Source organism: Gryllotalpicola koreensis, assembly GCF_039538185.1.
In the GTDB taxonomy this organism is placed as follows: Bacteria; Actinomycetota; Actinomycetes; order Actinomycetales; family Microbacteriaceae; genus Gryllotalpicola; species Gryllotalpicola koreensis.
The window spans coordinates 618,841-676,511 of the sequence record NZ_BAABBW010000001.1 but is presented as its reverse complement, the minus strand read 5'-3'; the positions used below and the strand labels follow the sequence as shown (position 1 = coordinate 676,511).

At 68.9% G+C, this 57,671-nt stretch carries 49 protein-coding genes (2 of these 49 only partly in view); 12 read left to right on the top strand and 37 right to left on the bottom strand.

What is annotated here, in order from left to right:
• The 4 genes in view from ABD708_RS03245 to ABD708_RS03230 are tightly spaced (at most 39 nt apart) and all read right to left on the bottom strand, a layout consistent with a single transcriptional unit that may run on beyond the window.
• Positions 1–564, bottom strand: partial view of an HdeD family acid-resistance protein gene (locus tag ABD708_RS03245; RefSeq protein WP_344751843.1) — the 5' portion only. It extends 48 nt beyond the left edge of the window; the window shows 564 of its 612 coding nt (coding positions 1–564); it begins with the start codon at positions 562–564; its stop codon lies off the left edge, out of view.
• A 33-nt stretch (positions 565–597) separates the two neighbouring features.
• The gene (locus tag ABD708_RS03240) at positions 598–1,260 is read right to left on the bottom strand and encodes a nucleoside/nucleotide kinase family protein (RefSeq protein ID WP_344751842.1); all 663 of its coding nucleotides are present in this window, start codon (positions 1,258–1,260) and stop codon (positions 598–600) included.
• A gap of 5 nt (positions 1,261–1,265) precedes the next feature.
• A complete protein-coding gene (locus ABD708_RS03235) occupies positions 1,266–1,847 on the bottom strand; it encodes a uracil-DNA glycosylase family protein (protein WP_344751841.1) in 582 nt (193 codons plus the stop codon).
• Between the two features lie 39 nt (positions 1,848–1,886).
• A complete protein-coding gene (locus ABD708_RS03230; protein ID WP_344751840.1) occupies positions 1,887–2,222 on the bottom strand; it encodes a DUF7882 family protein in 336 nt (111 codons plus the stop codon).
• 76 nt (positions 2,223–2,298) lie between these two features.
• Between ABD708_RS03230 and ABD708_RS03225 the strand changes: the two genes are divergently transcribed.
• Positions 2,299–2,940, top strand: coding sequence for a response regulator transcription factor (locus ABD708_RS03225; protein WP_344751839.1), 642 nt, complete (start codon positions 2,299–2,301; stop codon positions 2,938–2,940).
• 13 nt (positions 2,941–2,953) lie between these two features.
• Here ABD708_RS03225 and ABD708_RS03220 read toward each other — a convergent pair whose 3' ends face one another.
• From ABD708_RS03220 to ABD708_RS03190, 7 genes are all read right to left on the bottom strand, one after another.
• Positions 2,954–3,592, bottom strand: coding sequence for a TetR/AcrR family transcriptional regulator (locus ABD708_RS03220; protein ID WP_344751838.1), 639 nt, complete (start codon positions 3,590–3,592; stop codon positions 2,954–2,956).
• A 70-nt stretch (positions 3,593–3,662) separates the two neighbouring features.
• The gene (locus ABD708_RS03215) at positions 3,663–5,351 is read right to left on the bottom strand and encodes an allophanate hydrolase (RefSeq protein ID WP_344751837.1); all 1,689 of its coding nucleotides are present in this window, start codon (positions 5,349–5,351) and stop codon (positions 3,663–3,665) included.
• Positions 5,348–8,962, bottom strand: coding sequence for an urea carboxylase (uca, locus tag ABD708_RS03210; RefSeq protein WP_344751836.1), 3,615 nt, complete (start codon positions 8,960–8,962; stop codon positions 5,348–5,350). The genes ABD708_RS03215 and uca overlap by 4 nt, the downstream gene beginning before the upstream one ends.
• On the bottom strand, positions 8,959–9,639 hold the full coding sequence (locus ABD708_RS03205; protein ID WP_425553243.1) for an urea amidolyase associated protein UAAP2: 681 nt from the start codon (positions 9,637–9,639) through the stop codon (positions 8,959–8,961). The genes uca and ABD708_RS03205 overlap by 4 nt, the downstream gene beginning before the upstream one ends.
• Positions 9,640–9,704: 65 nt before the next feature.
• A complete protein-coding gene (locus ABD708_RS03200) occupies positions 9,705–10,553 on the bottom strand; it encodes an urea amidolyase associated protein UAAP1 (protein ID WP_344751835.1) in 849 nt (282 codons plus the stop codon).
• Positions 10,554–10,588: 35 nt separating this feature from the next.
• A complete protein-coding gene (locus tag ABD708_RS03195; RefSeq protein ID WP_344751834.1) occupies positions 10,589–12,190 on the bottom strand; it encodes an APC family permease in 1,602 nt (533 codons plus the stop codon).
• 168 nt (positions 12,191–12,358) lie between these two features.
• A complete protein-coding gene (locus ABD708_RS03190) occupies positions 12,359–13,204 on the bottom strand; it encodes an N-acyl homoserine lactonase family protein (RefSeq protein ID WP_344751833.1) in 846 nt (281 codons plus the stop codon).
• 135 nt (positions 13,205–13,339) lie between these two features.
• On the opposite strand from ABD708_RS03190, the gene ABD708_RS03185 reads away from it, so the two are divergent.
• Genes ABD708_RS03185 through ABD708_RS03170 form a run of 4 tightly spaced genes read left to right on the top strand, consistent with a single transcriptional unit; the run spans position 13,340 to position 15,587 of the window.
• Positions 13,340–13,699, top strand: a complete 360-nt coding sequence (locus ABD708_RS03185; RefSeq protein WP_344751832.1) for a cupin domain-containing protein — start codon at positions 13,340–13,342, stop codon at positions 13,697–13,699.
• 20 nt (positions 13,700–13,719) lie between these two features.
• Positions 13,720–14,355, top strand: coding sequence for a cyclase family protein (locus tag ABD708_RS03180; protein WP_344751831.1), 636 nt, complete (start codon positions 13,720–13,722; stop codon positions 14,353–14,355).
• 7 nt (positions 14,356–14,362) lie between these two features.
• Entirely contained in the window at positions 14,363–14,866 is a 504-nt protein-coding gene (locus ABD708_RS03175; protein ID WP_344751830.1) for a RidA family protein, read from the top strand.
• 37 nt (positions 14,867–14,903) lie between these two features.
• Positions 14,904–15,587 (top strand): alpha/beta hydrolase, encoded by a 684-nt coding sequence (locus ABD708_RS03170; protein WP_344751829.1) that lies wholly within the window; start codon positions 14,904–14,906, stop codon positions 15,585–15,587.
• 14 nt (positions 15,588–15,601) lie between these two features.
• Here ABD708_RS03170 and ABD708_RS03165 read toward each other — a convergent pair whose 3' ends face one another.
• The 7 genes from ABD708_RS03165 to ABD708_RS03135 form a co-directional block, all read right to left on the bottom strand.
• Positions 15,602–16,909 (bottom strand): metal-dependent hydrolase family protein, encoded by a 1,308-nt coding sequence (locus tag ABD708_RS03165; RefSeq protein ID WP_344751828.1) that lies wholly within the window; start codon positions 16,907–16,909, stop codon positions 15,602–15,604.
• Entirely contained in the window at positions 16,906–17,688 is a 783-nt protein-coding gene (locus tag ABD708_RS03160) for an ABC transporter ATP-binding protein (protein WP_344751827.1), read from the bottom strand. Before ABD708_RS03160 ends, ABD708_RS03165 begins: the two co-directional genes overlap by 4 nt.
• Positions 17,685–19,316: a dipeptide/oligopeptide/nickel ABC transporter permease/ATP-binding protein gene (locus ABD708_RS03155; protein WP_344751826.1), complete on the bottom strand. Its 1,632-nt coding sequence runs from the start codon at positions 19,314–19,316 to the stop codon at positions 17,685–17,687. Before ABD708_RS03155 ends, ABD708_RS03160 begins: the two co-directional genes overlap by 4 nt.
• A 70-nt stretch (positions 19,317–19,386) precedes the next feature.
• Positions 19,387–20,328 carry an ABC transporter permease gene (locus ABD708_RS03150; protein WP_425553242.1) on the bottom strand — a complete coding sequence of 314 codons (942 nt, stop codon included), beginning with the start codon at positions 20,326–20,328 and terminating at the stop codon, positions 19,387–19,389.
• Between the two features lie 173 nt (positions 20,329–20,501).
• Complete coding sequence (locus ABD708_RS03145) at positions 20,502–22,079, bottom strand: ABC transporter substrate-binding protein (protein ID WP_344751824.1); 1,578 nt, start codon at positions 22,077–22,079, stop codon at positions 20,502–20,504.
• A 120-nt stretch (positions 22,080–22,199) separates the two neighbouring features.
• Positions 22,200–22,613, bottom strand: a complete 414-nt coding sequence (locus ABD708_RS03140; RefSeq protein ID WP_344751823.1) for a cytidine/deoxycytidylate deaminase family protein — start codon at positions 22,611–22,613, stop codon at positions 22,200–22,202.
• Between the two features lie 32 nt (positions 22,614–22,645).
• Entirely contained in the window at positions 22,646–23,482 is an 837-nt protein-coding gene (locus tag ABD708_RS03135) for an amidohydrolase family protein (protein ID WP_344751822.1), read from the bottom strand.
• Positions 23,483–23,485: 3 nt separating this feature from the next.
• Between ABD708_RS03135 and ABD708_RS03130 the strand changes: the two genes are divergently transcribed.
• Positions 23,486–24,493: a phosphotriesterase family protein gene (locus tag ABD708_RS03130; protein ID WP_344751821.1), complete on the top strand. Its 1,008-nt coding sequence runs from the start codon at positions 23,486–23,488 to the stop codon at positions 24,491–24,493.
• A 20-nt stretch (positions 24,494–24,513) separates the two neighbouring features.
• On the opposite strand, the gene ABD708_RS03125 is transcribed toward ABD708_RS03130, so the two are convergent.
• The 7 genes from ABD708_RS03125 to ABD708_RS03095 form a co-directional block, all read right to left on the bottom strand.
• Complete coding sequence (locus ABD708_RS03125; RefSeq protein ID WP_344751820.1) at positions 24,514–25,023, bottom strand: hypothetical protein; 510 nt, start codon at positions 25,021–25,023, stop codon at positions 24,514–24,516.
• 112 nt (positions 25,024–25,135) lie between these two features.
• Positions 25,136–26,563: an amidase gene (locus tag ABD708_RS03120; protein WP_344751819.1), complete on the bottom strand. Its 1,428-nt coding sequence runs from the start codon at positions 26,561–26,563 to the stop codon at positions 25,136–25,138.
• A complete protein-coding gene (locus ABD708_RS03115) occupies positions 26,563–27,909 on the bottom strand; it encodes an amidohydrolase (protein WP_344751818.1) in 1,347 nt (448 codons plus the stop codon). Before ABD708_RS03115 ends, ABD708_RS03120 begins: the two co-directional genes overlap by 1 nt.
• A gap of 32 nt (positions 27,910–27,941) precedes the next feature.
• Positions 27,942–29,399, bottom strand: coding sequence for an aldehyde dehydrogenase family protein (locus ABD708_RS03110; protein WP_344751817.1), 1,458 nt, complete (start codon positions 29,397–29,399; stop codon positions 27,942–27,944).
• Between the two features lie 13 nt (positions 29,400–29,412).
• Entirely contained in the window at positions 29,413–30,939 is a 1,527-nt protein-coding gene (locus ABD708_RS03105; RefSeq protein WP_344751816.1) for a glutamine synthetase family protein, read from the bottom strand.
• A complete protein-coding gene (locus ABD708_RS03100; RefSeq protein WP_344751815.1) occupies positions 30,932–32,269 on the bottom strand; it encodes a Rieske 2Fe-2S domain-containing protein in 1,338 nt (445 codons plus the stop codon). Before ABD708_RS03100 ends, ABD708_RS03105 begins: the two co-directional genes overlap by 8 nt.
• A gap of 27 nt (positions 32,270–32,296) precedes the next feature.
• Positions 32,297–33,232 (bottom strand): PDR/VanB family oxidoreductase, encoded by a 936-nt coding sequence (locus tag ABD708_RS03095; protein WP_344751814.1) that lies wholly within the window; start codon positions 33,230–33,232, stop codon positions 32,297–32,299.
• 147 nt (positions 33,233–33,379) lie between these two features.
• Here ABD708_RS03095 and ABD708_RS03090 point away from each other — a divergent pair, with 147 nt between their 5' ends.
• On the top strand, positions 33,380–34,087 hold the full coding sequence (locus ABD708_RS03090; RefSeq protein WP_344751813.1) for a GntR family transcriptional regulator: 708 nt from the start codon (positions 33,380–33,382) through the stop codon (positions 34,085–34,087).
• A 34-nt stretch (positions 34,088–34,121) separates the two neighbouring features.
• Here ABD708_RS03090 and ABD708_RS03085 read toward each other — a convergent pair whose 3' ends face one another.
• From ABD708_RS03085 to ABD708_RS03065, 5 genes are all read right to left on the bottom strand, one after another.
• Positions 34,122–34,532, bottom strand: a complete 411-nt coding sequence (locus tag ABD708_RS03085) for a hypothetical protein (protein ID WP_344751812.1) — start codon at positions 34,530–34,532, stop codon at positions 34,122–34,124.
• Between the two features lie 117 nt (positions 34,533–34,649).
• Positions 34,650–36,626 carry a primary-amine oxidase gene (locus ABD708_RS03080; protein WP_344751811.1) on the bottom strand — a complete coding sequence of 659 codons (1,977 nt, stop codon included), beginning with the start codon at positions 36,624–36,626 and terminating at the stop codon, positions 34,650–34,652.
• Positions 36,623–38,146, bottom strand: a complete 1,524-nt coding sequence (locus ABD708_RS03075; protein ID WP_344751810.1) for a gamma-glutamyltransferase — start codon at positions 38,144–38,146, stop codon at positions 36,623–36,625. The genes ABD708_RS03080 and ABD708_RS03075 overlap by 4 nt, the downstream gene beginning before the upstream one ends.
• A gap of 3 nt (positions 38,147–38,149) precedes the next feature.
• Positions 38,150–39,247, bottom strand: coding sequence for an N-methyl-L-tryptophan oxidase (solA, locus tag ABD708_RS03070; protein ID WP_344751809.1), 1,098 nt, complete (start codon positions 39,245–39,247; stop codon positions 38,150–38,152).
• On the bottom strand, positions 39,244–40,440 hold the full coding sequence (locus ABD708_RS03065; RefSeq protein WP_344751808.1) for an aminotransferase class V-fold PLP-dependent enzyme: 1,197 nt from the start codon (positions 40,438–40,440) through the stop codon (positions 39,244–39,246). The genes solA and ABD708_RS03065 overlap by 4 nt, the downstream gene beginning before the upstream one ends.
• A 118-nt stretch (positions 40,441–40,558) precedes the next feature.
• On the opposite strand from ABD708_RS03065, the gene ABD708_RS03060 reads away from it, so the two are divergent.
• Positions 40,559–41,332, top strand: a complete 774-nt coding sequence (locus ABD708_RS03060; protein WP_344751807.1) for a class II glutamine amidotransferase — start codon at positions 40,559–40,561, stop codon at positions 41,330–41,332.
• 151 nt (positions 41,333–41,483) lie between these two features.
• On the opposite strand, the gene ABD708_RS03055 is transcribed toward ABD708_RS03060, so the two are convergent.
• Positions 41,484–43,745: an alpha-L-rhamnosidase gene (locus ABD708_RS03055; RefSeq protein WP_344751806.1), complete on the bottom strand. Its 2,262-nt coding sequence runs from the start codon at positions 43,743–43,745 to the stop codon at positions 41,484–41,486.
• 104 nt (positions 43,746–43,849) lie between these two features.
• On the opposite strand from ABD708_RS03055, the gene ABD708_RS03050 reads away from it, so the two are divergent.
• Positions 43,850–44,467: a TetR/AcrR family transcriptional regulator gene (locus ABD708_RS03050; RefSeq protein WP_344751805.1), complete on the top strand. Its 618-nt coding sequence runs from the start codon at positions 43,850–43,852 to the stop codon at positions 44,465–44,467.
• A gap of 15 nt (positions 44,468–44,482) precedes the next feature.
• On the opposite strand, the gene ABD708_RS03045 is transcribed toward ABD708_RS03050, so the two are convergent.
• The 6 genes from ABD708_RS03045 to ABD708_RS03020 form a co-directional block, all read right to left on the bottom strand.
• Positions 44,483–46,945, bottom strand: coding sequence for a glycoside hydrolase family 3 protein (locus ABD708_RS03045; RefSeq protein ID WP_344751804.1), 2,463 nt, complete (start codon positions 46,943–46,945; stop codon positions 44,483–44,485).
• Positions 46,942–49,062, bottom strand: coding sequence for a beta-galactosidase (locus ABD708_RS03040; protein ID WP_344751803.1), 2,121 nt, complete (start codon positions 49,060–49,062; stop codon positions 46,942–46,944). The genes ABD708_RS03045 and ABD708_RS03040 overlap by 4 nt, the downstream gene beginning before the upstream one ends.
• Complete coding sequence (locus tag ABD708_RS03035; RefSeq protein ID WP_344751802.1) at positions 49,052–49,912, bottom strand: ATP-binding cassette domain-containing protein; 861 nt, start codon at positions 49,910–49,912, stop codon at positions 49,052–49,054. The genes ABD708_RS03040 and ABD708_RS03035 overlap by 11 nt, the downstream gene beginning before the upstream one ends.
• Positions 49,909–51,723 (bottom strand): dipeptide/oligopeptide/nickel ABC transporter permease/ATP-binding protein, encoded by a 1,815-nt coding sequence (locus tag ABD708_RS03030; protein ID WP_344751801.1) that lies wholly within the window; start codon positions 51,721–51,723, stop codon positions 49,909–49,911. The genes ABD708_RS03035 and ABD708_RS03030 overlap by 4 nt, the downstream gene beginning before the upstream one ends.
• Positions 51,720–52,661 (bottom strand): ABC transporter permease, encoded by a 942-nt coding sequence (locus tag ABD708_RS03025; protein ID WP_344751800.1) that lies wholly within the window; start codon positions 52,659–52,661, stop codon positions 51,720–51,722. Before ABD708_RS03025 ends, ABD708_RS03030 begins: the two co-directional genes overlap by 4 nt.
• Before the next feature lie 78 nt (positions 52,662–52,739).
• Positions 52,740–54,281, bottom strand: coding sequence for an ABC transporter substrate-binding protein (locus ABD708_RS03020; protein WP_344751799.1), 1,542 nt, complete (start codon positions 54,279–54,281; stop codon positions 52,740–52,742).
• Between the two features lie 158 nt (positions 54,282–54,439).
• On the opposite strand from ABD708_RS03020, the gene ABD708_RS03015 reads away from it, so the two are divergent.
• The 3 genes from ABD708_RS03015 to ABD708_RS03005 form a co-directional block, all read left to right on the top strand.
• Positions 54,440–55,366, top strand: coding sequence for a nucleoside hydrolase (locus ABD708_RS03015; RefSeq protein WP_344751798.1), 927 nt, complete (start codon positions 54,440–54,442; stop codon positions 55,364–55,366).
• Between the two features lie 17 nt (positions 55,367–55,383).
• Positions 55,384–57,132, top strand: a complete 1,749-nt coding sequence (locus tag ABD708_RS03010) for a DUF5605 domain-containing protein (RefSeq protein ID WP_344751797.1) — start codon at positions 55,384–55,386, stop codon at positions 57,130–57,132.
• Between the two features lie 79 nt (positions 57,133–57,211).
• A protein-coding gene (locus tag ABD708_RS03005) for a transketolase (RefSeq protein ID WP_344751796.1) crosses the window boundary here: on the top strand, positions 57,212–57,671 show its 5' portion. 443 nt of this gene lie beyond the right edge of the window; only the first 460 of its 903 coding nucleotides appear in the window; it begins with the start codon at positions 57,212–57,214; its stop codon lies off the right edge, out of view.

Here is a 57,671-nt window from a genome sequence, read left to right as displayed (position 1 = left end):
GCCGAGCAGCCCCAGGATGATCAGGATGATGGCAGCGACCATCAGCAGCCAGAATCCCGACCAGCCGGGCACGGCGAGCACGGCGACGCCACCGAGGATGCTGATGACGCCGTAGGCGACCGACCAGCCCTGGCGGCGCGACGCCCCGGACTCGGTGATGGCCATGATGCCCTCGACGATCCAGCCGACGCCGACCACGATCGCAATGATGAGCAGCAGCGTCGCCGAGGCGATCGCCACGTCACGCAGGGCGATCACCCCGCCGACGACGAGCAGAGTGCCGAGCAGCACATTGAGCACGCGGTGGCCGGTGCCCAGCGAGCGGCCGAAGATGCCGAGCGCGAGCCGCACGCCGCCGGTGATGACGAGGTAGATGCCGAACAGGAACGCCAGCACCGGGATGGTGTGCTGCGGCCAGACCAGCAGCAGCACTCCGACGATCACGGCGACCGCCCCGGCGATGCCGAAGGTGAGCCGCACGCCGTTGATCGCCCGCTTGGCCAGGCCGCGCGCCTCGAGGCGAAGCGCGTCGCGGAATTCGTCCGGCGACTTCGGGATGCTCATGTGCGCAAAGCTATCCGCCCGAGGGCCCGACGACTAGAGGCCGACGACGACGAGATCGGCGCGGCCGCGCGTCGCCCGCACGAGCCCTGCGTTCCGCTCATCGACCTCGGCGACCCAGCGGCGCGCATGCTCGAGCGACTTGCTGAACCGCACGTGCCGATCGACGAGCCGTTCCCGCCGCAGTTCGTCGTCGGCTTCGACATACCAGCACTCGTCGAGCAAACCGGCGACCTCGCGCCACGGCTCGTCGCCGACGAGCAGGTAGTTGCCCTCGGTGAGCACCACCCGCACGCCCGGCCCGACCGCCACCGCCGCGGCGATCGGCTGCTCGAGCTCGCGCTCGAAGCCGGGCAGGTACACCGGTCGCGGGCCCGGCTCCCGAAGCCGCCGCAGCGCCGCGACGTAGCCGTCGCCGTCGAAGGTGTCGAGTGCGCCCTTGCGCGCGAGCGACCCCTGCCGCTCGAGCGTCACGTCGGCGAGGTGGAAGCCGTCCATCGGGACGATCGCCACCTCGTCGGCACCGAAGCCGCCGAGACCGCCGAGACCGCGCTCGCCGAGCCCCTCGGCGAGCGCGAGAGCGAGCGTCGACTTGCCCGCACCCGGCGCGCCGGCAATGCCGATGAGCACGCGAGGGCGTTCTGCGGCGAGCGCCCGAATGCGCGCCACCAGCTCGTCGATCGCCGCCCCGTCGCTCATCGAGCTCACGCGAGCGCCGCCGCGACGGCCGACCGCAGCTCGGGCACGAGCTCGTCGGCGAACCAGGGGTTGCGCGCCTGCCAGCGGAAGTTGAGCGGCGACGGATGCACGAGCGGGACGTACGGCAGATACGATCGCCACCCCCGCACGGTCTCCGTGAGCGTCTTCCCGCGCCGGCCGCCGAGGTAGAACTTCTGCGCGTAGGCGCCCACGAGCACAGTGAGCCGCACCTCGGGCATGTCGGCGAGGATCAACGGATGCCACTTCGCGGCGAACCCCGCCCGAGGCGGCAGATCCCCCGAGCCCCGCGGGCCCTTGCCCGGGTAGTAGAAGTCCATGGGCACGATCGCGAACTGCTCGGGGTCGTGGAACTGCGCGTCGCTCACGCCGAGCCAGTCGCACAGCTTCGCCCCGCTGGCGTCGCGCCAGGGAACGCCTGCTTCCTGCGCCTTCCGGCCGGGCGCCTGCCCGACCACGACGATGCGGGCTCGAGGGCCTGCCGTGTAGAGCGGCTCCCAGCCGGCATCCGTCATCGCCGCGTTCTCGGGATCCGCCTTGATCGCCGCGCGCAGCTCGTCGAGCGTCATGATGGCGACTCTAGGCGGTTGGGCGCCGGCCGCCTGTCCCTACGGCGCCGACGGCGACCCGGCCCGCGCGACGTAGTCCACGGCCTGCGCCTCGTCCATCACGACCATTCCGCGGATGCCGTGCGACGAGCGCGCGAGGGCGTCGAGCCAGCGCCGGTTCATCTCGGGCGGCTTCGAGCCGCTGAAGCGGAACGCCATCGGGATGGAGGGCGCGATCCACAGGCTGATGCGCCCGGAGCCTTCCTCCGTCGGGATCTGCCAGTTGAGCAAGAACGCCTCGCCCACCCTGAGCTTCGCCGCGATCGCGATCTTCAGATGCGCGAGCACACGGTCGTCGATCCGGTAGTCGATACCCGCATACGTCAACGTTCCCATTGCGTCGACGATACGGCGCACGGGGCTGCAGCACCCCACCCCCAGGGGTGTATTGCCTCCCTCTTAAGATCGAAATGTGACACCCATCCGCATCGCACTGATCAACGACTACGAGGTCGTCGTCAAAGGGCTCGCCGCCATGCTGGACGGCTATCGCGACACCTTCGAAGTGGTCGAGCTCGACGCCGGCACCGACCTCGAGCGTCCCGCCGACATCGCCCTCTACGACACCTTCGCCGCGACCCCCGGCGACCACGACGACGTGAAGGCGCTGACCCAGGATCCGCGCGCGGGCAAGGTCGTCGTGTACTCGTGGGACCTCAACGACCACCTGGTCACCGCCGCCCTGACGAACGGCGCGGCCGGGTATATCTCGAAGGGCCTGGCCGCACGCGAGCTGGTGGCCGCACTGCTCGCCGTGCACACCGGCGAGCGCCGCATCCACCCGGCCCCGACCGGGTCGTCGACGGCGCTCGTCGGTGACTGGCCGGGCCGGCAGGAGGGGCTGACCCAGCGCGAGTCCGAGATGCTGGCGCTCATCACGCAGGGGCTGAGCAACGCCGAGATCGCCGCGCGCACCCGACTGTCGATCAACTCGGTCAAGTCGTATATCCGCAGCTGCTATCGCCGCATCGGTGTCGCGAACCGCTCGCACGCGATCCTCTGGGGCGTCGAGCACGGCTTCCAGCCGGACCACAAGAGGATCATCCGCGAGTGAGCTCTTCCGCGTACTAGCGGATTTCCGCGAGAGCAGCGGAAAGCGGCCCAGCAGCCTGGCGGGCGCGAGCGATGTCTGGCGCGGCGAGCCCGGTCGTGCGCAGCACGGCTTCCGCGATCGGGTGGGTGAGTCCCTCATCGAACACACCGTCACGACGCAGCGGGATCACGGACTCGACGAGCTGCATCACCAGCGCGCCCATCAGGGCGGCGTCCTGTCCGGAGACGCTCGCCGCAAGGCGCCCGTACACTGCCTGCAGTTCCGAGCGCTCGGCGCGAAATTCGTCGTACTGCGGTTGCTGCACCTCGGGCATCAGATACAGACTCGCGATGTTGTGCGGCGCATCGGCGAGGGTGCGCACGTCACGCAACGCCAGGGCGTAAAGACCGCCGGCCGGATCCTCCGCGGCATGCGCCACATCCAGCAAGGCCATCGCGTACTCCAGGCTGGGACGCACAGAGCGGCTCAGCAATTCGAGCAGAATCTCATCCTTGCTTGCGAAGTGGTAGTAGAGCGAGGCCTGACGCATTCCGACTCGATCCGCGATCGCGCGCGTCGTCGTAGCCGCGACGCCTGCTTCGGCGAACAGCGCCGCTGCGGCCTCGAGGATCTGCTCTCTCGCCGAGAGCGCGGTGTCGATGACAGGACGCACCCGGGGGCGTCCCGAACGAGACACGGGAGAACGCGAAGAGGCCACGGATGACATCGTCCCACCCCGTCGCTCAGCCGACAGGGGCCGCCGAAGACTCCAGCCAGGCGAGCCAGCCGCCATGCGCGGTGATCTCCCTGGCGTGCTGGACGGCCTCAGGCTCGCAGATGAACCCGGGGACGATGCTCCCGTCGGCCAGGAGGACCTTGCCGATGCCGAGCGGAGCCGGAATGCCCGCTACCAGACGACCGAAGCCCGCTACCGGCACCCGCCACAGCTCACCGCTGATCTCCCGTCCGCCCGGCGCGCGAACGAGACCGGGCTTGCGCGGCACGGTGTCGAGCTCATACAGCCGGTACTCGGGGGCGGTCTCGACCGGTCCCACGAGCACGGCACCCGCCGAGCGCAGCTCGTGATTGAGCGGCTGACCACTGAGGTGCGCGCCGACGACGAGAAGCTCCACCTCCGACTGCTCGATGCGATCGGCCAGGGCGGCCAGGGCGGCATCCGCGAACGCCGGACCCGTGAGCATCACCCCGAACGGCAACCCGTCGACCGTTCCGGCCGGCACCGAGATGGCCGACTTGTCGAGCAGGTTCGCAAAGTTGGTATAGCGCCCCATGCGGCTATTGGCGCCGACAGGATCCGCCGCGACCTCGGAGAGGGTGGGATGCCAGGTGGTCGTCGGGGTGAGCAGTGCGTCGACACCGGCGAGAGCGGCCTCGGCTTGCGCTCCCAGCACATCCAGGCGCTCGCGATCCGCGTAGTACTGCGCGGCGGTGGGCGCGGCGCCGGCGAGCACGATCGCCGCAACAGTCGGGTCGAGATCGTCTCCGATCAGCTCCCTGTTCGCCTCAAGGTGGGCACCGACCGCTGCGTAGCGCTCGGCCACGAAGGCTCCGCCATAAAGAAGGGTCGCCGCCTCCAGGAGCGGGGAGATATCGGTCTCGACGACCTCCACTCCGCCGGCAGCGAGCTGCGCGACTACCGCAGCGAAGGCCTCCTTCCATCCGGCAGCGAGGCCCTCCAACTGGGTGGGAAGCGGGACGGCGACGCGTGGCACAGGCGACAACGCCGGGGCGAGGGCCGGCAGTGCGCGGGCGAGCGGGTCGATCCCGTCTTTGCCGGACATGAGGCCGACGGCGAGGCTCGCCAGTCTCCGCGACCGGGCGAACACGGTCACGACGTCGATCGACCGGCAGGCCGGCACCACGCCCGTCGTCGGCACGAGCCCACGCGTAGGTTTCACCCCGACGATGCCATTGAGCGCAGCCGGAACGCGGCCCGAGCCTGCGGTGTCCGTTCCGAGGGCGAGATCGACGAGGCCGAGAGCGACGGCGACCGCGGATCCCGAGCTGGATCCTCCCGAGATCCGGGATTCGTCCCATGCGTTGCGTACCGCGCCGAACGGGCTGCGGGTGCCCACCAGCCCCGTGGCGAACTGGTCGAGATTGGTCTTGCCGAGCACCACCGCGCCCGCGGCGCGAAGCCGCGCGACGGCCGTGGCATCCGTATCGGGCAGATACCGGTATGAGGCTGCCCCGGCCGTGGTGGGCAGTCCGGCGACATCGATGTTGTCCTTGACCGCAGCGACCAGGCCGGCCAGCGGCAGCCGCTCGCCTGCGTCGACGCGGGCGTCGACGGACGCGGCCTCGGCGAGCGCAGCGTCGCGTTCGCGGAGAGCGATCCACACCTCCGGGCGACCGCTGCGCTCGATGTCGCGGTAGGCGGATTCGACGCGCGAGACGGCCGTGGCGCTCATCGCTCGGCCTCGATCGCGGCGAGCAGGCGACCGGCGGCGACCTGCTCACCCACCCCGACATAGATCCCCAGCACTGTGCCCGAAACCGGCGCAGCGACTGTCGTCTCCATCTTCATCGCCTCCACAGACATCAGCCTGTCTCCTCTCTCCACCCGGTCGCCCGGGCGCTTGTCGATCTGCCAGACGCTGGCCACGAACGGCGCTTCCACCGCTGTCGCACCCGCCGGAGCAGTGGGGCCGTCCTCCGAGGCGACGGGCCCCGGTTCCGGCTCCGGTCGCACATCGAACTCCCCGGCGAGCCGCCAACGCTCCCGCTCCTCGGCGAATGCCTGCGCCTGAAGCCGCCGGAACGCCGTGATCGACGCCGCGTTATCTGTGAGGAAGCGCTCATACTCCCCGAGCGAGAAAGTGCCGTCCGCGGTCGCGAACTCCCCACGACCGGCATCGACCTCCGCACGCAGTTCCAGCAGCTCGTCCGCCTCGACGGGGTACCACTCGATGCGGTCGAAGAAGCGCAGCGCCCACGGGCGGTCGGTGAACAGGCCACCGCGCCGATAACGGTTCCACACCTGCACGGTGCGGCCGACGAACTGATATCCGCCCGGACCCTCCATGCCATAGATGCACAGGTAGGCGCCGCCGATTCCGACCGAGTTCTCGGCGGTCCAGGTGCGCGCCGGGTTGTACTTCGTCGTCACCAGCCGGTGGCGCGGGTCGAGCGGGGTCGCCACCGGAGCACCGAGGTAGACGTCGCCGAGGCCGAGCACCAGGTAGCTCGCGTCGAAGACCGTACGACGCACGTCCTCGACCGTCTCCAGGCCGTTGATGCGGCGGATGAACTCGATGTTCCACGGCGTCCACGGTGCGTCAGAGCGCACGCCGTTCATGTAGCGCTCGATCGCCAGACGCGTGGCAGGGTCGTCCCATGACAGCGGCAGCCGCACTGTGCGCGACGGTACCGCGAGCTCGCCCGTGGCGGGCAACGTGACCTCGAGCTCGCGCAGCAGCCCGGTCAGCGAGTGGGCGCGCAGTCGCGCGGCATCCGTGTGCACCTGAAGCGAACGGATGCCGGGCGTGATGTCCAGGACGCCGGGGGGCAGGTGCTGCTCGAGGGCCGTCGCAAGGGCGTGCACCCGCATACGCAGCCCGAGGTCGAGTGTCTGCTCGCCGTACTCGACGAGCACGTTGTCGTCGCCGTCGCGCCGATAGGTGACGCTGGGTCTGCCGGGCTGCTCGGCCATGCGGCCAATGACGCCGTCGTCCCCGTCGCCGCCCGCGCCGATCAGGGCAGGAGCGGCACGGCGCTCGCGCAGGGCCGCCGCCTCCGCTTCGCGCACCGGCACGAAGCGCACAGTGTCGCCCGGCCGCAGCTGCCCGACCTTCCACAGCTCTCCGCTTGCGACCACAACGGGGCAGACGAAGCCGCCGAGGCTCGGGCCGTCTGGGCCCAGGATGATCGGGGTGTCGCCGGTGAAGTCGAGCGCGCCCACCGCGTACGGAGTGTCGTGGATGTTCGACGGGTGCAGCCCCGCCTCCCCGCCGTCCCGGCGCGCCCAGCCCGGCCTGGGGCCGATGAGGCGGACACCGGTGCGCGCCGAGTTGAAGTGCACTTCGTAGTCGGTGGCGTAGAGCTCGTCGATGTCCGCGCGGGTGAAGAACTCCGGTGCTGCGTGCGGCCCCTCGGTCACCCCGATGCGCCACGCGTGCGTGAAGCGCGGGATGCAATCGGCCGCGGTCGGGCCGCCCGGGGTCGGAAGCGCACTCGCATCCCCGGCGCGCAGCACATCGCCCGCGGCGAGGGCCCGGCCCGCGTGGCCGCCGAACCGCCCCAGCGTGAACGTGGCCGCGCTTCCGAGATACTCCGGGACGTCGAATCCCCCGCGGACCGCGAGATAGCTGCGCATCCCCGGCCCTGGCGCCGTTCCGAGGGTGAGCGTGCCGCCCGCCGGTACCTCGACGGGCTCCCAGAACGCGACAGGGCGGCCGTCGAGTTCGGCGGGAGTGGCAGCGCCGGTGAGGCAGATCTGGGCTGCGGCCGAGAATCGCAGAGTGGGGCCGGTGATGGTGCACTCGAGCGCGGTAGCTCCCTCGGGATTTCCCACCGCGCGGTTGGCCTCGCGCAGTGACACTTCGTCCATCGGCCCGCTCGGCGGCACACCCACCGACCAGTAGCCGATACGGCCGGGCCAGTCCTGCACGGTCGTCATGGTGCCGCCCGCGATCACCTCGATCCGCGGCTCAGGATCGACCGCGCCGTCGAGCGTGGAGGTCGAGTGCGTCGCGCCGAGCACCTCCGGCGTCGCGACGACGGAACGCAGCAACCCGAGATTGGTCTGCACGCCGTCGATCCGTGCGGCGGCGAGCCCGCGCCTCACGAGGGCGAAAGCGGCGTCGCGATCATCGCCCGTCGCGATGACCTTGGCGAGCAACGGGTCGTAGTGCGGGGTGACCTCGAGGCCGGTCTCGATCCAGCCGTCGACGCGCACGCCCGGTAGCTCGGGCAGCTCGGCCCGCGTGACCAGGCCAGAGGAAGGCCTGCCGCCCTGATTCGGGTCCTCCGCATAGACTCGCGCCTCGACAGCGCTGCCGCGCGGGGTGAGCGGTCGGGTCAGCTGCTCAGCGACGCCGTCGGGTCCGAGAGCGGCGAGCCGCAGCATCCACTCGACCAGGTCCACGCCGAAGACCTGCTCGGTCACCGGGTGCTCGACCTGCAGTCGCGCGTTCACCTCGAGGAAGCTCGCCTCCTGCCTGCCCGGGTCGTAGACGAACTCGACGGTGCCGGCCGAGCGGTAGGCAACGGATGCCGCGAGCGCACGCGCCGACGCGTGAAGCTGGGCACGCACCGCGTCGGGCAGCGCCGGCGCCGGCGCCTCCTCGACCACCTTCTGGTTGCGCCGCTGCAGCGAGCAGTCCCGGTCGCCCAGCACCGCCACGCCACCTCGGCCATCGCCGAAGACCTGCACCTCGACGTGCCGAGCCGGCCGCACCAGCCGTTCGAGGAAGACGCCGCCGGTGCCGAAGCTCGCCCGCGCGAGGCGTTCCACGGCGTCGAAGGCCTCGCGCACGTCCTCGACGGTGGTGCACGCGCGCATGCCGATGCCGCCACCACCGCCGCTGGCCTTGACCATGACGGGCAGGCCGATGCGCTCGGCCGCATTCGCCGCCTCGTCGGCGGACTCGAGCAGCCCCGTGCCGGGCATCAGCGGAACACCGGCGGACATCGCCAGTTCGCGGGCGGTGTGCTTGCTGCCGAACGCCTCGAGGTGCTCCGGTGCCGGACCGACGAAGACGAGACCGGCCGCCTCGACCGCGCGGGCGAAGTCGGCGTTCTCGCTGAGGAATCCGTAACCGGGGTGGATCGCGCCCGCGCCCGTGGCGCGCGCCGCGGCCAGGATCGCCGCCGCATCCAGATAGGAGTCCCGAGCTGGCGCAGGCCCGATCCGCACCGCTGCGTCGGCTTCGCGCACATGCGGCGCTGCGCGGTCGGCGTCCGAGTAGACGGCTACCGTGCGCAGGCCGAGACGCCGTGCGGTGCGGATGACGCGGCGCGCGATCTCACCCCGGTTGGCCACCAGCACGGTGTCGAACGCGGCTCCCGGAAGCCCCGTCATGCCGCCCCACCGGGCCGCGTGACCACCATGCGCAGCGGGGTGGGATTGAAGTCGTTGCAGGGATTGTTCATCTGCGGGCAGTTGCTGACGAGGACGAGCACGTCGCGCTCGGCCCGGATCGCGACGCGCTTGCCGGGAGCCGACATCCCATCGACGATGCCGAGTGAGCCGTCCGGCTCGACCGGCACGTTCATGAACCAGTTGATGTTGCTGGTGAGATCGCGCACGCCGAGGCCGTAACGGGATGCCTCGCTGAGAAAGCTCTCGCGACAGCCATGCTCGGCGAAGGTGTGATGGCCGTAGCGCAGCGTGTTCGACTCCTTGCTGCACGCTCCGCCGATGGTGTCCTGCCGGGCGATCTCATTGCCGACGACGGTCGCGAGGGGCCGACCCTCCGTGCTGTAGAGCACGCTGCCGGTATCCAGGTACACGTTCCCGTTTCCGACGATCGTGTCGGGCACGCTGTAGCGCTCCGCGGTGTTCTCGGCGCTGTAGATCAGGCAATCGCCTGATTGATTGGCACCGACGTCGACGATGGTGAGCACGTCGCCGGCGCGCACGACCGCTGACCACGCCGTGCGGGCGGCGACGAACTCGTCGAGCACCACCTCCCCTGACACGAGCGGCTCGCCCGGCTCGAGCACCGTGCCTGGGGCATAGGCGGCGGGGTCGAGCAGGCGCTCGGACTCGACGGTGAGGTATCCGACGGCGGTGCTCCTGCCCGCGAGCTGGCTGACGGCGGTCACAGTCCTCGTGCTCCTGCATAGTCGGCGGTGTTGAGATAGGCGCGCGTGCGCTCGGGTGAGACGGTCCAGACCGGGTCGTCGGGCGCGGTCGGGCGCGAGCGCCACGCGTGCACGCGCAGCAGCCCGCTCACGTACTCGGGTCGCGGATCGATCGGATGCGGCACATTCGCGATCAGCACGATGAGCGGCAGCTCGGCCACGAGTTCCACGGCTGCCCCGGCGCCGGCCGCGCCGCGCCACTCGAGTGCGCCGTCGGGTTGAACCTGCACGCCCTTGAAGAACGACACGCTCGGCGCGAGATCCCGGGGGGCCAGCCCGTGCTTGGCCGCCGCGAGCGTGAAGAGCTCGCGCCCCGCCGGAGCGGCGCTGTCCGCCGTGCCGGCGCCGTACCTGCGCAGGTTGCGCTCGAGCGTCGACGTGCCGCAGAACGCGTCGTGGTGCCCGCTGTCATCGCTCACGATGGTGGCGAGCACGCGACCATCGCCCGAGAGGAGCGGATGCCCCGCACCGAGGTAGGCCTGCCAGGGGATCTTCTGCGTGTCGGCGACGTTGATGCGCTCCCACGGCTCAAGGGCGTTGTACACGAGCAGGTGAGCGCATGCCTCACCGCTCACGTCCTCGAGCCGCAGGCGGGTTCCGCGCGCCACCGCCTTGTGCGTGTAGCCGCCGGCCGCCACCGTCTCCGCCCACACCAGCGTCTCGGGGTCGACCCCGGCCGGCACGAAGGGACTGCTGGAGGCGGGCAGATACGGCATCGCCTCAGCGACCTTCGCCCCCTGGGCACGCGCGTCGGCGCGCGCCGCGTACACGGTGTCGGTTTCGTGCTCGTCAGCGGTGATGGCCACCGGCATCCTCTCTCTCCTAGTTCTGTGCGCCCTCGTCAGGCGGGGTCGATGTCGCCGGGCATCACCGATGGCGCGAGCTCGCGGAGCGCCAGCCGGCCATCTCGTTGCAGATTGCGCACGTGCACGAGCGCGCCGACGACGAGGGTGAGGCCGATGAACAGCAGAGCGCTCCACTGGAGCCACCAGGTGTGCCCGGTGAGGTCGTAGACGGCCGAGCGCGGCCAGGCGAGGTTCACGACCATCAGCACCTGGTAGACGATGGCGAGCGCGTTGATCGCGATGCCCCAGCGACCGAGTGAGAAGAGCGGCTTGCCGTGCTCGTCGACGCCGTGCACTCTGCCGCCCCCGCGCGCCTCACGAATGCGCTCGATGAGCAGCGGAACCGTTACCCCGAGGTATGCGAGATAGAGCATGGCGATGCACAGGCTCGTCAGCGCGGTGAACAGTGCGCTCTGGCCGATGTCTGCGAGCAGCACGAGCGCCGCACCGACGCCGACGACGATGGACGTGACGATGGGCGTGCCGGTGCGGGGCGACACCCGGCCGAGCACCCGATTGAACGGCAGCGCCTTCTGCCTGGCCATGGAGTACACCATGCGGGAACCGCTCGTCTGGACTGCGAGCGTGCACACGCACACGGCGATCGCGACGTCGACGAGCAGGATGCGTCCGCCGACCGGGCCCATGACACTCGTGAGCACCCAGGGCAAGCCGATCGATGAGAGATTGCCGTCATCGAGGCTCGGGGCGGCGAAGATCGCGGCCATGAGCAGCAGCAGACCACCTGCGCCCGAGACGAGGAGCGCACGCAGGATCGTGCGCGGCGTGGTGCGGCGCGGCGCGTGCGTCTCCTCCGAGAGCTCACCAGCCGAGTCGAATCCGACCATGACGTACGCGGCCATGAGCGCGGAGGCGAGCCACGGCCACAGGTAGGACTGACCGGGGTGCGGTGCAGCACCCGAGGTGTCGAAGAGAGCGCCGAAGCCCCGGCGCGAGTGCAGGAAGAGCGTCACGACGATGACCACGACACCGATGATCTCGAGCACGACGCCGGTGGAGTTGACGATCGACATGACCCGGACGCCGATGACGTTGATGGCCGTCGTGACCGCCAGCAGCAGGATGCCGAGCACCACGGCATTCGCGGCACCGGTCGGCGAGGTCGGCGAGGAGTCCGCCCCCGAGCCGCCGACCAGCTGGAATCCGGTCCAGACGGTCGGAAGCACGGCCTGCAGGGCGATGGCGGCGGCCGCGACGGTGAGGATCTGGGCGATGATCATGACCCAGCCGGTAAACCACCCGAAGCTGGGCCCTGCGAGCCGCGACGACCACTGGAAGATCGCGCCGGAGATCGGGAAGCGGGCTGCGAGCGTCGAGAAGTTCAGCGCGACGAGGAGCTGGCCGGCGAAGACGACCGGCCAGGTCCAGAAGAACGCCGCTCCACCGAAGCCGTAGCCGAGGAAGAACAGCTGGAAGACGGTCGTCAGGATGGAGACGAAGGAGAAACCGGCGGCGAAGGAGGCGAAGCTGCCGACGCGGCGGTGCAGCTCCTGCGAATAGCCGAATTGGGCGAGGTCGGTGGCCTCGTGGTGCGCGCGGCCCGTGGTGCTGCCGAGCGAAGGGGACGGCGACGTCATGGGAAGGTCCCTTCAGGGGTTCGGGGCGGAGGAGCGGGGCGGGGTGAACTGCTGTGCAGGTTTCTGTCGATCGACAGGTATTTCACGAACAGTCTCAGCGGACCCCGTTTCCCCCGGATTTCGGCGCCGTCTCGCTGCGTAAACTCTGTCGGCGGCATGCGCGCCCCCTTATGCCCGAGGCTCGACGACATCGCGCCACGGACCCCAGTCAGGGTCATGCGACGGCCACACGGTCGTCCCTGATGAGGCGTCGAGGTCGGCGAGGCGAGTGATCGCTGCGCGCGCGGCGGCCCTCCCGTCTGGCGCGACAGTCGAGCCCGTGGCGGCACGGAGCTCGATGTTGGCGCGAAGGTCGGCGGCGTCGCCGGCGAGCACGACCGTATGCCCCGGCAAGTCGACGACGACGGACTGGTGTCCCGGGGTATGCCCCGCCGTATCGAGCACGCTGACCCCCGGCGCGATGACCGCATCGCCGTCGATCAGCACGACAGAGAGGTCCGGGCGGATCAGGTCGTCGGGGAACACGAACTCCGAGCGTGCGTCGTCGACTCCGATCACATACTCCCACTCGCGCCGCTGCAGGAGCAGCGGCCGGTGCTCACTGAGCAGCCGGGCACCGCCGGTGTGGTCGAAGTGAGCGTGCGAGAGCAGCAGGCCCGCAAGTCGGTCGAGCTCGAGCCCGGCCGCATCCAGCTGCTCGCACAGCGGGTCGCCCGATGGCACGATGGGCGCGTAGCCGCCATAGACGAACGACGCCCGATGCGCGGGATCGTGCACGGCGGGCGAGAATCCTCCATCGACGAGGAGCCATCCCCTGTCGAACTCGATCGCTGCGGCGGTCACCGGCTCACGCAATTGGCGGGAGGCGCTGCCGCCCTCGAGCGAGACGGCCTCCGGAATCGGCTCGTGGCCGAGCACCAGCGGCACGAGTCGGCGCGGGCGCCCGACGACGGCGAGCGGATCGGCGTGCGCGTGCTCGCGCACCGGCTGGCCAGCGATAGCCCGCGACGTCACAGCGGCCTGCGCCCTGGGCGCCGATACGCCTCGCTCACCCGGTCACGGGGGTTCATCGCACCTCCTGGCGATCCCTACTCGATTGAATGGATCCAATATAACGTGATGAGGATCCATGATGCGTATACTGCGATCATGACGCAGACCCTCCGCCCCGCAGACCTCGGCGTCGCCGAGCTCGAGCAAAAGCCCCTTTCGCCACCGAGCGCCGAGCCGCTCAGCGGGGAGATCCTCGTGCGCAGCGCCGTTGCATTCGCGAACGACACCCGCACCATCGTCTCCAGCATCTGGGAAAGCGACCCGGGCACCTCCCGGTGGGAGTTCCTCACCCGCGGCGAGATCGTGCACATCCTCGCGGGCCGCATGGTCGTCACCCAGGACGGCGGCGCGCCCGTCGAACTCACCGCAGGCAGCGTCGCCTACTACCCCATCGGGTGGACGGGCGTGTGGGAGGTCATCGAACCCGTCCGCAAGTTCTACGTCGTCTACCGCTGAACCGCACGGGAAGAGCACTCATGAGCGACATCATCGACCTCAGCATCCCCGTCCACCCCGAGATGCTGCACTGGGGACGGCGTCCCACTTACGAGATGGTCGAGGAGATCACTGAGACCAACCCGAGTGAGGTGTCGCGCTGGCTTATCGGCGCCCACACCGGCACCCACGTCGACGCGCCGAGCCACTTCGTCAAAGGCGGCACCACCGTCGACGCCCTGCCGATTGAGCGCACCGTCGGGCCCGCCCGCGTTCTCGACCTGCGCCACGTCGAACGCGAGATCACGGCACAGGACCTCGAGGCCGCTGGCGCACAAGGAGCCACGCGGCTGCTGTTCAAGACCCGCAACTCGACCGACGCGCTCACCCGCAACGAGAAGAGCCCGAACTGGGTAGGGCTCGGCCCTACCGGCGCCAAGTGGCTTGCCGACCATGGCGTGGTGTTCGCCGCAATCGACTACATGACCATGGAGGCGCCGGATCACACGACGCTGTGGCCCACGCATGTGATCCTCTGCAACGCCGGAACCGTGATCCTTGAGAACGCGAACCTCGCCTCTGCGGAGGCCGGCGACTATTACCTGGTGTGCCAGCCGATTCCCTTCGAAGGCCGCGAGGCCTCGCCCGCACCCGCGATCCTGCTGCCGGCCCGATGAACCCGGCATGAGCACCCCTGAAGAGCGCGTCCGCGAGCTGGGCCTCGAGATCCCGGATTACGCCAACCCACCCTACGGAGGCCGCTACGGCGACGGCCTCAAGGCATTCCACCGCATCGGCTTGCTCGTTGAATTCAGCGGCATGACACCTGAGAGCCGCTCAGGCGAGCAGCTGCATCCCGGCCGAGTCGGCCGCGATATCACCCCCGACCAAGCCCGAGCCGCCGCACGCCTCACGGCGATCCAGAGCCTCGGCATGATCCGGTACGCGATTGGATCGCTCGACAATGTGGTGGGGCTGTCCCGAGCGCTGTGCTTCATCTTGTGCGAGCCCGGTTTCGACCAACTCAACGAGGTGTCCAATGGCGCCACCGAGCTCTACCTCCAGGTCTTCGGCCCGGAAGTGGGCGCCGTAGGCCGGGCCAGCATCGGCGCCGCCAGCCTGACCCGCAGCAACTGCTTCGAATTGTGGCTGAGCCTGGAGTGCGCTCCGGATTCGCCGCGGCGCTGAGCATCCGGCCTTCCACGAACACGAAAGGGATCACATCATGCACGTCGTCCTCGTCCATGGGGCAGGCGGCTCCGAGCGCAGCTGGTCCTACGTCCTCCCCCGCCTCGCCGAGCGCGGCATCGCCGCCACGGCCGCTGACAATCCGTCGCAGTCCCTGTATTCCGACGTTGAGCGCGTGCACGCGATCATCGACTCCATCGATGATGACGTGCTGCTCGTCGGCCACTCCTATGGCGGCGCGGTCATCACCAACGCGGGACACCACAAGCGCGTGCGCGGCCTTGTCTACGTCGCCGCCTTCGCCCCGGACGAGGGGGAGTCGGTGCAACGCATCGTGAACTCCTACCCCGCCGCTGAGGTGTCGTCATTCATGACACGCGGCCCGCAGGGCGAGTGGGTCCCGAGTGATCGCCCCGAGGCGCGCGAGGCGCTCGCCTGGGATGTACCTGACGAGATCTGGGAGGCGCGCGAGGACGACAATCGGGTCTCCGCGGACGCGATCTTCACGGAGACCACGGCCAAGCCTGCGTGGGCGGAGCTGCCCGCCTGGTACGTGCTTGCCACGCTCGACAAGCACATCCAGGTCGAGGCGCAGCGTGACATGGCGGCGCGCGCGGACGCAGCCGTGACCGAGGTCTCGACCAGCCATGCGGTGCCGCATGCTGCTCCGGACGCCGTCGTCTCGGTCATCGAGGAAGCTTTGGACGCCCTCGGCCGCTGAGCGCGGCATCCGCCTCAGCGCGGGCCGATCCCGTCGAGGTCCTTGACGAAGCGGCCGCCCTGAAGGACTGCGCGAACGGTTGCTGGATCCGCAAGTTCGTCGATCCGCGCGAGGGGGTCCGCGTTCACGACGACCAGGTCCGCCAACGCGCCGACCCGGATCGAACCGAGCCGGTCGTCCAGACGCAGCAGTCGGGCGCCCGCGAGCGTGCCGGCGTGCACGGCCTCGAGCGGGCTGAGCCCAGCCCGCACCAGGTGGCCGAGTTCAGTGAGGTTGCGGCCGTGCGGGTGGATACCTGCATCTGTTCCGAGCGCGAGCGGCACGCCCGCCGCGACGGCGCGGCGGATCGCCGAGAGCGCGCGATCCTGGCGCACTCGACGACTCTCATCGAACCGCTCGCCCCCGGGAGCGGACGGACGCAGTAGCGTGCTGAGCGTAGGCACAAGCGTCGTACCGTGCTCGACCAGCAACTCGATGGTGGAATCCGACATGTCGTAGCCGTGCTCGACGCTCGCGACACCGCCGAGGACCGCGGCGCGCACACTCGCGTTGTTCTGGGCATGAGCCGCGATAGGCAGCCCCCGACGACCTGCCAGCTCCCGCGCGATGAGCTCGACGTGCTCACGAGGGATGCCGGCGTCCTCGGGCTCGTCGTGCGGAGAGGTCACGCCGCCCGATGTGCACACCTTGATGACATCGGCACCCGTTCGCACGAGCACTCGCACCGCGCGCATGACCTCCTCGGCGGTGTCGACGACTGCCCATCCGGGCGTCGTGGCGCGCTCTGCCCACAGCGGCAGCGAGCCATTCGCACGCACCGGGTCGGCATGGCCGCCAGTCGGCGAGAGCATCGCAATAGCCAGGTGGAGACGCGGCCCCACCACATCGCCGGCGGCGATGCTGGCTCGGTACCCCGGGGTGAGACCGCTCAGATCGCGTGCCGTCGTCACGCCGGCCTCGACGGTCGCGCGCAGGTTGCCGAGCGCAGCGACGACCGCCTGCTCAGGGAACCATAGGCGCTGGCGTTCCTCTGATTCCGGACTCATCACGAGATGCACGTGCGCGTCCACAAACCCGGGCAGCACCCATCCTCCGCGCAAGTCGACCACCGCCGCCTCGGCAAGATCGCGGCGGCGACGCGGGCCGGTGTAGGCAATGCAGCCGTCAGCGATCTCGATCTCAGCATCCGAGATCGGATCGTTCAATGCTCCATCGATCACCGTCGCGCCCACCAGGCGGAGCCGTCGCGACGCAACAGGCACCTCAGGCAGGCGCGCCACGGGCGCAGCGATACCGCTTGGGTCGCGCGGCGCGTCGTTCATCGCCACTCGAGGCTGAAGCCGGGAGCGCCGGGATCCGCGTCGAGGAGCCGCTTCGTGTACCAGTGCTGCGGGTCGGAGTAAATCTGCTCCACCGAGCCGATCTCAACGATCTCGCCTTGATACATCACGGCGACCATGTCGCTGACGCTCTGCACGACGGCGAGATTGTGCGAGATGAACATCATCGTCACGTTCAGCTCGTCCTTGATCTCGGCGATCATCTCGAGGATCTGCACCTGCACGGAGACGTCGAGCGCCGACGTGATCTCATCAGCGATCACCACAGACGGCTCGAGGATGAGACTCCGAGCGATCGCAACGCGCTGCCTCTGGCCGCCCGAGAACTCGTGCGGGTAGCGGTTCATGGCATCGGCAGGCAAGCCGACTCGCTCGAGCCAGAACGCGATGCGGTCTTCAAAGCGGCGCACGTTCGCCCAAACCGGGTCGAGCGCCTCGGCAAGTGTCTGCCCGACGGTGCGACGCGGCGAGAGCGACGAAAAAGGGTCCTGTGGGATCATTTGCACCCGCCGGCGATAGCGGAAGGCCGCGCGCTGGCTATGGCCGAGGGTGCGCACATCGAACGCATCGACAACGACGCTGCCGGCATCCGGCGCGACGATGCCGACGAGCACCTTGGCCAGTGTCGACTTGCCCGAGCCGGACTCGCCGACGACGCCGATCGTCTGGCCTGCCTCGAGCCTCAGGGAGACGTCATGCAGCACGCGGGTGGACCCGAAAGAGACTCCGAGGGAGTTCACCTCGACCATCGCCGTGTTCACCGGGCCGCTCCCTCGATGTCTCGCCCGGGCATGGTCACGATCGGGGTCGCCTCCAACAGCTGGCGGGTATATGGATGTACGACGCCCTCGGGCGTCATGTGTGCGACGTCGTCGATGGCTTCCACGATCCTTCCGTCCCTCATCACAAGCACGCGATCGCAGAGCGCGCGCACGACCCCGAGATCGTGTGAGATGAACAGCACCGAGGTGCCCATCGTCGCGTTCATTCGCTTGATCAGGGTGAGCACCTCGCGCTGCACGGTGACGTCGAGTGCCGTCGTCGGTTCGTCTGCGACAAGCAGTTCGGCGCGAGTACTCATGGCTGAGGCGATCATCGCGCGCTGCTTCATGCCGCCGGAGAGCTGGTGCGGGTACTGCCGCATCCGGCCTTCCGGATCAGTCAGCAGCACATCCCGGAAGCGTTCGAGCAGGTTTTGGCGTGCGGCACGGCGGGTCGAGCCGAGCGCTCGGGAAAGCACGTCGCTCAACTGGTTGCCCAGCGTGAGCGCTGGATTGAGCGCGGTGCCCGGGTCTTGGTAGACCATCGCGACACGACGTGCAAGCTCACGTCCGGAGACGCGGCCGAGCAGGTCGGCTCCGGACAGCTCGGCCCGGGCGGCCGTGGCTGTGAGGCCTTCCGCAAGCAGCTTCGACACCACGGACGCGGTGACTGACTTGCCGGAGCCGGATTCGCCGACAATACCGAGTACCTCGCCACGACGGATGCTCAGCGACACGTCGGAGACGAGTTCGCGGCCGCTGTCGTCGTGGCGCACGGTGAGGTGGTCGACCGAGAGCAGCGTGTCCGGGGTGAGCGGCGCGAGCTCTGTACCGGAGTGATGCAGCATGCGCGCCCGGCGCAGGTTCGTACGCGGGTTGGCTGCGGCCGCCAACCCGTCTCCCACGAAGAGCGCGGCGAGCGAGGCGAAAACGAGGGCGATAGACGGCCCCACGATGAGGATCGGATTCGTGTAGATCTTCGAGGCGCCCTCGTTCAAGAGCGCCCCCCAGTCGAAAGATGGGCTCTGCGCGCCCAGGCCGATGAACGAAAGCCCGGACAGCTCGACGAGAGCCCCGGCGAAAGCCTGCGCGATCAGGATGAGCTGGGGCTCCGCCATGTTCGGCACGATGTGCCGTGTCGCGATGCGCCCGGACGGCACCCCCATGAGGCGGGCGGTAACAACGAATTCGCGCGTCGAGATGCCGGCCGCGAGGTTCGCGGTCAGCCGGGCGAAGCCGCCCGCGTTGGCGAGGCCGATGGCGAACACCGCCGGAGCTAGCCCCCGACCCAGAATCGCAGCCACGATGATCGCCACCAGAAGCGTCGGGTAAGAAACCCAGAACTCGATGAGCCGCAGGATAACCTCTCGCACTCGGCGCGCCGCGAGCCAGGCGGCGATGCCCAATCCAATGCCCAGGACGGCCGCGATCGCGGTCGAGAACACGGCCGCGAGCATCGTCTCTCGGGTGGCGACAAGGACGCGTGCGAGCATGTCCCTGCCCAGGCTGTCGGTGCCCATGGGATGGGCATGGGTCGGACCGGAATTCGCCGTACTGGTGAGAGTGGTCGCCGCGTGATCGAGGAAGATCGGCGCGATGATCGCGGTGAGCACGAGGACGGCGAGCATCCCGTATCCGAGATAGAGCAAAGGGGACGCCGTGCGACGCCGCGCGGCCGCGCGCGGCCTGGTGAAGAGGCTAGCCACGGTGATCTCCGAGCGTACGGGGGTCCAGGATGCCCAGGATGATGTCGATGAAGAAGGTGAAGAGCAGTGAGATCGTGCCGATCACGAACACCGCAGCGCGGATGATCGGGTAGTCCTTGAACTCTGAGATCGCCTGCACGGACACCGTCCCGAGACCCGGCCAGGCGAACACCGACTCGACGATGAGTGCAGACCCGAGCAGCGCGGTGAGAATGATGCCGGAGAGAGTGAGCGCTGTCGTCACCACGTTGGGAAGCATGTGCTTCGCATACAGAGTCAGCGACGGCAGACGCCATCCGCGTGCGGTGCGCATGTAGTCCTGCTCGAGCACGACCGCGACCTCGCGACGGGTGATGCGGGCGACGGATGCGATGCACCCGAGGCTCAGCGCAGCCACGGGCAGCACGGCCGACTGCGCCAGACCGTAGCTCGGCGAATAGGCCGGCGGGAGCCAGACCAGCCACACGGCGAAGACCATGATGAGCAGGGTTGCCTGCACGTAGGCGGGGATCGATGCGATAAGCCCGGCTCCGATGTTGAAGACGTGGTCGAGCCAGCGGTGACGGTCCCCGCGGGTGATGATGCCCACCGCGATGCCGATGGCGAGGCCGAAGAAGAGGAAGACGATCAGCGATGCGAACGCGATCGCGATCGTGTACGGAGCCGCAGTCAGGACGATCTGCAGGGCTGGCAGCTGGTAGTGGAATGAGGTGCCGAAGTCGCCGTGCAGAACCCCCAGCACGTACTGGCCGAACTGCACCGGCAGCGGCTTGTCGAGGCCCAGTTCCGCGCGCACGGCGTCGACCTGGCTTTGGCTGGCATCGGTGCCCGCGATCGCCGCGGCTGGATCACCCGGGATCAGGCGCACGATGATGAAGGTCACCAGCACGAGGAGCACCAGATTCACGGCGAGCCCGATGAGCCGGCGTCCGATGAACCGGCGCCATGCCCCGGCGAGGCTGCTAGCCCGAAGTTCCCGGGGGGCGTTATGCCCCCCGGGAATGCCCAGACCGGAGGACGAGAGGCTATCGCTCGCGTCAATGGAGTGACTCACTCGATATCTCCTGTTCGTCCGGTTCGGGCAGGTGGTGCGGGGCGCGAGTCGCCTCAGTCGGTGATGCGCATCGAGGAGATGTCCCAGTACCCCGAGAACACCGTCGAGGCGAATCCCTTGCGGGCGATGATGTAGTGGGTGTCGGTGATGAGCGGCACCATGTCGACGCGGCTCAGGATCGTCTTCTGCGCCGTCTTGAAGTCGGCGCACTGCGTGGCGGAATCGGACGCAGCGAGCGCCGACTGAAGGGCGGCGTATCCTTCGGCGTTGTCGGCTCCGCCGATGCTGCGGCCTCCGTCTGCGGCGGTCGGGCCGACGTAGGTGGCGATCGTGTCGCTCAGCGGTGCGGCGACGGTGGTGGCGTTGAGTGCGATGTCCCACTTCTCCGGCTCGGTGCGCATCTCGGTTTGCCAGATGCTCGCATCAGGAGTCGAGACGTTCACCGTGGCGCCCGCGGCGCGCAGTGCCGTGGCGAGGTAGTCGATCGCGGGATCCCAGTTGGACATCGCGAGCAGGCGAATCGTCTTGCCCGTCAACTCCTTCTTCGCCGCGGTGACATCGACCTTGGGCAGGATCGACGATCCGTCGATCGTGCACGAGACGCTCGAGGGGTCGACCGAGGTGAGCGCGGTGCCGAGTCCGTCGAGACCCGCGGAGTTGAATCCGGCCGGCTTGATGGCCTGGGCGACGGCAGTGCGCAGCTCCTGGTTGCCGGCGAACATGCCGCCCTTGTTCTCGTTCAGGATGAGCGTGTATGCCGAGCTCGGCATCGTCACATACGAGTACGCCTTGTTCTTGGTGAAGCGCAGGGCGTTCGAGTCATAGAACCGGGTGATGTCGATGCCGCCCGAGGTGAGCAGGTTTGCGCTCGTGTTGGAGTCAGTCGAGACCGTGATGTTGATGGTCTTGGCCGGGGTTCCCGTCACATCGTCCCATTTGGGCCACGCGTCATAGCCCTTGCGGAAGGTGTAACTCGCGCTCACCCCTGCCTTGAAGTTGGTCAGCGTATACGGACCAGACCACGCGCCAGCGACCGTGCCCTTGGCGAGACCGTCCAGATCCTTGAGGCCGGCGGGGCAGATGATGCCGCTGGTCGCGTTGGTGAGGCCGTTGAGCAGCTCGGAGTAAGGGGTGCTCAAGCGGATGGTCAGCTTTCCCGCACTGTCGTCGGCGGCGAATGCGGGAGTGCCCGAGCCGAAGACCGCGGTCTTGTTCGTTTGCGCGGCCGCCTTGTCCGAGGTCGCGAGGTACTTGAGCGATGCCGCGACGACCGAGGGGGTGATCTTGGTCCCGTCGGAGCAGGTGGCGTCATCGCGGATGTCGAAGGTGTACTCGGTGTTGGAGACGGTTTTCCAGGAGGTTGCGAGGCCGCCGATGTAACCGGTCTTGTCGCCCTTGCGCAGCAGGGTGTCGAAGCCCAGGCGTGCGACGTCGGTATCCGCGTCGGCTGAGGCCTGCGAGGGATCGAAGATCGTCGGGGCGTACCAGAGCTCGGTGTTGATGGTGCCGGTCGGGGTGCTCGACGAGCCCGGCGTCGACGACGTCGTTGCAGCGGTGCCGGAACACGCGCTGAGGGCGAGGCCGGCGGCGGCGATGAGCGCTGCGACGGCCAAGGTCTTCGTCACGGTCATGTGATCTCCTCGGGAACTTGCGACATGTGGGTGCAGGATCAGTGCTTGGACGCGGTCGTGACGCAAGATCGGATCCAATTACGTTCAGTATGCATCCACATATGTTTCCTTTGGATTACGTCACCAAAGCCGGTCGTGCTTCGCGGGCAGCAGGTCCCGCGCCTCGAAAGGGACGATCGCCCCGCCGCGGCCCACCCACACCCGCGCGCGCGGCCAGTAGTCCGTGATGAGCTCGGCGCAGACCCCGCACGGCTCGATGACATGCCAGCTGCCCGACGGTCGCCGCAGCACGCTCACGATCGCCATCACCTCGGCAGACGTGCCATTGCCCGCGGCGTAGGCGATGGCGTTGCCCGCGGCAACACCTTCTGCGCAGACGGCGCTGCGGCGCGCAGATCCGTCGACATGGATGCCGGTGACGACCGTGCCGTCGGACAGACGCCATGCCGTCGCCACCTCATGGCGCCCTGCTCGGTATCCGCTCTCGAGCAGTTCGCGTGCCACTGCGAGCAGGTCGGCGTCGGCATCGTCCATGTCAGCTGGCCGTGCCAGCGGTGGCCGGTCGCTCATGCGCCGACCTCGATCCGCAGCAGCCGCGCGTAGTTGAGGCCTTCGACCAGGGCGCGATCGGCTTCGTCGGTGATCGCCTTGGAGATTTTGAGGCGCTCGATGTCGAAGTCCGAGCCCGGCCACTCGGTGCCCATCAGGATCTTCTCGCCTCCCAGCCGCGCGTAGGCGCGCTTGACGTCGGCCATCAAGGTCGCACTCGTCTCGAGATATACGTTGTCGCGCCGCTCGGCCACGATGATCGCCTCAGGCACGTTCCACACGGCCCCCATGTGCGCGATGATCGTGGGCACGTCGGGGTGATCCTTCGCGACCTCCTCAATCGCAAAGGGCGCGCAGAAGGCGTCGTCGAGGGCGTTGATGATGACGGCCATGCCATGCCGGGCGCAGGCGCGGAACACCGGATCCAGCAAGCCATGGTCCGCCACGTGATAGCCGTGCATGCTCGGGTGCAGCTTGAGGCCCCGGATTCCGGCCTCGGCGAGCCTGTCGATCTCATCAAGAGCGTCGTCCGCCTGCGGCATGACCTGGCCGAAGCCGATGAAGCGATCGGGATGGGCGTCTTGCAGTCCGATGATGAAGTCGTTCTCGATGCGCTGCGCGAGCGAACACACCATCGCCATGTCGACGCCCGCGGCGTCCATGCGATCGAGGATGCGCTGCGGATCGAACGGCGTGTACGCGGGCGGCTCCTCACCCGGCCGCGCGCCGGTCAAGTAGTCGGATCGGCCGCGAACGTCCTGGGTGGTGTTGTATGCGTCGATGATCATGCGCTCGCCTTTTTGCTCGGGAAGTGGCTCTGAAAACGGATCCACAATCAATGGTTTAGGATCCATCTTATGATCGAGTCTGTCCTCGGCCCCGTCCCCGCCGAGGCGCTCGGCCGCGTCTCGACTAACGAGCACGTTCTGACCGACAGCACCATCCTGCTACGGCCTACCCGGGAGGGCGGCCGCATCGAAGGGCCCGTGCGGCCGGAGATTCTCGGCGACCTGCGCTGGAGTTGGCTCTCGTCGGCTGACAATCTCGCCCTCGACTCCCTCGACGACGCTGTTTCCGAGCTCGCCGACGCCGTCGATGCCGGGATCAGCACGATCGTCGAGGCGACGCCGCACGGCATGGGCCCCCGCCACGCCCAGTTGCCTGAGGTCGCGCGTCGCAGCGGCATGACGGTTGTGGCCGCCTACGGCAGCTATATCGACAAGACGCTTCCCGCCTGGTGGCGCGATCGCAGCGAGGCCGATCTCGAGGCCGAGTTCCACGACGCACTCGAGACCGCGATCCCCGGGACCGGCTTCCGAGCCGGCCTTCTCGGGCTTCTCGGCACGAGCGCAGAGCTCACGCCGGCCGAGCTGCGAGCGCTGCGCGCAGCCGGGCGCGCGGCCGCCGCGAACGGGGCGGCCGTGAGCATCCGCCTGGATGCCGCCGCGCGGCGTGGCCCTGAAGTCGCCGATCTGCTCATCGCAACGGGGCTCTCGCCCGAACGCATCCTGTTCTGCAACATCGACAAGGTGCGCGAGCTCGACTATGTCACGGCGATCGCCGATCGAGGCGCCGTCGTCGAGTTCGCCTTCGGCAGCGAGAACCACTTCGGCGACGACGCGCGCGACGCGAACGACGACGAGCGCATCCATTTCCTCCTAGATCTGCTCGAGGCACGTCCTTCCACGCCCATCACTCTGTCGTGCTCGGTCTGGACCAAGGGTCAGCTGACCCGTCACGGCGGCATGGGCTACGGCCACGTCGTACGGCGCATCGTGCCGGCGCTCGCGCGCGCCGGCGTGTCCGACGAACGGCTCCAGGACATGCTCGTGCAGCGTCCCGCGCTGCTGCTCGATCGCCGCTGACGAGGCCCCCGGATCGCCGATCAGCCGCCGTCGACTGAGCTGTCGATGCTGCCCGTCACGCACGCAACGATCGCCGGGTGCTCGACCGCGTCTTCCAGCGGCACCCGGGCGTCGCCGACGAGAAGCAGCTCGGCGACGCGGCCGAGAAACGGCAGCCGCGCATGAGCGGCTCCTGCCCGACCGCCCCAGACCACGGGGCCGGCGGCGGCGACCACCGTCGCGCCGAGCACGGCGGACGCCGTTACGCGCTCCGACCCGTGCCACAGCTCGACCTGCAGACGCTCTCCGCTGCGGCCCGGAATCCGTGCCACCACGCGCACGGCCTCACCCTGCATCAACCGCGCGCCGACCGGCAGGCTCACGGGGCCGGCCTCCGTCATCACGCCGACCGCGCAACGACCGCCGGCATCGAGACCGATCCACCAGCCTGCGGCGTCCTGCCCGTGCGCGAGAGCGATGCGGGGCCGCGCCGCCTCGGGCGGCGGCCCAGGCACAAGCTCCACAGCTGCCAGGAGTCCCTCGGAACCCACGGGCGGAATCCCTTCGAGAAGAGCAAATCTGTGTCCCTCCTCTTCGAACATGCGCAGCTCCGCGCCCGAGCCGCCGGAGGCCGTGAGCCGCGGCTCCGCAAGCGCCATCGCGCTACGCCGGGATCGCCGTAGGAACGCGACCGACGTGTCCGAGCACGGCCTCGACGGCCATGCCGATCGCGAGCAGCCGGGCGTCCCCGCGCGACGGGCCGAGCAACTGCATGCCGACAGGCAGGCCCCCTGAGGTGAACCCGGCCGGAGTCGCGAGCACGGGGTGCCCTGTAACCGTGAGCCGGCACGCCGCTCTCTGCCATAGGAAGTAGCGGTCGAAGACCACCCCATCGACCTCGGGCACCCACTCCAGCTCAGCCGCCGGCGCCGCGACAGGCGTCGCCGGATAGATCACCGCGTCGACTTTGGTCAGCACCTCAGCGGTGCGCCGGAAGATCTGCGTGCGCTGAGCGAGCGCGGCGGCATACTGGTCGGCGGTGAGCGCCCGCCCCTCTGCCACGTTGCGCAGGTAGTCGTCGCGGAATCCGGTGCGCCCCTCGGCGAAACGCGCCGAGCCATCGGTGCCGAAGCCGAACATCTCGATGGCCTGCCAGCACTCGTCAGCGCCGGCCAGGTCGGGCTCCAGGTCGATGATCTCGACGCCCGCCGCTTCCAGCTGCTCTCGTGCCCGACTCAGTGCCTGCCGCACTTCGGGGTCAATGGGCAGGCCGCCGACGTCGGGGCTCCAGCCGAGGCAGATCTGCTCCACAGGCAGGGGCGCGACCTCCGAGAACACCGCGGCGTCAGGCACCCATGACAGCGGAGCACGGCGGTCGAGCCCTGAGATGCCGGACAGGATGAGGGCGACATCGGCGGAGTCGCGCGCCATCGGCCCGAGCACGCCATGCGGGTCCCACCCGTTGCCGAGTCGCCCGGTGGGCACGGTGCCCGGCGTCGGGCGCAGGCCGACGATGTTGCAGAACGACGCGGGATATCGGATGCTGCCACCGCTGTCTGACCCGTCCGCGATCGGCAGCATTCCCGCGGCGAGCGCGGCACCCGCGCCGCCGCTGGATCCACCTGCGTGCCGCGACAGATCCCACGGGTTCCGACACACGCCCCGAACGGGATTGAAGGTGAGAGTGCCGAGCCCGACCTCGGGGGTGTTGGTCTTCCCGATGATGAGCGCTCCTGCGCGCCGCAGGTTCTCGGCGAGCACGCTGTCGCTCGTGGCCGGCGCGGCATCGAGGTAGGCCGCGGAGCCGTGCGAAGTCGGCAGGCCCGCCACGTCGATCAGGTCTTTCACGCCCGTGGGCAGACCATGCAGGGGGCCGAGCGGCTCGCCGGCTGCGACAGCACGGTCCGCGGCATCCGCCATGGCCATCGCCTCGGCCTCGGGCACCATCGAAACGAACGCGGCCACGTCGTGCTCGACGTCAGCAATGCGATCGAGATGAGCGCGCATGACCTCGGCCGCGGAGATCTCGCGTGCGGCGATGCCGTCGGCGAGGGCGCGTGCGCTCCAGCGGTACAGCGGAATCTCGGTCATCAGGGGTTCTCCTTCCGGTGGACCGTGCGTCCGCCCACGTCGGTGCGCAGCACGATCAGGCTGCGCACCTCGTCGATGGGCACGGTAGTCGGGTCAGCGCTCCACAGCGCCCAGTCAGCGCGGTAGCCGGGTCGCAACGCGCCACGTTCGTGCTCAGCCAGGGCGGCGTAGGCCGCGCCCGTCGTGTACGCGGCCAGCGCTTCGTCAATGCTGATCGCCTCACTGGCATCCAGTGGGCGCTCCTCCCCCTCGATGCGGCGGGTCGCCGCCTGCCACATGAGATGGCGTGGGTCGAAGGCGAAATAGGGGCCGTCAGATCCGAAGGCGACGCAGGCTCCGGCGTCCAGCCAGCTGCGCACCGGGTTCGCAGTCTCCGCGCGTTCGCCGAGCGCACGGCGCAGCCCGGCACCGTTGTGCCAGATGATCGACGGCTGCAGCGAGGCGACGACGCCGGTGGCCGCGGCACGGCGCATGGCCTCGGCCGAGGGCTCCAGGTAGGCGTGGATCGCCTGGAAACGCAGCCCGCGGACATCCGCGCCAGCACGCTCGGCGGCCGCGACCACCAAAGCGACGGCCGCACCGCCGACCGCGTGGGCGCCGACGCCCCAGCCATGGCTCGCGCACCAGGTGACGAGGCGCTCGTACTCGGTTGTGTCGATGCGCTGCAGACCTCGATAACCTGCGTCATCCCACGGCTCTTCGAGCAGCGCCTGACCGGCGAGCGCCTCTCCATCGGCATAGACCTTGATCGGCCCGAGCCGCAGCATCTCGTCGCCGAATCCGGTGGCGACGCCGACGCCGTCGAGGCGAGCAATGACCGCGTCGACATCGGGGATCCCGGGTACGCCGATCTCAAGGTAGGGCATGGCCAGCGTGCGCATGGTGAGCAGCCCTCGGGCGTGCGCCGCCCGGTAACCTCGCAGCTCGTCCGGCGTGACGGCGGGATCGATGACGCCGGTGAAACCGAGGGCGTGCAGCAGCGGCTGCACCCGTTCGATCGCCCTGATCCGGTCGCCGAAGGGCGGATGCGCCGGTCCGTCATCATCGAAGCTGTCGTGCATCGCGATGATGAATGCCTCGACGTCGTCGTCCGGCCCGAGGTAGTCGAGGGCCTTCAGCCCGCCGCGCTGCAGATGCATGTGCGCATCGATGAGGCCGGGCAGCACCACGCCGTCGAGTTCCTCCACTGGCGTGCTTTTCGGCACCGCGGCCAGCACCTCGGCCAACTCACCGATGGCGCAGATGCGACCATTCCGCACGGCGAAGGCCTCGGCATGAGGGGCGTCAGGGTTGAGGGTGATGACGTGATGCGGGCGATAGACCGTCGTCGCGGCCTTGGTCGCCATCGCGTCCCACCGTGCGATGGAAGACATCCGAGTCACAGCGCGATGACGACGCTCTTCGGCTCGCAGAAGCCGGCGAGCCCCTCCTCGCCGAGATCGCGGCCGAGCCCGGATTCGCCGACGCCACCGAACGACAGCGCAGGGTCGAACACGTTGTAGGTGTTGATCCAGATCGTCCCGGCGTTGATGACTCCGGCCAGACGATGGGCGCGCGACAGGTCGCGCGTCCACACTCCGGCGGCCAGGCCGTATGCCGTGTCGTTGGCGATGCGCACCGCATCCGCCTCGTCGTCGAACGGGATGATGCCGACGACCGGGCCGAAGATCTCCTCGCGGGCGATCACCATGTCGTTGGTGACATTCGAGAACAGTGTCGGCTCGACGTAGAAGCCCGGCGATCGGGTGCCGCCACCGACGACGAGCTCGGCCCCCTCATCGACACCGGCGCGGATGTACCCGAGCACGCGCTCGCGCTGCTCCTCCGAGACGAGCGGGCCGACGGTGATGCCGCCGTCGAGGCCGTCCCCGACCGGCACCCGCCGCACGGCTGCCGCAAGCCGCTCGGTCATCTCGGCGAGGATCGAGCGCTGCACGAGAAGTCGGCTGCCTGCCGTGCACATCTGGCCGGAGTGGCCGAAGGAGGCCCGCATCGCGGTCGTCACAGCCGCGTCGAGGTCGGCGTCCTCGAAAACGATGTTGGGACTCTTGCCACCGAGTTCGAGAGTCACGCGCTTGAAGTCCTCCGCTGCGACGTGTGCGACCGCGCGGCCGACCTCGGTGGAACCCGTGAAGGTGATCTTCGCAATGCCGGGGTGCTCAGTGAGCACCGCGCCGACCCGACCGTCGCCGGTCAGCACACTCACCACGCCATCGGGGATGCCCGCCTCCTGCATGATCGCCGCGAGACGCAGGAGGGTGATGGGAGTATCTTCGGCCGGCTTTGCGACCACAGGGCATCCGGCCGCGAGCGCAGGGGCGAGTTTGAAGGCGGCGGTCATGATCGGGAAGTTCCACGGCAGCACGATCGCGACCGGCCCCACCGGCTGCATCACGGTGTAGACGTGGTGGCCGCCGCCGTCGATGGGGATGACTGTGCCGCCGAGGCGAGACGGGGCGCCGGCGAAGTGCCGGAACGTGCGTGCGGCCGTCAACGTGTCAGCACGGGAGCGCTCGATCGGCTTACCGTTGTCGCGCGTCTCGAGCACCGCGAGCTCCTCCTGGCGCTCCTCGATCAGCTCGGCCACTCGGTTCAGGATGCGGCTGCGGTCCAGCGGCGCCATCCCGCTCCACCGCCGGTCCTCATGGGCGTGGACGGCGGTCGAGACTGCTGCGTCGACGTCCTCGACGGTGGCCTGAGCGACGGTGGTGAGGACTTCCTGAGTGGCCGGGTCGACGATCTCGAGGAGTTCGCGGTCGGCGGCGGGCACCCACTCCCCTGCGAGGAAGAACGGCTCGTAGCCCGGCAGGGCAGTGACGGTGCTTCTGATGCTCATGATGCTTCCTGTTTCAGTGGATCGAGAAGTATTCGCGCTGCTCCCAGTCGGAGACATGGCGCAAGTAGCGGGAGAACTCGGCGCGTTTGATCGTCGCGTACCAGTCCACCACCGCGTCGCCGAGCGCCGTGCGGAAGGCATCGTCTGCGACGAAAGCGTCGACCGCAGCACCGAGCGACTCGGGAAGCGCGGGCGCGTCAACGCGGTAGGGGTCGGTGGTGGGCGCGGGCGGCGTGAGGCCCCGTGCGATACCGTCCATGCCGCTGATCAACTGCGAGGCGATATAGAGGTACGGATTCGCTGCCGGCTCCCCCGATCGGTTCTCTAGCCGCGTCGTCGGGTCGCCGACACCGCCCACCGCGCGGATCATCGCACCCTTGTTGTCGATCCCCCACGCGATCCGGTCAGGTGCGAGCGAGAACGGCTGATAGCGCTTGTATCCATTGACTGTCGGGGTCGTCAGCGGCGCCGCCCCAGCCGCGTGGGCGAGCAGGCCGGCGAGATAGGACCTTCCCATCGGGGAGAGCGGGGGCCCGTCCTCGGGCACGAAGACGCCGACGCCGGTCGTGAGGTCGTAGAGCGACTGATGCAGATGCCACCCGGTCGAGGAGCCCTCGGCACCCTGGGGGCGGGACATGAAGGTGGCGTGATAGCCGAGTCGGCGTGCGATGCTGCGCACGGCCATCCGGCACAGCATGACCGCATCCGCGATGTCTCCAGCGTCTCCGGCTTCCATGGTGAGCTCGAACTGACTCGCCCCGAACTCGAGTTCGATGGAGCGCAGCGGCAGGTCGAGCAGGGTGATCCCGCGGTAGAGCGCGTCTACGAGCGGCTGCATGCCGTCGAGGGATTCTTCATGCAGCAGCTGCGCCCCGCGCGTCGTAGGAGCCGCGTCGATCGCGCCGCCCGGGCGCCCAGGCGTGGCCACGTGCTCGACCTGCAGGTCGCCATCGCTCATCCGAAAGACATGGAACTCGAGCTCAGCGCCGACGGTCATGCCCAGGCCGCCCTCGGCGAGCGCCTCGAGACGTCCACGGAGCAGGCTGCGTGAGCAGAACGGCACGGGAGAACCGTCAGGGAATCGCAGGTCGCACAGGATCCACGCGGTGCGCTCGGCCCACGGCAGTACGCGGAACGTGCGGGGGTCGGGGACGAGGACGATATCGCCCGCCCCGCTGAATCCGCCGACTCCGACGCCTGTGTCTGCGCTGAAGACCGAGAAGACCGACTGGCCGGAGGTGTCCTTGAGCAGCAGCGAGCTCGGTGCGGTCACGCCGGTGCGCAGGGCGGCATCCACCCCCGCGCGGGCGATGGTCTTGCTGCGCAGGATGCCATGCTGATCGGCGAACGAGAAGCGCACCATCTCAATGCCGATCTCGTCCATGACGCGCCGCAACTGACCCGCGGCCGCGTACTGCGCCTCCGTCCAGAGGCCGTGTCGGCCGATGAATCCCTCGCGATCCTTGGCAAGCATGGGCCGCGCCGAGACGCCGCCGCCGTTGTCGGAGACACGTCGCTCGTCGACGTTACGCTCACGCATCCACGCGCTCCTGTCTCGCCAGGAGCGGTCCCGCCCACGGCGACGCAGCCCGGCGCTCTGCTTCGCGCTCCAGCCACCGCGTGTGCCAGGCGTCGTTTGCTGCGATGGTGTCCATCGCGACCGGACCCGTCAACTGCTCGGCTTCCGCCTCGCTGATCGGATGGGACGGCGTCGCCGCTCCCGAGGCGAAGGCATCGATCGCGCGCAGCAGCAGCCGTCGGTTCGCGCTGACAGCGCGGTCGGAGACGCCGAGCCGCTCCACGGTGCGGTCCTGGATCGCGCCCATGCTCTCCACCGCCCACTGGTCGTGGACGTTGATGTCAAGACCCATGCCCGTATAGGTGAGCTCCTTCTGCTCCTGCGGGTCGAAGCCCCAGTTGTTCGAGCGGTTGCGCAAAGGTCGGTAATCCGGCAGGCTCACGCCCTCCAGCCGCTGTCGCAACAGAGTATCCTTGTCCGTTGTTTCGGCGAAGTCGTACCAGATCATGTACCAGTAGTGGTGATCGTCATCGATCGGCACGTGCCATTGGGTGAAGACCTTGGTGTTCCCGAAAGGAACGACGAACGCGTTCGGGAACAGCAGGTTCGTCACGCGTACGTGCTTGATGTCCTCGGTCAGTTGGCGCAGCGCGTAGACCCGCAGGCCGTGCTCAGCGCTCTCGACCTCGATGTCGGGGCGGTAGCTTTCCCCGACCAGCATCGAAAGCTTCTTGCCGGTGCCCTCGACCTCCTCGGCGAACTGCTGCCCATACATCTCGCGCGGATCCTCCTGGATGAACCGGTGCAGGAATGAGACATGGCTCGGATCGATGCCACCTTCCAACCCCTGCAGCCAGTTGCAGTCCCAGAGGCCCTTGAAGGCGAAGGTGTATTCCTCGGGCGCCACGAAACAGTCGAAATGCGGGAACGGCGGCGCCTCGCCGGCGCCCATATAGGTGAAGATGATGCCGTTGCGCTCCACGCAGGGGTAGTTCGCAATACGAATCTTGCCGAGGAACTGGCTGTGCTCCGGCTCCGCCGGCTGCTCGACGCAGCGTCCCTGCCCGTCGTAGAGCCAGCCGTGATACAGGCAGCGGATCCCATCCTCCTCGAGCCGGCCATAGGAGAGGTCGACACCGCGGTGCGCGCAATAACGACTGATGAGGCCCCAACCCTCGCGCTTCTTGAAGAGCACCAGATCTTCGCCCATGATGCGCACCTGCTTCACAGGGCGCTCGCCCGGCATCTCCGAGACCAGAGCCGCCGGCTGCCAGTAGGAGCGCAGCAGGTTCCCCAGCGGCGTCCCCGGGCCAGTACGGGTGATCTTCTCGTTGTCTTCCTGCTTGAGCATGAGGGCGATTCCTTCGTGGATTGATGGCTAGGCGTCGAGGACGAGCAGAGGACAGGCGGCGCGTGAAACGCACACCATCAGGCAGTCGCCGCGTGCCTTCTCCTGCGCAGTGAGCACGAAGTCGCGGTGCTCGACCTCGCCATCAACGACCCGCGTCTCACAGCTGCCACAGATCCCCTCCTCACAGTCGGAGAGCACGTCGACCCCTGCGCCTCGCATGACGTCGAGGATCGACTCCTCGGGCGCGACCTCGAGCTCCAGGCCAGCGCGGTCGAGGCGGATGCGAAACGGCCCGCCAGGCTTGTATTCAACGGCAGGGGCAGTGAAGTACTCCACGCGCAGCCGATCCTCGGCGTCGGGCATCGCCTCGATCAACGCAGCGAGGAGGCGTTGCGGTCCGCAGGCATAGACGAGTTCAGCTGAGTGGGCGGCGATCTCCGCTGCCAGATCGGCGCGGATGCCCTCGTCGCGGGCGATCACGGTGACCGCGTCACCCCAGCGTTCGAGCTCATTCAGAAACGGCATCCGGGCACGTGACGACCCCAGGTAGAGCAGTCGCCACGGCACAGCCGCGGCATCCGCTGCGGCGAGCATCGGCAACAACGGGGTGATGCCGATGCCGCCGGCGATGAAGAGATAGCCAGGAGCAGGCTCGAGGGCGAAGTGATTGACGGGTGGACGCAATGTGATCTCGTCGCCAGGTCGCAGCCGCTCGTGGACGGCTCGTGACCCGCCCCGGCTGTCCGGCTCCCGCAGCACGGCGATGCGGTAGCGCTGGTCGGCCGGGTTCCCGCACAGCGAGTACTGGCGTGCGGGCGCACCAGGGAGCAGCAGATCGACGTGGGCGCCGGGCTGCCAGGCGGGAAGCGGACCTTCCAGCGACTCAAGTTCGACCGAGAGCACATCCTCCGCCTCGCGGATCATGCCGCGAACGCGGACTCGGAGTTCGGAGGCGGTGCCCATTCGTGGATCCTAACATGATTGTTGTGGATCCAATTCGATTCTTGATGGACTCGATGCGGCGATGTCGAATCCAACTGAAGTTCCGATTCTGCTACGTTTCCTCCGTGTGGCGCCGCATCCCGCACACAGAGAAAAGAGGCCATCCCGGTGACTGATTCCCTGCTGGAGACCACGGGCCATGCCCTCGTCGACGAGATCGCCGGCAAGATCCGGGAACGGATCATGAACGGCGACATCCCGATCGGCGCCCAGTTGCGCCAGGCGGAGCTCGCCAGCGACTTCGGCGTCAGTCGCACGCCCATCCGGGAGGCGCTACGGCAGCTGCAGACGGGCGGCCTCATCGAAGTGGTGCCGAACCGGGGAGCCGTGGTGCGCGTGCCGGCTCCCTGGGAGGTGCGCGAAGCCTACGAGGTGCGCGCCGAGCTCGAGGCGCTCGCGGCCGTGCGGGCGGTCAGCCGCATCTCGCGGCAGGACCTCGCGCGGTTGCGCACCGCGAACCAGCAGATGTACGACCGCTCGCAGGGCAGTGACGAATCGCAGGAGCGGGCACTCGCCAGCCGCAAGGAGAACGACGTCTTCCACACGACCATCGCCGAGATCGCCGCCAACGCGCGGCTCGCTCGCATGATCGAGGAGATCAACGAGACCTTCCCTCGCAACGTGTCCGCACAGCTCTTGGTCGGTGACGAGCGTCACCGAGAGGAGAACTACCAGGAGCATCTGCGCATCATCGAAGCCATCGAGAACGGCGACGTCGAAGCCGCCCGCGCTGAGACACGCGCGCATGTTGTGAGCGCGGGTGAGCAGCTGGCGCGCTGGTACGAGCAGCGCAGCTCCACGGTCTTCACCGGCTGAAACGACCGAGCGGCGCTGCTCGCGCGGCACGGAGTCAGACGAAGGCAGCGAGAGCTGTCAGAGCGACCGAGGCGGCGAGGCTCCCGTACCCCAATCTGGTCATCGAATCTCCGCGGAATGCGCCACGCGCCGCCGAGGCGGCGAGGAACGCGGATCCCATCGCCAGAGCGGCCACAAGCAACGGGCCCGTCACGGCATGATGATGTCCCGGCTGCTGAATCGTGTGCCGGTGGCCGATAGCCATGATGAGCATGAGGCCCGCCATCAGCACGCCGGACAACGTCGTGTGCAACCGGCGCCGCGCATCCTGATCGTCCCCGATGCGGCCACGCCGACGCACCGCCAGCGCGAGGGATGCTGCAAGCAGCATCCCACTCCACACGACGACCGGCACCACCCGCATCCCCGTCACGAGATCGAGCATCCCCAGGGTCATGACCGTCATCAGTAGCAGCTCGCGCACACGAGGACGCGGGCGGTCCAGCGCTGCGCATCCCGCGCAGAGGGCGGATGCTCCGAGTGCCCCCGCGTGCAACAGCTCGGTCACCGAGGACCGCTCGCGTCAATGCATGCCATGCTCATGGTGAGCGTGACCATGCGCCGCATGCGCGTCGTGCTGCGCGTGACCATGGGTCGCGTGGCTCGTCGGCGAGCAGTGCGCGGGGTTGGAAGGCGGCACATCGAGCGCGGGGTTGCGGTCGAAGAATCCGTCGGGCTCCATACGGAAGCCGATCCGCTGCAGAGGCATGACCGGCCAGTCCTCCGGGCGCACGTAATGATGAACGCCAAGGACCGGCCACACCACCAGCCGTGCACCGTCGAGCGGTCGATCAGCGCGCTGCCACGCGGTGATGCCCTCCTCCCCGAGGGGCGCCTGGTTCGGATAGTCACCCGCGATGAAGCGTTCAGCCGGGTCGTATGCCGTGGCCCAGACATGCTTGGCGACGAACGGCGCTTTGCGCTCGACCACGCTGCCCGGGCGCGCGAACAGGCGAGTCGTATTCGGCATCACCAGGCGGAAGGACGTCGCATCGCCGTATCGGTTGGTGTGTTCGGTGCTCTCGATGCGCCAGTGCACAGCGCGTGCGGGATCGTTCGCCCTCGCGGCCTCGCGCTCCGATGCGATCGTGGTCGAGACCATGCGTACGGCGTTGCCGTAGGGGTTCAGTGTCTCGTCCTCTTCGGATTCGGCATGCACCTCCACGAGCCGATTCAACGGGCCGTCCACAGCCGTGTCGAGACGCACCGCGAAATAGTGCTGATGTGTCGGCGCCTGCACATTCGGGGCGACCATGCGCCCGTAGGCCGGCTCCGCCCCGTCTGCGATGCCGGAGACCGAAAGGATGCCGGTGAGCTTGACCTCGAGCTCGATGGCGCCGTCCTGATACAGCGACCAGTAGAAGCCGTAGTCGTAGTTCGCGACGGTGGCGAAGAACGAGATGACGAGCCGGCGTTGGCGGCGCACCTCCGAGTCGCCGGTGCGGGTGTTCACGTGCTTCCAGAGGATCGAGTCATCCTCCTCGTGCATGCAGATGCCGTTGGTGATCGTGCGCGCCTCGCCGAATCCGTCGATGTAGTGCGCGTCGAAGTAGCGGATCTCTCCGAGGCAGTCGCAGCCGAGCTCAAGCGAGGCGGTCAGAGGCCCAGCACCGTACTCCCCCCAGTCGAAGAAGTTCTTGCGGTACGCGGTCGGGTCGGAGTCGAGGTACGGCACATACATCTCATTGATCGCGGCCCGATCAAGCACGGGGCGCACAGCGTCGCCGTCGTGGTACGCGACGTCGTGCAAGACGAGTCCTTCGCGATGCGTGAAGCCGATGCGGAACGACCAGTTCTGCCAACGCACCTCATGACCCTCGACGGTGAACCCGGGGCCTTCGGGTTGCGTGATCTCGAGCGGGGCGACCGTGCGGTCGGGACCCCAGGTGCCCGAGGCGTACCTGCCCGTCTCGCTCGCCATCGGGATGACGCCGTGGTCCTCGAGCCGCACGATCTCCAGCGTTTCCAGATCGATGATCGGCACAAGCCCTGCGACCGGGCGGGCGTAGCCGTTGTCGTCGATCGACTCGCGATGCCAGACCGTTCCCCAGGACAGCCGGCGGTCGGCCAGATCCTCCGGCTCGAAACCCGTGATGGACTCGGGATCCACCCAGACGAGCGACGTATCGACGATGCCGCGCTTGGCGAGGGCTTCCTTCAGCACCGGGCTGTTGCGGGCAGCCTGCGCGACCATGCGCGCCTCGTCCGACGAGACGCCTGGGCGCTTGGCATCCACCGGTGTCCAGGCCAAGAGCGAGGCGGCACGATCGATGCCAGAGGTCCAGCCCGTGACCTCCCACGCGGCGTGGGCGTCCGGGTTCATGACCACGAGACGCACGGGGCGCCCCTGTCCGTCGGCGAGAGCGCGCGCGAGCGATTCCTCCACGGCGATGCCCCAGAAGCGCGGATGCTCGCCGATGCGGCCATCACCCAGCACGAGTGACGCGACCTCGGTGATCTCGGCAGGGGTGATCGGGTCGCTCCAATGACGTGCGGTCATGACTGCTCCTCTTGTTTCGGGGTGGGGACGATGATGCCTGCGCCATCGGCACGCGGATCGCTCGCGGCCGCGACGCCACCGCTGGCATCGATACGGACGAACTGGACATGACCGGCCTCGTCAGCCGGTCCATCGAAGGCGGCGACGCGGATGCCGGCCGCCGCAGCCGCGATCGCAGCAGCCGGGTCTGCTCCGGGCTCACTCACGAGCGTGAGCTGGTCGAAGCCGAGATCGACGTCGCCGACAACCCAGCGCGGGCGCGCCAGCAGTTCGTCGAGCGGCGCGTGCAGCGAGCCTGGGGCGGCGAGCAGCTGCGAGAGAATCCAGGGCTGGGCGCGGCCACCCTGACAGCCGGCCACGAGCACCGTCTCACCATCTTCGACGATCAGCGGCGAAAGCGTGTGCGGTGGGCGCGCCCCCGGCGCCAGCCGCGCGGGTGAGGCCGGATCCATCACGAAGGCGCTTGCGCGGTTATGAACGAGCACACCGGATGCCGGATCGAGCAGACCCGCACCGAAGGTCATGTAGACGCTCTGCACGATGGTGACTGCCCATCCGGCGTCATCGATCGCGACGATGGCGGCGGTGTCACCGCTGGCGCGTGCCTCGCGGGCGGCGGATATCGCAGTACCGTCGAGCGCAAGCAGCGCGTCGATGTCGACCGGGCTGACGCGTGGATCGCCCAGCCGGGCACCGCGGGCCGCGACGCCACGCAGGCTCGCCCCGACCAATGCCGCCACCGGGGCGCCTTCCTCCGACGTCGCTGCGCGCACCACGGCCGGCACCAGAACGCCCGCCGAGGGCGGCGGGGCGACGGACCATCGGCGGCCCGCCGCGTCGACGGTGAGTGCCGGCACCACCTCGGGCGCATACCCGGCGAAGTCGTCCTCGGTATGGGTGCCTCCGGCGGCGCGCAGCGCCGCAACGAGGCGCCGAGCGGTCTCGCCGGTGTAGATGTCGGCCGGGTCGGCAGCGAGCCTGTCGAGGGTGCCGGCAAGCGCGGGTTGCCGGAAGATCTCACCAGCGCCCAGCGGGCGTCCGTCGCCGTCAAGGAAGACCGAAGACAGTCCGGGGTCGGCGACCACGGCATCGCCTTCGCTGGCGATTGCGCGGGCGAGCCCTTCGCTTACCACCGCACCCTCGCGCGCCATGCGCGCCGCACCGCGGAAGGGGCCGGAAAGCGGGCGCGATGCCCCCAGCCCGGCGATAGCAGTCCAGCCCGCGACGATGCCTGGCACCGTCACCGCATGCGCACCCTGGCGCGGCACTCGTGACCAGCCCCCCGCGGCGGTCAGCACTGCTGCGGGTGCGGTGCCCGCTGCAAGGACCGCGTGCGTAGCGCCGCCAGGGGCGCGCACGACAGCGATGAGGTCACCTCCGATCGCGCACTGATGCGGGTAGACCACCGTGAGCATCACTGCTGCGGCGAGAGCCGCGTCGAGGGCGTTGCCGCCGGCCTCGGCCGCCTGCCGTCCGGCTGCGACCGCGTCATGGTGGGGTGCGGCGAGTGCGACGGTCACGAGTCAGAGTCCCCTTCGAGCGGTCGAGATGAAGTCGAGGTCGTCACGCGGCACGCCTTCGTACAGGTCGGCGACGGCCTCGCCGACGGCCGGCCCGAACTTGAAGCCGTGGCCGGAGCAAGCCGCCGCGACGATCACCTCGGGTGCGTCGGCGAGGGCGCCGATCGTGAATCGCTTGTCCTCTGTCATGGTGTAGAGGCACGATGCGACCTCGAAGGGGGCCGCATCGATGCCGGGAACGTACCGCTCGATGAGCTCGACGAGGCCGGCCACCTCAGCATCGGTCGCCGGGGCGACCGGATGTTCCGGGTCCCAGCTCTGACCCGCGTCGATACCGATCTTGAGGCCGTTGCCCGCCGCATCCGGGATGCCGAACACCAGCCCCTCCGGCCGATCGATCGAGAACGCGCCGAGGTGTGGAGGCGTTGCCACCGCCTGACCAGGGGCGACGGTCAGGGTGATGATGCGCCAGACATCGAGGAAGGGAGCGAGGTCGGGCAACAGCCGCCCCACGAAAGCGCCGGCCGCCACGACGAGCCGGCTCGCGCTGACGATGCCCCGATCAGTGCGCACCTCCACTCCCTTGGAGTTCGTGTCCCACCCGAGTACACGCTCCCCGAATCGGAGTTCGGCGCCGTGCGCAACAGCCGACGAGCGCAGCACCTCAAGCGCATCGGCCGCTTCGATGACACCGGCATCCGGGTCGTATACCGCACCATAGCCGTCGGGAATACGGAGCCCGGCCATGCGCTCGGCCGCGGCATCTGGCCCTGCGAGATGAACGCACCCAGGGCCCTGCATGCCCGATGGCTCCACGTGGGCGTACACGCCGCCTGTGCGGCGAATGAGCGTTCTGCCGCTCTCCCGTTCCAATTCGGCCCAGGTCTGATATGCCTTGGCGACGAAGTCGTTCCAGACCGGATTCGGATAGGCACGACGGATCATCCGAGTGCGGCCATGAGAGGAACCGCGAGCATGCACGGGGTCGAAGCGCTCGATCCCTATCACGCGGTGACCGCGGCGTGCGATGCTCGCGGCTGCGGCACTGCCGTGAATGCCGAGACCCAGCACGAGGACGTCCGCCTGTCGCGTTCCGCTCATACCGCCGCCCTTGTCTTCGAGGCCAACGCGGCCACGCCGTCGAGCAGAGCGGCGACATCGTTCTCGTCGTTGTAGACGTGAGCCGAAGCGCGAACGACCGCCGTGATGCCACGCTCTCCGAGATCCCATTGTCCATGGGTGGCCGGAACCGACACGACGCGCACTCCACGACCGGCGAGGTGAGCGACGACCTCGCCGGCATCCACGCCATCGACGACGAACGTGACGATCGCGGAAGGCGCCTCAAGCGGGTCGGCGACGGTCACTCCCTGGATCTGGGCAAGGCCGGATCGAATCGCGCGCCCGGCGTGTACGAGCCACTGCGCCGTCGATTCGACGCCGCGCGCAAGCGCCTCATCGATCGCCGCTCCGAGTCCGAGACGCGCCGCGACCGCGGACTCCCAGGTCTCGAAGCGGCGCGCGGAAGGCTCGACATCCCAGTCGAAAGCACTCGTCCACTGCGAGGCGCGCACGTCTGGAGTATTCGGCACCAGTCGCCGGGCCAGCTCGGCGCGCACATAGGCGAAGCCCGTGCCACGGGGGGCGCGCAAGAACTTGCGGCCGGTGGTCACCAACATGTCGCACCCAATCGCCTCGACGTCGACGTCGAGGTGGCCGACCGACTGCGTCGCGTCGAGCAGGTACAGGCCTCCGTGAGACTTGACGAGCGCGCCGATCTGGGCAACCGGCTCGACGAGTCCGGAGGAGGTGGGGATGTGGGCCGCGGTGACGATCGTGGGCGGCCCCTCCGCGAGAAGCCTGTCAAGCGCCTCCAGATCGACCTGTCGGTCGGATCCTGTCGGCGCCACGAGGAGTTCGACGCCTTGCTCCTTCGCCAGGGTCAACAAGTGAAGAGCATGGCTCACGTACGTGCTGCTGGTGGCGATGATGCGACGCGGATGCGTGGGGCGCAACGCCTCGACCAGGACGCGCAGTCCGGTCGTCGCGCTGTCGAGCAGCGCGATCTCGTCGCGCCGGGCATTGACGAGGCGCGCAGCGGAGTCGTAGATCGCTTCGACACGGGGACGCTCTTGGGCGGCTGCCTCATAGCCGCCGATGGACTCTTCGAGCCGAAGGTGCTGGACAACGACGTCAATGACCCCTCGAGAGGGCAGCGCAGCACCGGCCGCGTTGAAATGACTGGCGAGATCGGAGCCCGCAGTCTGGAGGCGCTCTGCCGCGACATCGATCAACGCCGCGCCCCCGAAGGAGCGCCCGGTTTCGGGCAGTGAGTTCATAACGCCTATCCTGCTCTTGGTAGGATCCAAACGTAACATAAGTGGATCCAATCAATGGAGTCTCGTGTCCCGCATGCTCGCCGTTCTCGACACTGCGACGGCACCTGCGAGGGGCGATCCAGAACTCGCGCAACTCACCCAGGACTTCATCGCGCTCAGCGTCCTTCACGCGGACGGCTGGGGGGTCGCGAGCCGTCACCAAAATCGAACCGAGGTTCGCGTCGGAACCGATCCCGCCGAACGCGGGATGGGTTCCGTGCTGGCGTCGCCTGCATCAGCCCGGCTCCTGTACCTGCGTTTCGCCAGCGCCGGCAGCGCAGTGAAGAAGCGGAATCTCCAACCATTCGTCACCGACGATGTCGCCTTCGCCCACAACGGGCTGCTGGCGCCTCGTTCGCTAATGCTCGCGACCCTCTCCTTCGATCAACGGCACGACCTGCGGGGCGACACGGACAGCGAGGTCTACTTCGCTCATGTGCTGCGCGCCCTGCTCACACGTCGGCGTTCCCGCCCTGCGGCGGACACCATCGCCCCCATCGTGGCCGAGTTGCGTGCGCTGTATCCCGAGGCCTGCCTGAATGCGCTGATGCTCGTCAGCGGCGAGCTCCTCGCCATCCACGCGCCGGGAACGGTCGGCCCACCACTGGCTGCGTTCGCCGCCCGTGGCGCCAAAGCGCTGCCACCGGGCCACGACGCGGACTACAACGTCTTGAGCACTGCCGTATTGCCCTCGGGCCGACGCGTAGTGGCCACGAGCGGCATCGACGTCATCGACTCGCACCCTCTGCCTCGCGACGCTGTCAGCGCATTTCTGCCGAACGGTCTCACACGAAGCATCGCGATATAGGAGCCCCCGGCGGATTCGGCGAACGGATGCCGTGACCGAAGCGGACCGCCGGGTGAATCGCGCGCGCGAAGGTTGTACGCGCGAACCACACAAGGAGACGAAGATGTCTGAACCGGACGCGCCCTTCCCGTCGTGATCGGATGCCGGTGGGTCAGGCGCCCGCACCGAAAGGCACCTCGAACCGGTGCTCACCCGGCGCGAGACTCACACTCGCGCGGCCGGGCAGGTCGAGAACGCCGGCCGCGCCGGCGGGCACGCTGGCCTCCACCGAGAGGGTGCCGTCGCGCAGCTCCCAGCGCACGGCGACGAGCCCGAACGGCGAGCGGTGCGACGCCGCGGCCCACTCGATTCCGCCGCCGGGGCGCGGAGCGAATCGGATCACGCGATAGCCCGGCTCAAGCGGCGCGATACCGGCGACGACGCGGTGCAGCCAGTCCGCCACCGCGCCGAGGGCGTAGTGGTTGAAAGACGTCATCTCGCCGGGGTTGATGGCGCCGTCCGGCAGCATGGAGTCCCAGCGCTCCCAGATCGTCGTCGCGCCCATGGTGACGGGGTACAGCCAGGACGGGCACTCGCGCTGCAGCAGGAGACGGTAGGCGGTCTCGAGCTGGCCCGTCTCAGACAGGGCGTCCGTGATGAAGGGCGTGCCCGCGAAGCCGGTCGAGATGTGGAATCCGCTCGCAGCGACGAGCTCGGCCAGCCGCGTGCCCGCCGCCATCTGCTCGCTCTCGTCGAGCAGGCCGAACACGATCGCGAGTACGTAGACGGTGGGTGCGTCGCTGTGGACGCGCCCACCCGCCGCGGAGACATAGCGCACGCGGAATCCGCTGCGGATGCGCGCGGCCAGCGCCTCGAATTCCGCCGCGTCGTCGGCCAGGTCGAGCACCGCCGCGGCGTCCGCGAGCATGCGGGCGGTTCGATACGCGCAGGCCGTGGCGACCACTGCCGTGTCCGCCTTCGCGTCCGCCGGGCGGTCCGGCGGTGCATCCGGGTCCAGCCAGTCCCCGAACTGGAATCCGCTGTCCCAGGCACCGTCCGGCGCGAGCAGCGTGCCGACGCGCCGGGCGTGCCGCGCCATTGCCGGATACTGCCGGGCAAGAGCCGTGCGATCGCCGTACGCGCGCCACAGCGCCCAGGGCACCCATGCGGCCGCATCGCCCCAGATGGCCGTGCTGTCCTGGGGCGGGAACTCGCTGCCGCTGACGACGTGCTTGAGCACGTCGGGCACCACGAACGGCACGACGCCATCGGCGTTCTGCTGCTCCAGATCCAGGTCGCGCAACCAGTCGCCGAGAAAGCCGCTGACATCGCCCAGGAACGCCGCTGTGGGCGCGAAGACCGCGATGTCGCCCGTCCACCCGAGCCGCTCGTCGCGCTGCGGGCAGTCGGTGGGCACACTGAGGAAGTTGCCGCGCATGCCCCACACGACATTGGCGTGCAGGCGGTTGAGCAGCGGGTCGGAGGACGCGAAGGATCCGGAGGCGGGGATGTCCGAGCCGATCACGACGGCGGTGAGGGCGCCCTCGCCGATCGCCTCCGCACCCCCGGGCCAGCCGTCGACCTCTGCATAGCGGAATCCGTGGAAGGTCAAAGTGGGCTCGAAGACGTCGTCGCCGCCGCTGAGCGTGAAGCGGTCGGTCGCCTCGGCCGTGCGCAGCGGGCGGGTTCCGAGCTCGTCGTGCTCGAGGACCTCCGCATGCCTGATGGTGATGGTCTCGCCACGGGGCCCGCGCACGACGCACCGCACCCAGCCGACCAGGTTCTGGCCGAAATCGACGAGGGTGCGCCCCGACGGCGATGTCCAGATGCGCTCGGGCTTCACCTCGAGGAGCGGGCGGACGGGGGGAGCCTCGAACGGCTCGAGCTGCGTCACGTCGAAGGCGACGGCGTGCACCGCGGCGGTCGCGGCTTCGCTGTCACGAAGCCGCGCGTCGATGTGCTCGCCGTCATAGAGGTCGTTCGCGAGAACATCACCGGCGTGCGCCTGCCAGGTCTCGTCGGTGACGACCAGCTGCTCGTGCCCGTCGGCGAAGCGGATGCGCAGCTGAGCGAAGCCCGCAAGCTGATCGCCGTATACGTTCCGCGCGCCGAGCCAGCTGAGCTTGCCGCGTCGCCACCCGTTCCCGAGAGCCAGAGCGAGCTCGAACCGATCGCCGAGCAGGGCGGTCACATCCCACTCGCGGTAGCGCAGCCTCCACTCGTAGCTCGTCCAGCCAGGGGTGAGCAGCTCATCGGTGGCCGGCCGGCCGTCGATGAGCGGGGTCACGACGCCGAGGGCGGTGGCCGTGAGCGCGGCCTCGGCGACCGGACCGTGGCCGCCCTCCAGCTCGACGCACCGGTACAGCACCGGTGCTCCGTTGAACTCGTCGTCAGCGGCGATCATTCGCCCCGTCCAGCTGATCGGCTCTGTCATACTCGCTCCTTCTGTGGGGTCGGATCGTACTGTTGCGGCATGCACGGGCGCACTCAGCCGGGTAGCATCTGCCGATATGCCCGCGAGGCCAGGGAGGATGTGCGGTGACGCAGCCGGAGATGATGCGCCGCAAGCCGCGCGGCCCGTATTTCAAGACTGAGCAGAAGCGACGCGAGATCCTTGATGCCGCGCTCGAGGTGTTCGCCGTCGCGGGCTATCGCAGCGGCTCGCTGCGCTCGGTCGCGCAACGGGTGGGAATGAGCGAGGCCGGCCTGCTGCACCACTTCCACAACAAGACGGCTCTGCTCGCCGCCGCCCTCGAACGACGCGACGACCAGACCCGCAAGAGGTTCGACTTCGACGGGCTCCGCGGTCGCGAGCTCGTCACTGCTCTGATCGAACTGGTCGAGTACAACGCCTCCGTTCCGGGTGTCGTCGAGCTGTTCACGGTGCTTTCCGCCGAGGCGACGCACCCGGAGCACCCCGCTCACGAGTATTTCCGCGAGCGGTACTCGAACCTGCGGCAGACGCTCATCGACACCTTCGCCGAGCTGCAGGCCGACGGCGAACTGCGGCAGGGAGTCGACCCGGCCGCCGCCGCCCGCGGCGTGATCGCACTCATGGACGGCCTGCAGGTGCAGTGGCTGTACCGCGACGATGAGCTCGACATGGCCGCCGACCTGCGCCGATACTTCGACTCCCTGCTGAACACCCCACTGTGAGAGAGGCAGTGAGCCTCACCGCGCTCCCTCTAGCGAGATCGTCGCGGAAAGCGGCAGCTCGGCGGCGGTCGTGCCCACGCGCAGCGTGAACTCTCCGGGCTCGTAGACCCACCCCTCATCCCAGTACGCGAGCAGCCGCGTGGGCACCTCGACCCGCACCGAGGCGCTCTCGCCCGCCGCGAGACGCACCGCCTGGAATCCGACCAGCCAGCGCACAGGCCGATCCACCGCGGACTCGCGGCGCTCCGCGTACACCTGCACGACGTGTTTGCCCGCCCGGGCGCCGACATTGCGCACGTGGACCTCGATGGCGAAGGCCTCGCCGGCTGCGACGTCTTCGGGAGCGGCGATGCCGGTCTGCTCGATCGCGGTGTAGCCGAGGCCATGACCGATCCAGTACGCCGGCTCGGCGTCACGGCGCAGCCAGGCGCGATAGCCGATGTGAATCCCCTCGTCATAGCGCAGCACGCCGTCCACGGGCGTCGTGTCGAGCACCGGCACGTCCGCCTGCGCCGCCGGCCAGGTCGTGGGCAGGCGCCCGCCCGGCTCCGCGATGCCGAGCAGGATGTCAGCCACCGCCGCGCCGAACTCCTGGCCGCCGAACCAGCCGAGCAGCACCGCGGCGACGTCGTTGCGCCACGGCAGCAGCACCGGGGCGCCCGCGTTCACGAGGACGACCGTGCGCGGGTTCACCGCGGCGACGGCACGCACGAGCTCGTCCTGATGACCAGGGAGCTCGAGGCTGCTCCGATCGAAACCCTCCGACTCGACCTTCGCGTTGGTGCCCACCACGACGAGTGCGACGTCACTGGTGCGGGCGGCCTCGACGGCCTCGGCGATGAGAGTCGCGGCATCCGCCACGATCGGCTGGGCTCCGATCGTGAACGCCGCCGCGCCGGCGAGTGCGCCTTCGACCGGGGCGGCGTAGTCGAACCGCACATCGACGGGGACGCCCGCGGTGACCGCGACGCGGGCGACCCGCGCCGGCGGTGCGAGGAAGGCGGCACCCAGATCGGTCCCCTCGGGCGCGACGACCTCGTCGATCACCAGGGCGCCGTCAAGCCACAGCCGGCCGTGCCCGACCGCGGCGAAGCCGAGCTCGAGCGTCTCGGTGCGCTCGGGAAGGTAGCCGAACGAGACCTCGATGCGATGCGACTCGGCGATCGGGGCGTCGCCGCCGAACCACACGAACTCGGTCGCGAGCCGGTCCTCGGCGAAGAGCTCGGCGTCGTCGGCGCCGATGAAGCGCACGCGCGCGCCGACTCCTCCGGTGGCGGGGTTGCGCAGACGCTCCCGGGGGATGCCGGCGAGGCCGTCGCGGGTCACCGCGCCGACCGCGTAGCGGATGTCGGTGGCCGGCAGCGCGTCGCGCAATCCCTGCAGCGGCGAGACGGTGTGCTCGGGCAGGACGGTGGCGCTGCCGCCGCCCTGCGTGCGTGCGAACGCAGCGCCGTCGCCGATGACGGCGACACTGCCCAAGGCATCCGCCCGCCATGGCAGCTCGCCCCGGTTCTCGAGCAGCACCGTGCCCTCGATCGCGGCCTCACGGGCGAACGCCTTGCCGTCCTCGACGTGGACGAGGGGCGCTGGGCCCTGAGCGCCGAGCGCGCCGACGCGCTGAGCGAGCCGCAGCAGGCGGCGCACCTTCTCGTCGACCGTGCTCTCCGGAATCCGCCCGTCCCGCACCGCGGCGACGAGCGCGTCGCCCCACGGGCCGAGCGGGCCGGGCATGACGAGATCCTGGTCGGCTGCGGCGGACTCGAGGCTGCGCACGGCCGTCCAGTCGCTGACAACGACGCCGTCGAAGCCCCACTCGCTCTTCAGCGGCGAGCGCAGCAGCTCGCTCTCAGTCGCCGTCGTTCCGTTGATGGAGTTGTACGAGCTCATCACGAGCCACGCGCGGGACTCGGTCACGGCCTTCTCGAACGCGAGCAGGTAGAGCTCTCGCAGGGCGCGATCGCTCACCTGCACGTCGACCGTGAAGCGGTCGGTCTCTGAGTCGTTCGCGACGTAGTGCTTGGGTGTCGCACCGACGCCGTTGTCCTGCATTCCCGCGACATAGGCGGCGGCCAGGTCGGCCGTGAGCACCGGGTCCTCGCTGAAGCTCTCGAAGTGGCGGCCGCCGAGCGGCGAGCGATGCAGGTTGATGGTCGGGCCGAGCACCACGTCAACGCCTTTGCGGCGGGCCTCGACGGCTGCAGCCGCGCCGTAGCGACGCGCGATGTCGCGGTCCCAGGAGGACGACAGGGCGGTGGCCGACGGCAGGTTCAGCGACGGGGAGCGCTCGTCCCACGCTCCGCCGCGCACACCCGAGGGCCCGTCGGAGACGACGAGGCTGCGCAGGCCGATGCGTTCGAGCGGCCATGTGGTCCAGAAGTCGCGGCCGGTGAGCAGCAGCACCTTCTCTTCCACCGACAGCGCCCCCAGGGCATCCTCGATCTCGTCTTCGAGCTGATTGCGTGTGAGCCGGTCGCTCATCGTTCCTCTTTCTCTGGGCTCGTGACGAGGACGCGCACGTCCCACGCACCGAGCGATACGGGTTTGCCCTGGCTGATGCGGGCGTCGCTGACGGCGTCGCGCAGGGGTGACGGGGCGGTCGCCTGCGTCGGCTCCCAGCCCCAGTTGTGAACGACGTGGATGACAGCGCCGTCAGGGCGACGCGATGACGAGACGGTGACGGATGCCGGCAGCGAGCTCCAGCCGCTGCAGGGTGTCGGCACCAGCCAGCGCGCGAGCGAGCGGGCCAGCTCCTGATCGGGGACGCAGCCGACGACCGTGACGCGGCCGGCGCCGGCCGGCCGGGTGGTCACCGCGGCCCATCGGCCGAAGTGCGGGTGCTCGTAACGGGCGAGCACCTCAGCCCCTTCGGTCTCGAGTCCCTGCAGGTACTGGAGGGCGCAGCCGCCGCCCAGGCCGCCGGCGGTCACGAGCGGAACCGGGTGCTGCGGGTTCGCGGCCTCCTCATACCAGGCGCCGGCGATGAGGTCGAGACGTGCCGGCTTCCGCTCAGCCCGCGCCCGCGCCTCGCGATCCGCGTCGGCGGTGCGCGGGCCGATGACGAGGTGGCCGCCGGCCTCGGCGTAGGCGGCGAGGAAGTCGAGCTCGGCATCGTCGGCGAGGTGGAAGGCGGGCACCACGAGCACGGGCAGCTCCCGAGCGGTGGCGGCGGCGTCCTGCGCACCGCCACGGGAGGGGAACAGCTGCTGCGGCCGGATCAGGCGCTCCTGGCGACCGGTGTCGAACAGCCCGCGCGAAAAGGCGGCGACGATGTGGCGGTACGACTCGGGGTCGCCGAACTGGCCCGGCGCGGTGAGCGGCGGCTGTGCGGCCAGCGCCCACTTGCTGTCCGTGTCATAGAGGACCGCGACATCGGCATCCGGCCGCGCGCCTTCGAACAGCCCTCCGGCCCGTTCCAGCTCGCCGCCGAGTACGGCGAGCTCGCGATAGGCCCGGCCGGGCTCGCCGCTGTGCGGCAGCACGCCGCCCCAGTACGTCTCGGCACCGTAGCGGAGGGTGTTCCAGTGCCAGTACTCGATCATCCGCGCGCCGCGCGCCACCAGCAGCCAGGCCGCCTGCCGCCACTGGCCGTCGTACGGCGACTGGTTCGTCATCGAGAAGCCGATGGAGCCCGCGTTCGTCTCGGTGACGAGGAACGGCGCCCCCTTCGCGGAGTACATCAGATCGGCGAGCTGCGACACGGCCCATGCCCCGCGCACGATCCAGCCCAGCGGCCCTGTGGCGGGCGGCGCGCTCGAGGGGTGGGCGAGCGCATCCTCCATCTCGTAATAGGCGTTGCCCGCGACGATGTCCAAGCGCGCGCCCAGCTCGACGTCCTCGACCGCCGGCTGCTCGAAGGAGATGCAGGTCGTGACGAACTGCTCCGGTCCGGCGAGCTCGCGCACCAGCTCGGCCTGCCAGCCGATGTACTCGGTGACGAGCTGGGCCTGGAACCTGCGCCAGGCCAGATCGTACTGGGGCTGGCGGTTGCCGTCGGGGCGCCACAGCTCGTCCCAGCGGGTCAGCCGATGCGACCAGTAGACGAGCCCCCATTCCTCGTTGAGTCTCTCGACCGTCCCATAGCGCCCCCGCAACCAGTCCGTGAACTGCTCGAAGACGCCGTCGTTGTACAGCAGACGCAGGCCGGGCTCGTTGTCGACCTGGAATCCGATGATCGCCGGGTGGTCTCGGTAGCGCTCGACGATGCGCCGGATGACCCGCTCGGCGTAGTGGCGGAACGCACCATTGGTGAAGTCCATCTCCTGGCGGGCGCCCCACTGCACCGGAACGCCGGTCGCCGAGTCGGCGGCGATCTCGGGATGCCGGCGCACCAGCCACATCGGCGCCGCGTAGCTCGGAGTCCCGAGGATCACGCCGATCCCGACCGCCGCCGCGGCGTCCAACGTCGGCTGCAGCCAGTCGAGATCGAAGCAGCCTTCCTCCGGCTCCCATGTCGACCACACCGACTCGCCCACGCGCACGACGGTGAACCCGGCGTCCCTCATCAAACGCAGATCCGCCACCGGGTCGGCGTCGGCGCGGTACTCGGGGTAATAGGCCGCCCCGAAGCCGATCATGGTGGCGCGGTCACGCGACACGCGTCTGTTCCTCCAGCTGGGTCTGAGCGGCGAGCAGCCGGTGCCGGTCGGCGCGGCGCTGCTCCTGCCGGTCGGGGTCGGCGACGGGCGCAGCGAGCAGCAGCCGTTGGGTATACGGATGCTCCGGGTCGGAGGTGACCTTGTCGCCGTCGCCGAACTCGACGATCTCGCCCTGGTACATCACGGCCACCCGGTGGCTGAGGTGGCGCACGACCGCGAGATCGTGGGAGACGAAGAGGTAGGCGACGCCCGTCGACTCCTGGATCTCCTTGAAGAGCTCGAGCACGCGGGCCTGGGTGGACAGGTCGAGGGCCGACACCGGCTCGTCGCACACGATCAGGTCGGGCGACAGGGCCAGCGCGCGGGCGATCGCGATGCGCTGACGCTGGCCGCCGCTGAACTCGCGCGGCAGCCGCTGTGCCGCGCCGGTCGGCAGCCCCACCTGATCGAGCAGCGCACGCACCCGCTTGGAGGCCTCCACCGCGGCGACCTTGCGCACGCGCAGCGGCTCGGTGAGGGACTGCTCGATGGTGAGCGACGGATTCAGCGACGAATAGGGGTCCTGGAAGACCACCTGGATCTCGCTCGCGAGGCCCCGGCGCTGACCTCGGGACAGGTGCCCGATGTCGCGGCCCTTGAAGCGCACCTCTCCCCCGGTGACGGGGGCGAGGCCCAGCACGGCACGACCGAGGGTCGTCTTGCCCGAGCCGGACTCCCCCACCAGACCGACGCATTCGCCGGGCTGCACGTCGAGTGAGACGCCCTTGAGTGCTCGGAAGGGCTTCCGTCGATAGCCCTTGACCGGGTACTCGACGACGAGGTCCTTCACCTCGAGAAGCGGTTCGGTCAACGGGCGCCTTCTTTCACGGTGTGCCGGTCGGAGGAATGGGCGAGGGCGCCGCGCGCCGCGCCGTCCTCGAGGATCGCGTCGAACAGCGACCGGGTATACGGATGCCGCGGGTCGCGGAACAGTTCGCGCACCGGGCCGCTCTCGACGATGCGCCCCTCTCGCATCACCGAGACGCGGTCGCAGAGGTCGGCGACGACGCCGAAGTTGTGGGTGACGATCAGGATGCTCACCCCGAGATCCCGCTGAAGGCCGCGCAGCAGGTCGAGGATCTCCGCCTGGACCGTGACGTCCAGCGCCGTCGTCGGCTCATCGGCGATGACCAGGTCGGGCTCGCACGAGACAGCCCCGGCGATGAGCACCCTCTGCGCCATCCCGCCGGACACCTCATGCGGGTACGACGAGAACGTCCGCTCCGGGCTGGGGATGCCGACACGCGCCAGCAGGCTGAGTGCCCGCCGCTTCGCCTCTGCCCGCGAGATGCCGAGTGCGACGACCATCGGTTCGACCAACTGGCTGCCGATCGTGAATGACGGGTCGAGATTGGACATCGGCTCTTGCGGGATGTACGAGATGCGTCGGCCGCGAATGCGGCACAGCTGCTTCTCCGACTGTGTCGACAGGTCGACGCCGTCGAACACGATGGTGCCTGCGGCGATGCGCCCCCCTTCGGGAAGCAGCCGAAGGATCGACCATGCCGTTTGGGTCTTGCCCGACCCCGACTCCCCGATGAGGCCGTGGACCTCGCCGCGGCGCACGGTCAGCGAGACGCCGTTGACGACCTGCTTGAACTCCCCGCCCGGCCGATCATAGCCGACGACCAGGTCATGAACGGCCAGGATCGGGGCTGCCGACCCGGGCTCGTCCGCATGCACGATGGCGGGCTCGCCGAAGACGGTGCCCGTGGCGGTCGATTGCACCTTGGCGCGGCCGCCGCTGCCCGCCCGCTCCAGCTCGTCGCGCAGCGTGTTGGCGAACAGCACGAGCGCGACGGAGGTGAGTGCGATCGCCGCGCTCGGCCAGATGAGGAGCACGGGCGCCTGGTACATCTTGCTGAACGCGTCGTTCAGCATGTTCCCCCAGGTCGGGATGCTCGAGTCGCCGAGGCCGAGGAAGTCGAGTCCGGCCTCGATCGCGATCGAGATCCCCATCACCATGGCGGCCTGGATGATGATCGGCGCCCGCACGACGGCGAGGATGTGCCGGCCGATGATGCTCGCGTCGCCGACGCCCGCCACGCGCGCGGCGTCGACGTACAGCTCGTTGCGAACGCCGACGACCGCCGTGTACACCAGGCGATAGAACGCGGGCGAGAGCAAGACGCCGAACACCGCCATCGACATCCACATCGACGGGCCGAGCACGGCGCGCGCCGCGAGCAGGATGACGATCGCGGGAAGTGCCATCAAGAGACTGGCCGCCCACGAGGCGATGCTCTCGAACCACCTCTGGTAGTAGCCCGCGATAAGGCCGGCGACCACGCCGATGAACGCCGCGATCGCGGTCGCCAGCAACGCACCGGCGAGGCTGAACCGGGTTCCGTAGAGCAGGCGCGCGAGCACGTCGCGCCCGGCCGCGTCGGCGCCCAGCGGATGGCCGGGGCCGATCGGCGCGAGGAGGGAATTCAGGTCGGCCTTGTTGGGATCGGCGTGCGTGAGAAGCGGCGCGAAGATCGCTCCGAGGACTACAAGCACGAGGACGATGATCGCAGCGAGACCCGTGCCGTTGCGGAGGAGTCGCCGCATGAGGTGCGCTCGGGCGGCGGACCCCTCTGCCGCGGCGTCGGGAAGGGGGACGATGGCTGACTCGGTCATGAGACACGTGCTTTCGGGTTGAGGAAGCCCTGCATGAGGTCGATCACGAGGTTGACGATGACGACGATGGCTCCGACGGCGACGACGAGCCCCATCACGAGCGGGACGTCGCCCTGCGCGGTCGCCGTCACCGACACCTGGCCGAGGCCGGGGATCGCGAACACCTGCTCGACGATGACCGCGCCGCCGAGCAGACCGACGAATTGGACGGCGAGCACGGCGAGGGCGGGCCCGCCCGCGTTGCGCAGCACATGCTTGAGCACGACGCGGTTCTCAGAGAGCCCGCGGCTGCGCAGCGTGCGCACCCAGTCCTGACGCATCCCGTCGATCACGGAGCCGCGCACCTGCTGCGCGATGGCGGCGACGGCGCCGATCGAGAGGGCGATGATCGGAAGCGCCACGGTGGTCGCCCAGCCGCCGAAGGACGTGGAGAGCGGCACATAGCCGGTGGGTCGGAACCAGTGGAGTTTCAGGGCGAAGACGTTCACCAGGGCGACCGCCAGCAGGAATCCGGGGATGGCGAATCCCAGCACCGCGATGACCTGCACGAGCCGGTCGGCCCAGCCCCGCCGCCGAGCGGCCCAGACGCCGAGCGCGATGGCGATCACCGCGCTCACGAGAGTCGCGCCGATCACCAGCGAGATCGTGACCGCCAGTCGGGAGGTAATCGCCTCCACGACCGGCTGTTGAGTGAACCATGAACTGCCGAAATCGCCCCTCGCGGCGCCACCTAGCCAGGAGAGGTAGCGCTCGACGATCGGCTGGTCGAGCCCCAGCTGCTGGTTCTTGAGCGCCACCGTGGCGTCGCTCGCCTGCGGGCCGAGGATGCGGCGCCCGACGTTGCCGGCGCCCAGGTACAGGAGCAGGTAGGCCAGGGTCGAGATGACGAAGAGGAGGATCACGCCGCTGATCAGACGGCGAATAGTGAAGCGCAACACGAGGAGGACTGCTCCTTCTGAATAGGAGATTCGGGATGCCGGGCCGCGGTGCTCGCCGGCCCGGCATCCCGAGGAAGGTCAGTTCTTAGGGGTGATGTTCCACAGGTACGGGACGGCGTTGCCGACCTGGACCGTGACCTTGGTCTTGGCGTCGGTCACGAAACTCGACTGCGGCCGGAAGAACGGCACGAACCACGCCTGGTCGACGAGGTACTTGTTGAGCGCCTTGCCGGCCGCGGTCGCCTGCGCTTCGCTGCCGGTCTGGATCGTCTTGATGTAGCCCTGCACCGTCGGGTCGTCGGTGTGGAAGCCGTTCCATGCCGCCGTCTTGTCGATCTGGAACGAAGCCAGCTGCCAGTCGGTCGGGTCCTGCTGAAGGGTCATCAGCGCGGCGGAGTACTTTCCGCCGATGAGGGCCGTGATGTAGTCGTTGCCCTGCAGATCCTCGAACGTCACCTTCACGCCGATGTCGGCCAGCTGCTGCTTGATGAGCGCGAAGTTCGATTCGCCGAAGGCCGCCGCGCTGGGCATCTTCAGCGTGAAGCCGTTCGGGTAGCCTGCCTCGGCCAGGAGCTCCTTCGCCTTCGCCGGGTCGTAGCTGTACGTGCTGTCCAGGGACTTGTCGAAGCTCGGCGACGAGGTCGGGAAGATCTGCTCGGTGAGCGTTCCGTACCCGTTCGCGAGTGCCTTGAGCAGCGCCTTCCGGTCGAAGGCGTACTCGAGAGCCTGGCGCACCTTGACGTTCTTCAGAGCCGGGGTCAGCGTGCCGTCGCGGTCGCCGAGAATCAGGCCCTCCCAGTTCAGCTCCAGCGGGTTCACGGTGAAACCGGCCGCCTTGATCTGATCCAGGGTCGTGTTGTCGAAGGTGTTGGCCGCGTTGACCTGGCCGCCCTGGATGGCGTTGAGCAGCGCCGTCCCGTCGGAGTAGACGTTCATCACGATCTTGCTGTAGTGCTGATCGCTCGGATTCCAGTAGTGAGGCGTCTTGTCGAAGACGTATGAGCTTCCCGTGACGCTCTTCGCGGTGTCCAGCCGGTACGGGCCGGAGCCGACCGGGACGGTCTCCACGTTCTTGTTGGTGAAGGCCTTCGGGCTCTCCTGAAGGCCGGCGTTCTGCGTCAGGTAGGTGAGCATCGCCGGATCCGGCGCCTTGAGCGTGAGCTGCACGTGCGTGGCGTCGACCGCCTTCGCGTCTGCGAGGTTCACCAGGGTCGATGCGTTCGGCGAGGTGCCGTCGCGGAAGCGAATGAGGTTCTGCGCTGCGGCGTCGGCGTCGAACTTCGTGCCGTCGCTGAAGGTCACGTCGCTGCGCAGCGTCAGGGTCAAGACCGTCTTGTCGGAGTTGTAGCTCCACTTGGTGGCCAGGTTCGGCTCGATCTCGCCGCTCGGGGACGCCTTGAGCAGGGTGTCGTACACCGCCTGCATGTACGGCGACTGGTTGGCCCAGTTGGCGTTCTGCGCCGAGAACGACGACGGAGCGACGATGAGCCCGAGCGTGAGCGTCCCGCCGCCCGAGGTGGAGCTCGATTTCGAGCTCGACGCGTTGCCGCCGCAGCCGGTCAGTGCTATGGCGAGCGCCGCCGCACCCGCCAGTACGGCGACTCCCTTCAGTTTGAACATCTTTGTCCTTCCCATGCTGTGTGGCTTGCAGGCCCCTCATTGGGCCGCGGCGACTGAAAGTACCACAAATGCCGAGTGGTTACCCGGTTTTTGCATTATCAGTCGCTGACGAATCAGTATGCGGCATACTGGGTGGATCACACCAGGCAAGGAGGCCTATGCGCCCGCGATATCGCGTCGTCATCGACAACGACTTCTCCGGCGACCCCGACGATCTCTTCCAACTCGCCCACCACGTGCTGAGCGGCTCGGTCGAGATCCCCTTCGTGATCGGCTCGCACCTCGCGCCGGGCGATGTCTTCGACCCCTCCAGCCATCAGGCGGACAATGCCGCCGCAGCCGCACGGCGGCTCCTCGCCCTCATGGGGCGAGACATCCCGGTCTATGCCGGCAGCAACACCGGGCTGCCGGACCCAGAAACCCCGATCCGCAACGCCGCCGTCGACGCGCTCATCCACGAAGCGCTCAGGACGGACACCGAGCTCCCGCTGTTCGTCGCGCTCGGCGCGGGCCTGACGGAGCTCGCCAGCGCTGTACTTCTCGAGCCGCGCATCGCCTCCCGCCTCACGGCGATCTGGATCGGCGGCCCTGAGCACCGCGGCCTCGGACTGCCCTTTCCGCTCCCCGACCACCTCGAGTACAACCTCGCGATCGACATCCCTGCGGCCCGGGTCGTCTTCAACGAATCCCAGATCTCGATCTGGCAGGTGCCGCGCAGCACCTACCGCCAGGCGTTGGTCTCGCGCGCCGAGCTCGAGCGGCGCGTGCGCCCCCTCGGGCCGCTCGGCGAATTCCTGGCCGACGCGGTCGACGACCTCGCCGCGAGAGCCGAGGCGGGCGGGCTCGCGATCGGCGAGACCTATTGCCTCGGCGATCAGCCCCTCGTCCTGCTGACCGCGCTGCACACCGCTTTCGAGCCGGATGCCGCGTCCAGCCACTACGACGTCATACCGACTCCCCTGCTCTCGCCCGACGGGTGGTACCGGGAGCGCGCAGACGGGCGGCCGATGCGCGTGTACACCCGACTCGACACGAGGCTGATGTTCGAGGACATGTTCGCGAAGTTCGCCCTCTTTCAGGGCTGATCACTCAGGGAGAGCTTGTGGGATACACCAAAGACGCCACCGTCGGGGCGGTCGCCGGCAACGCGGCCGCCCGCGCCGTGATCGAGCGCTACCTGCCCGACGCGTTCGACTCGCCGCTGCTGCAGTATCTGCCGCTGATGCCGATCGCGTCCATCACCGGCGGCGCGCTCTTCCTCGGCCAGACCCCCGAGGACCTCGAGCCGATGTGGTCGGAGCTCGCCGCCCTCGACACCGGCGCGCCCGTGCCGCCCCCGGCGCAGCCCCCTGCCCGACCGGAGCTCATCGACGACGGCGGCACGCGCACACCGCCCGCCGTCACGGCGCTCGGCCGTTTCGAACAGTGGGGCGTCATCGAGATCACGCTCCGTGGCCCCGCCGACGGGAATCCGTACACCGCGGTCGACCTGCACGCCGTCTTCACGCAGGAGGGGGCCGCGCCGATCAGGGTAGGCGGTTTCTACGACGGTGACGGCGTCTATCGCGTGCGCTTCCACCCGCCCGCGGCGGGACGGTGGCGATTCAGCACACGCTCCAACGCCGCGTCGCTGGATGCGCTGGAGGGCGAGTTCGACGCGGCTCCCGCCTCAGGGGACAACCACGGCCCGGTGCAGGTGGCCGAGACCTTCCACTTCGCCCACCGCGACGGCACCCGATTCACCCCGATCGGAACGACCGCATACGCCTGGACGCACCAGGGCGAAGCGCTCGAGACGAAGACCCTGAAGACCCTTGGCGAGAGCGCGTTCCGCAAGGTCCGCATGTGCGTCTTTCCGAAGTCATACCTCTTCAACACGGAGGAGCCCCCGCGCTACCCGTACCAGCGGGATGACACGGGATGGGACTTCTCCCGCTTCGATCCGGAGTTCTTCCGGCATCTCGAGCGGCGCATCCTCGACCTCCAGGATCTCGGGATCGAGGCGGATCTCATCCTGTTCCACGCGTACGACCGCTGGGGCTTCTCGCAGATGCCGCAGTGGGCCGACGACCTCTACCTGCGCTATCTCGTTCGCCGACTCGGCGCATTCCGGTCCGTGTGGTGGTCGCTGGCCAATGAGTACGACCTGCTGCGAACGAAGACGGAGGCGGATTGGGAGCGCTTCGCCGCCATCATCGCCTCCGAGGATCACGTGGGCCATCTCACCTCGATCCACAACTGCTTCGGGTTCTACGACCACTCTCGCCCGTGGGTGACCCACTGCAGCATCCAGCGCATCGACGTGTACCGCACCGCCGAGAACACGGACGAGTGGCGGCAGGAGTACGGGAAGCCCGTCGTCATCGACGAATGCGCCTACGAGGGCGACATCGATCAGGGCTGGGGCAACATCGGCGGCCGCGAGCTCGTCCGACGGGCGTGGGAAGGCGCCATTCGCGGCGGCTACGTCACGCACGGCGAGACCTACTACAACGACCGCGAGGAGCTCTGGTGGTCCAAAGGCGGCGAACTCGTCGGTGAATCCCCCGCGCGCTTCGCTTTCCTCGCACGCATCCTGGCGGAGGCGCCCCACGGCGTGCTCGAGCCCCTGCCGAGCGACTGGGACGTGCGCTGGGCCGGCACAGACGACCACCGCATCGCCTACTTCGGTTTCGGCCGACCCCGCTTCCGCACGATCGCGACGCCCCCGGACAGCACGTGGGATGTCGACCTCATCGACACCTGGAACATGACCGTCGAGCCGCTGCCCGAGCCTCAGAAGGGCCGCTTCACGGTGAGCCTGCCTGGCCGGGAGTTCATGGCGATCCGGCTGCGGCGACGAACCGCGTGATGCAATTTTGCATGTAAAGTTGACGATGAATATAAATGACTTCTGCGTTGTGGCAGAAGGATGACCGAAGGAAAAGCAGATGACCGAGCAGTCTGCGCATCAATTGCGCACCGCCCCCGCGCAGCGAGCGGAATGGCTGGCCGCGCGGCAGGCGATCGCCGTCGCGGACCCATCCGAGCGTGACCAGATCCTCCACAGGTGGGCCACACGCACCCGGCGCTCCGTCGTGTCGATGATCGACGCCGCACGACAGGGGCACATCGGCGGCGACTTCTCGGTCACCGACATCCTCACCACCGCCTATCTCGTCGCCCTCGACGTGGATCCGGCCCAGCCCCGGGCAGAGCACCGCGACCGGTTCATCCTTTCCAAGGGCCACTGCGCCGCCGCGCTCTACTCGACGCTCGCCTTCGCCGGGTTCTTCGACCCGGGCGAGCTGTCGACGTTCATGAAGCCGTTGTCCCCCCTCAACGGCCACCCGAATCGCAACAAGGTCCCGGGCGTTGAGACCAACACCGGCCCGCTCGGGCACGGCGTCC

Coding starts and splice junctions, on each gene's coding strand:
- ABD708_RS03180 (WP_344751831.1), top strand. CDS start 13,720: ATGAGCGACATCATCGACCTCAGCATCCCCGTCCACCCCGAGATGCTG.
- ABD708_RS03235 (WP_344751841.1), bottom strand. CDS start 1,847: ATGACGCTCGACGAGCTGCGCGCGGCGATCAAGGCGGATCCCGAGAAC.
- ABD708_RS03060 (WP_344751807.1), top strand. CDS start 40,559: ATGCTCGCCGTTCTCGACACTGCGACGGCACCTGCGAGGGGCGATCCA.
- solA (WP_344751809.1), bottom strand. CDS start 39,247: ATGAGCGGAACGCGACAGGCGGACGTCCTCGTGCTGGGTCTCGGCATT.
- ABD708_RS03195 (WP_344751834.1), bottom strand. CDS start 12,190: ATGACGTCGCCGTCCCCTTCGCTCGGCAGCACCACGGGCCGCGCGCAC.
- ABD708_RS03140 (WP_344751823.1), bottom strand. CDS start 22,613: ATGGACGATGCCGACGCCGACCTGCTCGCAGTGGCACGCGAACTGCTC.
- ABD708_RS03145 (WP_344751824.1), bottom strand. CDS start 22,079: ATGACCGTGACGAAGACCTTGGCCGTCGCAGCGCTCATCGCCGCCGCC.
- ABD708_RS03030 (WP_344751801.1), bottom strand. CDS start 51,723: ATGACCGAGTCAGCCATCGTCCCCCTTCCCGACGCCGCGGCAGAGGGG.
- ABD708_RS03135 (WP_344751822.1), bottom strand. CDS start 23,482: ATGGATCCTAAACCATTGATTGTGGATCCGTTTTCAGAGCCACTTCCC.
- ABD708_RS03055 (WP_344751806.1), bottom strand. CDS start 43,745: ATGACAGAGCCGATCAGCTGGACGGGGCGAATGATCGCCGCTGACGAC.
- ABD708_RS03080 (WP_344751811.1), bottom strand. CDS start 36,626: ATGACCGCACGTCATTGGAGCGACCCGATCACCCCTGCCGAGATCACC.
- ABD708_RS03130 (WP_344751821.1), top strand. CDS start 23,486: ATGATCGAGTCTGTCCTCGGCCCCGTCCCCGCCGAGGCGCTCGGCCGC.
- ABD708_RS03110 (WP_344751817.1), bottom strand. CDS start 29,399: ATGAGCATCAGAAGCACCGTCACTGCCCTGCCGGGCTACGAGCCGTTC.
- ABD708_RS03165 (WP_344751828.1), bottom strand. CDS start 16,909: ATGAACGACGCGCCGCGCGACCCAAGCGGTATCGCTGCGCCCGTGGCG.
- ABD708_RS03115 (WP_344751818.1), bottom strand. CDS start 27,909: ATGGCGACCAAGGCCGCGACGACGGTCTATCGCCCGCATCACGTCATC.
- ABD708_RS03170 (WP_344751829.1), top strand. CDS start 14,904: ATGCACGTCGTCCTCGTCCATGGGGCAGGCGGCTCCGAGCGCAGCTGG.
- ABD708_RS03240 (WP_344751842.1), bottom strand. CDS start 1,260: ATGAGCGACGGGGCGGCGATCGACGAGCTGGTGGCGCGCATTCGGGCG.
- ABD708_RS03215 (WP_344751837.1), bottom strand. CDS start 5,351: ATGAGCGCCACGGCCGTCTCGCGCGTCGAATCCGCCTACCGCGACATC.
- ABD708_RS03045 (WP_344751804.1), bottom strand. CDS start 46,945: ATGAGCGACCGGCTCACACGCAATCAGCTCGAAGACGAGATCGAGGAT.
- ABD708_RS03230 (WP_344751840.1), bottom strand. CDS start 2,222: ATGGGAACGTTGACGTATGCGGGTATCGACTACCGGATCGACGACCGT.
- ABD708_RS03085 (WP_344751812.1), bottom strand. CDS start 34,532: ATGACGGTCATGACCCTGGGGATGCTCGATCTCGTGACGGGGATGCGG.
- ABD708_RS03020 (WP_344751799.1), bottom strand. CDS start 54,281: ATGTTCAAACTGAAGGGAGTCGCCGTACTGGCGGGTGCGGCGGCGCTC.
- ABD708_RS03175 (WP_344751830.1), top strand. CDS start 14,363: ATGAGCACCCCTGAAGAGCGCGTCCGCGAGCTGGGCCTCGAGATCCCG.
- ABD708_RS03185 (WP_344751832.1), top strand. CDS start 13,340: ATGACGCAGACCCTCCGCCCCGCAGACCTCGGCGTCGCCGAGCTCGAG.
- uca (WP_344751836.1), bottom strand. CDS start 8,962: ATGACGGGGCTTCCGGGAGCCGCGTTCGACACCGTGCTGGTGGCCAAC.
- ABD708_RS03105 (WP_344751816.1), bottom strand. CDS start 30,939: ATGCGTGAGCGTAACGTCGACGAGCGACGTGTCTCCGACAACGGCGGC.
- ABD708_RS03100 (WP_344751815.1), bottom strand. CDS start 32,269: ATGCTCAAGCAGGAAGACAACGAGAAGATCACCCGTACTGGCCCGGGG.
- ABD708_RS03095 (WP_344751814.1), bottom strand. CDS start 33,232: ATGGGCACCGCCTCCGAACTCCGAGTCCGCGTTCGCGGCATGATCCGC.
- ABD708_RS03155 (WP_344751826.1), bottom strand. CDS start 19,316: ATGCTCGCCGTCCTCGTGCTCACCGCGATCATCGCGCCGATCTTCCTC.
- ABD708_RS03015 (WP_344751798.1), top strand. CDS start 54,440: ATGCGCCCGCGATATCGCGTCGTCATCGACAACGACTTCTCCGGCGAC.
- ABD708_RS03120 (WP_344751819.1), bottom strand. CDS start 26,563: ATGACCGAGATTCCGCTGTACCGCTGGAGCGCACGCGCCCTCGCCGAC.